This window comes from Acinetobacter sp. UBA1496 (assembly GCF_002324975.1).
Lineage (GTDB): Bacteria > Pseudomonadota > Gammaproteobacteria > Pseudomonadales > Moraxellaceae > Acinetobacter > Acinetobacter variabilis.
The window spans coordinates 1-53,938 of the sequence record NZ_DCRI01000097.1 but is presented as its reverse complement, the minus strand read 5'-3'; the positions used below and the strand labels follow the sequence as shown (position 1 = coordinate 53,938).

At 44.1% G+C, this 53,938-nt stretch carries 54 protein-coding genes and 1 pseudogene; 29 read left to right on the top strand and 26 right to left on the bottom strand.

All coding sequences use genetic code 11. The annotated features are described in order from the left end of the window. From rplB to B3143_RS12165, 6 genes are all read right to left on the bottom strand, one after another. On the bottom strand, nucleotides 1-525 hold a 525-nt coding region (rplB, locus tag B3143_RS12190; RefSeq protein ID WP_286740726.1), incomplete at its 3' end, for a 50S ribosomal protein L2. An 11-nt stretch (nucleotides 526-536) separates the two neighbouring features. After that, entirely contained in the window at nucleotides 537-857 is a 321-nt protein-coding gene (gene rplW / locus B3143_RS12185) for a 50S ribosomal protein L23 (protein ID WP_004786923.1), read from the bottom strand. After that, on the bottom strand, nucleotides 854-1,456 hold the full coding sequence (gene rplD, locus B3143_RS12180; protein ID WP_004786925.1) for a 50S ribosomal protein L4: 603 nt from the start codon (nucleotides 1,454-1,456) through the stop codon (nucleotides 854-856). Before rplD ends, rplW begins: the two co-directional genes overlap by 4 nt. Before the next feature lie 11 nt (nucleotides 1,457-1,467). Beyond that, nucleotides 1,468-2,106, bottom strand: a complete 639-nt coding sequence (rplC, locus tag B3143_RS12175) for a 50S ribosomal protein L3 (protein WP_005233737.1) — start codon at nucleotides 2,104-2,106, stop codon at nucleotides 1,468-1,470. Nucleotides 2,107-2,166: 60 nt separating this feature from the next. Continuing rightward, nucleotides 2,167-2,478 carry a 30S ribosomal protein S10 gene (rpsJ, locus tag B3143_RS12170; RefSeq protein ID WP_000070912.1) on the bottom strand — a complete coding sequence of 104 codons (312 nt, stop codon included), beginning with the start codon at nucleotides 2,476-2,478 and terminating at the stop codon, nucleotides 2,167-2,169. 274 nt (nucleotides 2,479-2,752) lie between these two features. Next, nucleotides 2,753-3,487, bottom strand: a complete 735-nt coding sequence (locus B3143_RS12165; protein WP_034169664.1) for a type 1 glutamine amidotransferase — start codon at nucleotides 3,485-3,487, stop codon at nucleotides 2,753-2,755. A 162-nt stretch (nucleotides 3,488-3,649) separates the two neighbouring features. Here B3143_RS12165 and B3143_RS12160 point away from each other — a divergent pair, with 162 nt between their 5' ends. The 7 genes and pseudogenes from B3143_RS12160 to B3143_RS12130 all read left to right on the top strand — a co-directional run bounded on the left by B3143_RS12160 (nucleotide 3,650) and on the right by B3143_RS12130 (nucleotide 10,898). Next, nucleotides 3,650-4,852 (top strand): PLP-dependent transferase, encoded by a 1,203-nt coding sequence (locus B3143_RS12160; protein WP_286740723.1) that lies wholly within the window; start codon nucleotides 3,650-3,652, stop codon nucleotides 4,850-4,852. Between the two features lie 18 nt (nucleotides 4,853-4,870). Beyond that, complete coding sequence (locus tag B3143_RS12155; protein ID WP_286740722.1) at nucleotides 4,871-6,421, top strand: helicase HerA-like domain-containing protein; 1,551 nt, start codon at nucleotides 4,871-4,873, stop codon at nucleotides 6,419-6,421. A 152-nt stretch (nucleotides 6,422-6,573) separates the two neighbouring features. Continuing rightward, nucleotides 6,574-7,782 (top strand): NO-inducible flavohemoprotein, encoded by a 1,209-nt coding sequence (gene hmpA, locus B3143_RS12150; RefSeq protein ID WP_286740721.1) that lies wholly within the window; start codon nucleotides 6,574-6,576, stop codon nucleotides 7,780-7,782. A gap of 88 nt (nucleotides 7,783-7,870) precedes the next feature. Then, nucleotides 7,871-8,311, top strand: a complete 441-nt coding sequence (locus B3143_RS12145; RefSeq protein WP_175966140.1) for an RrF2 family transcriptional regulator — start codon at nucleotides 7,871-7,873, stop codon at nucleotides 8,309-8,311. Between the two features lie 93 nt (nucleotides 8,312-8,404). Continuing rightward, a complete protein-coding gene (gene yihA / locus B3143_RS12140; RefSeq protein ID WP_034169668.1) occupies nucleotides 8,405-9,322 on the top strand; it encodes a ribosome biogenesis GTP-binding protein YihA/YsxC in 918 nt (305 codons plus the stop codon). A gap of 102 nt (nucleotides 9,323-9,424) precedes the next feature. Beyond that, a pseudogene (locus B3143_RS12135) lies at nucleotides 9,425-10,366 on the top strand (metal-dependent hydrolase). Nucleotides 10,367-10,463: 97 nt separating this feature from the next. After that, a complete protein-coding gene (locus tag B3143_RS12130; RefSeq protein WP_208461958.1) occupies nucleotides 10,464-10,898 on the top strand; it encodes a VOC family protein in 435 nt (144 codons plus the stop codon). On the opposite strand, the gene B3143_RS12125 is transcribed toward B3143_RS12130, so the two are convergent. Next, nucleotides 10,895-12,133 carry a dicarboxylate/amino acid:cation symporter gene (locus tag B3143_RS12125; protein WP_286740719.1) on the bottom strand — a complete coding sequence of 413 codons (1,239 nt, stop codon included), beginning with the start codon at nucleotides 12,131-12,133 and terminating at the stop codon, nucleotides 10,895-10,897. The genes B3143_RS12130 and B3143_RS12125 overlap by 4 nt on opposite strands. A 143-nt stretch (nucleotides 12,134-12,276) precedes the next feature. Beyond that, nucleotides 12,277-13,149 (bottom strand): acyl-CoA thioesterase, encoded by an 873-nt coding sequence (locus B3143_RS12120; protein ID WP_286740717.1) that lies wholly within the window; start codon nucleotides 13,147-13,149, stop codon nucleotides 12,277-12,279. 282 nt (nucleotides 13,150-13,431) lie between these two features. Here B3143_RS12120 and plsB point away from each other — a divergent pair, with 282 nt between their 5' ends. Further along, on the top strand, nucleotides 13,432-15,999 hold the full coding sequence (gene plsB, locus B3143_RS12115; RefSeq protein ID WP_286740714.1) for a glycerol-3-phosphate 1-O-acyltransferase PlsB: 2,568 nt from the start codon (nucleotides 13,432-13,434) through the stop codon (nucleotides 15,997-15,999). 161 nt (nucleotides 16,000-16,160) lie between these two features. Here plsB and B3143_RS12110 read toward each other — a convergent pair whose 3' ends face one another. Then, on the bottom strand, nucleotides 16,161-16,973 hold the full coding sequence (locus tag B3143_RS12110) for an NAD(P)H-binding protein (RefSeq protein WP_286740713.1): 813 nt from the start codon (nucleotides 16,971-16,973) through the stop codon (nucleotides 16,161-16,163). Nucleotides 16,974-17,006: 33 nt separating this feature from the next. Between B3143_RS12110 and recG the strand changes: the two genes are divergently transcribed. Both recG and B3143_RS12100 read left to right on the top strand, forming a co-directional pair. Further along, complete coding sequence (recG, locus tag B3143_RS12105) at nucleotides 17,007-19,052, top strand: ATP-dependent DNA helicase RecG (RefSeq protein ID WP_286740712.1); 2,046 nt, start codon at nucleotides 17,007-17,009, stop codon at nucleotides 19,050-19,052. Then, nucleotides 19,039-19,674, top strand: a complete 636-nt coding sequence (locus B3143_RS12100) for a ComF family protein (RefSeq protein WP_286740710.1) — start codon at nucleotides 19,039-19,041, stop codon at nucleotides 19,672-19,674. The genes recG and B3143_RS12100 overlap by 14 nt, the downstream gene beginning before the upstream one ends. Before the next feature lies 1 nt (nucleotide 19,675). On the opposite strand, the gene B3143_RS12095 is transcribed toward B3143_RS12100, so the two are convergent. Together B3143_RS12095 and B3143_RS12090 are read right to left on the bottom strand one after the other, a co-directional pair. Further along, the gene (locus tag B3143_RS12095) at nucleotides 19,676-20,077 is read right to left on the bottom strand and encodes an NUDIX hydrolase (RefSeq protein WP_286740707.1); all 402 of its coding nucleotides are present in this window, start codon (nucleotides 20,075-20,077) and stop codon (nucleotides 19,676-19,678) included. Between the two features lie 28 nt (nucleotides 20,078-20,105). Next, nucleotides 20,106-20,696 carry a TIGR00730 family Rossman fold protein gene (locus tag B3143_RS12090; protein WP_286740705.1) on the bottom strand — a complete coding sequence of 197 codons (591 nt, stop codon included), beginning with the start codon at nucleotides 20,694-20,696 and terminating at the stop codon, nucleotides 20,106-20,108. Between the two features lie 152 nt (nucleotides 20,697-20,848). Here B3143_RS12090 and B3143_RS12085 point away from each other — a divergent pair, with 152 nt between their 5' ends. Next, nucleotides 20,849-21,862, top strand: a complete 1,014-nt coding sequence (locus B3143_RS12085) for a CorA family divalent cation transporter (RefSeq protein ID WP_004786961.1) — start codon at nucleotides 20,849-20,851, stop codon at nucleotides 21,860-21,862. 452 nt (nucleotides 21,863-22,314) lie between these two features. On the opposite strand, the gene B3143_RS12080 is transcribed toward B3143_RS12085, so the two are convergent. The 8 genes from B3143_RS12080 to dxs all read right to left on the bottom strand — a co-directional run bounded on the left by B3143_RS12080 (nucleotide 22,315) and on the right by dxs (nucleotide 31,140). Next, a complete protein-coding gene (locus tag B3143_RS12080; RefSeq protein WP_180054098.1) occupies nucleotides 22,315-22,605 on the bottom strand; it encodes an STAS domain-containing protein in 291 nt (96 codons plus the stop codon). A gap of 12 nt (nucleotides 22,606-22,617) precedes the next feature. Next, nucleotides 22,618-23,253 (bottom strand): MlaC/ttg2D family ABC transporter substrate-binding protein, encoded by a 636-nt coding sequence (locus B3143_RS12075; RefSeq protein ID WP_004786965.1) that lies wholly within the window; start codon nucleotides 23,251-23,253, stop codon nucleotides 22,618-22,620. 18 nt (nucleotides 23,254-23,271) lie between these two features. Beyond that, a complete protein-coding gene (locus B3143_RS12070; protein WP_286740703.1) occupies nucleotides 23,272-23,949 on the bottom strand; it encodes an outer membrane lipid asymmetry maintenance protein MlaD in 678 nt (225 codons plus the stop codon). Beyond that, a complete protein-coding gene (gene mlaE / locus B3143_RS12065; protein WP_214001882.1) occupies nucleotides 23,949-24,728 on the bottom strand; it encodes a lipid asymmetry maintenance ABC transporter permease subunit MlaE in 780 nt (259 codons plus the stop codon). Before mlaE ends, B3143_RS12070 begins: the two co-directional genes overlap by 1 nt. Further along, nucleotides 24,725-25,543 (bottom strand): ABC transporter ATP-binding protein, encoded by an 819-nt coding sequence (locus B3143_RS12060; RefSeq protein WP_286740701.1) that lies wholly within the window; start codon nucleotides 25,541-25,543, stop codon nucleotides 24,725-24,727. Before B3143_RS12060 ends, mlaE begins: the two co-directional genes overlap by 4 nt. 406 nt (nucleotides 25,544-25,949) lie before the next feature. Next, the gene (locus tag B3143_RS12055; protein ID WP_286740699.1) at nucleotides 25,950-27,755 is read right to left on the bottom strand and encodes a DEAD/DEAH box helicase; all 1,806 of its coding nucleotides are present in this window, start codon (nucleotides 27,753-27,755) and stop codon (nucleotides 25,950-25,952) included. A gap of 529 nt (nucleotides 27,756-28,284) precedes the next feature. Continuing rightward, on the bottom strand, nucleotides 28,285-29,115 hold the full coding sequence (locus B3143_RS12050) for an inositol monophosphatase family protein (protein ID WP_005233698.1): 831 nt from the start codon (nucleotides 29,113-29,115) through the stop codon (nucleotides 28,285-28,287). A 114-nt stretch (nucleotides 29,116-29,229) separates the two neighbouring features. Next, a complete protein-coding gene (gene dxs, locus B3143_RS12045) occupies nucleotides 29,230-31,140 on the bottom strand; it encodes a 1-deoxy-D-xylulose-5-phosphate synthase (protein WP_286740696.1) in 1,911 nt (636 codons plus the stop codon). A 311-nt stretch (nucleotides 31,141-31,451) separates the two neighbouring features. Between dxs and ribA the strand changes: the two genes are divergently transcribed. Beyond that, nucleotides 31,452-32,054 carry a GTP cyclohydrolase II gene (gene ribA / locus B3143_RS12040; RefSeq protein ID WP_286740694.1) on the top strand — a complete coding sequence of 201 codons (603 nt, stop codon included), beginning with the start codon at nucleotides 31,452-31,454 and terminating at the stop codon, nucleotides 32,052-32,054. Nucleotides 32,055-32,175: 121 nt separating this feature from the next. Here ribA and hemN read toward each other — a convergent pair whose 3' ends face one another. Beyond that, nucleotides 32,176-33,549, bottom strand: a complete 1,374-nt coding sequence (gene hemN / locus B3143_RS12035) for an oxygen-independent coproporphyrinogen III oxidase (protein WP_286740692.1) — start codon at nucleotides 33,547-33,549, stop codon at nucleotides 32,176-32,178. A 242-nt stretch (nucleotides 33,550-33,791) separates the two neighbouring features. Between hemN and hemF the strand changes: the two genes are divergently transcribed. The 6 genes from hemF (at nucleotide 33,792) to B3143_RS12005 (ending at nucleotide 39,428) form a co-directional block, all read left to right on the top strand. Beyond that, nucleotides 33,792-34,739 carry an oxygen-dependent coproporphyrinogen oxidase gene (hemF, locus tag B3143_RS12030; RefSeq protein ID WP_175966167.1) on the top strand — a complete coding sequence of 316 codons (948 nt, stop codon included), beginning with the start codon at nucleotides 33,792-33,794 and terminating at the stop codon, nucleotides 34,737-34,739. Between the two features lie 150 nt (nucleotides 34,740-34,889). Continuing rightward, nucleotides 34,890-35,096, top strand: coding sequence for a hypothetical protein (locus tag B3143_RS12025; RefSeq protein WP_005233693.1), 207 nt, complete (start codon nucleotides 34,890-34,892; stop codon nucleotides 35,094-35,096). Between the two features lie 98 nt (nucleotides 35,097-35,194). Then, complete coding sequence (aroE, locus tag B3143_RS12020) at nucleotides 35,195-35,983, top strand: shikimate dehydrogenase (protein ID WP_286740690.1); 789 nt, start codon at nucleotides 35,195-35,197, stop codon at nucleotides 35,981-35,983. A gap of 386 nt (nucleotides 35,984-36,369) precedes the next feature. Next, the gene (locus B3143_RS12015) at nucleotides 36,370-38,193 is read left to right on the top strand and encodes an acyl-CoA dehydrogenase C-terminal domain-containing protein (protein ID WP_286740688.1); all 1,824 of its coding nucleotides are present in this window, start codon (nucleotides 36,370-36,372) and stop codon (nucleotides 38,191-38,193) included. Nucleotides 38,194-38,552: 359 nt separating this feature from the next. Further along, the gene (locus B3143_RS12010) at nucleotides 38,553-38,762 is read left to right on the top strand and encodes a cold-shock protein (protein ID WP_004786992.1); all 210 of its coding nucleotides are present in this window, start codon (nucleotides 38,553-38,555) and stop codon (nucleotides 38,760-38,762) included. Nucleotides 38,763-39,131: 369 nt separating this feature from the next. Then, nucleotides 39,132-39,428: a hypothetical protein gene (locus tag B3143_RS12005; RefSeq protein ID WP_286740687.1), complete on the top strand. Its 297-nt coding sequence runs from the start codon at nucleotides 39,132-39,134 to the stop codon at nucleotides 39,426-39,428. Nucleotides 39,429-39,534: 106 nt separating this feature from the next. On the opposite strand, the gene hemW is transcribed toward B3143_RS12005, so the two are convergent. Beyond that, nucleotides 39,535-40,689: a radical SAM family heme chaperone HemW gene (hemW, locus tag B3143_RS12000; protein ID WP_286740685.1), complete on the bottom strand. Its 1,155-nt coding sequence runs from the start codon at nucleotides 40,687-40,689 to the stop codon at nucleotides 39,535-39,537. A 126-nt stretch (nucleotides 40,690-40,815) separates the two neighbouring features. Between hemW and B3143_RS11995 the strand changes: the two genes are divergently transcribed. Together B3143_RS11995 and B3143_RS11990 are read left to right on the top strand one after the other, a co-directional pair. Beyond that, nucleotides 40,816-41,274, top strand: a complete 459-nt coding sequence (locus B3143_RS11995; protein ID WP_208461993.1) for a DMT family transporter — start codon at nucleotides 40,816-40,818, stop codon at nucleotides 41,272-41,274. A gap of 40 nt (nucleotides 41,275-41,314) precedes the next feature. Beyond that, complete coding sequence (locus B3143_RS11990; protein ID WP_286740683.1) at nucleotides 41,315-42,673, top strand: MATE family efflux transporter; 1,359 nt, start codon at nucleotides 41,315-41,317, stop codon at nucleotides 42,671-42,673. A gap of 30 nt (nucleotides 42,674-42,703) precedes the next feature. On the opposite strand, the gene B3143_RS11985 is transcribed toward B3143_RS11990, so the two are convergent. Beyond that, a complete protein-coding gene (locus B3143_RS11985) occupies nucleotides 42,704-42,910 on the bottom strand; it encodes a DUF1737 domain-containing protein (RefSeq protein ID WP_034169804.1) in 207 nt (68 codons plus the stop codon). Between the two features lie 288 nt (nucleotides 42,911-43,198). Between B3143_RS11985 and B3143_RS11980 the strand changes: the two genes are divergently transcribed. Beyond that, nucleotides 43,199-44,497, top strand: a complete 1,299-nt coding sequence (locus B3143_RS11980) for an ABC1 kinase family protein (protein WP_262735928.1) — start codon at nucleotides 43,199-43,201, stop codon at nucleotides 44,495-44,497. Between the two features lie 97 nt (nucleotides 44,498-44,594). Next, nucleotides 44,595-44,846, top strand: coding sequence for a type B 50S ribosomal protein L31 (locus B3143_RS11975; RefSeq protein WP_286740679.1), 252 nt, complete (start codon nucleotides 44,595-44,597; stop codon nucleotides 44,844-44,846). 78 nt (nucleotides 44,847-44,924) lie between these two features. On the opposite strand, the gene crcB is transcribed toward B3143_RS11975, so the two are convergent. Further along, entirely contained in the window at nucleotides 44,925-45,305 is a 381-nt protein-coding gene (crcB, locus tag B3143_RS11970; protein WP_286740675.1) for a fluoride efflux transporter CrcB, read from the bottom strand. Nucleotides 45,306-45,471: 166 nt separating this feature from the next. Between crcB and B3143_RS11965 the strand changes: the two genes are divergently transcribed. Then, the gene (locus tag B3143_RS11965) at nucleotides 45,472-45,804 is read left to right on the top strand and encodes a HopJ type III effector protein (protein WP_286740673.1); all 333 of its coding nucleotides are present in this window, start codon (nucleotides 45,472-45,474) and stop codon (nucleotides 45,802-45,804) included. A gap of 223 nt (nucleotides 45,805-46,027) precedes the next feature. Here the strand turns inward: B3143_RS11965 and B3143_RS11960 are convergent, their stop codons facing one another. Continuing rightward, complete coding sequence (locus B3143_RS11960; RefSeq protein WP_286740671.1) at nucleotides 46,028-46,591, bottom strand: hypothetical protein; 564 nt, start codon at nucleotides 46,589-46,591, stop codon at nucleotides 46,028-46,030. A 180-nt stretch (nucleotides 46,592-46,771) separates the two neighbouring features. On the opposite strand from B3143_RS11960, the gene B3143_RS11955 reads away from it, so the two are divergent. Further along, nucleotides 46,772-47,398 carry a class I SAM-dependent methyltransferase gene (locus B3143_RS11955; RefSeq protein ID WP_286740668.1) on the top strand — a complete coding sequence of 209 codons (627 nt, stop codon included), beginning with the start codon at nucleotides 46,772-46,774 and terminating at the stop codon, nucleotides 47,396-47,398. Here B3143_RS11955 and B3143_RS11950 read toward each other — a convergent pair. Together B3143_RS11950 and B3143_RS11945 are read right to left on the bottom strand one after the other, a co-directional pair. Next, on the bottom strand, nucleotides 47,395-47,979 hold the full coding sequence (locus tag B3143_RS11950; protein ID WP_286740665.1) for a hypothetical protein: 585 nt from the start codon (nucleotides 47,977-47,979) through the stop codon (nucleotides 47,395-47,397). The two genes, B3143_RS11955 and B3143_RS11950, sit on opposite strands and share 4 nt — an antisense overlap. A gap of 26 nt (nucleotides 47,980-48,005) precedes the next feature. Beyond that, entirely contained in the window at nucleotides 48,006-48,473 is a 468-nt protein-coding gene (locus B3143_RS11945; RefSeq protein ID WP_004787020.1) for a Holliday junction resolvase-like protein, read from the bottom strand. A gap of 123 nt (nucleotides 48,474-48,596) precedes the next feature. Between B3143_RS11945 and B3143_RS11940 the strand changes: the two genes are divergently transcribed. The 5 genes from B3143_RS11940 (at nucleotide 48,597) to B3143_RS11920 (ending at nucleotide 53,906) form a co-directional block, all read left to right on the top strand. Further along, nucleotides 48,597-49,241, top strand: coding sequence for a ParA family protein (locus tag B3143_RS11940; RefSeq protein WP_284879417.1), 645 nt, complete (start codon nucleotides 48,597-48,599; stop codon nucleotides 49,239-49,241). Between the two features lie 132 nt (nucleotides 49,242-49,373). Beyond that, entirely contained in the window at nucleotides 49,374-50,522 is a 1,149-nt protein-coding gene (locus tag B3143_RS11935; protein ID WP_034169693.1) for an AI-2E family transporter, read from the top strand. Nucleotides 50,523-50,632: 110 nt separating this feature from the next. Next, nucleotides 50,633-51,175 carry a superoxide dismutase [Cu-Zn] SodC gene (sodC, locus tag B3143_RS11930; RefSeq protein ID WP_284879419.1) on the top strand — a complete coding sequence of 181 codons (543 nt, stop codon included), beginning with the start codon at nucleotides 50,633-50,635 and terminating at the stop codon, nucleotides 51,173-51,175. Nucleotides 51,176-51,317: 142 nt separating this feature from the next. Next, complete coding sequence (yccS, locus tag B3143_RS11925; RefSeq protein WP_286740659.1) at nucleotides 51,318-53,483, top strand: YccS family putative transporter; 2,166 nt, start codon at nucleotides 51,318-51,320, stop codon at nucleotides 53,481-53,483. A 126-nt stretch (nucleotides 53,484-53,609) separates the two neighbouring features. After that, on the top strand, nucleotides 53,610-53,906 hold the full coding sequence (locus B3143_RS11920; RefSeq protein ID WP_004787034.1) for a DUF3817 domain-containing protein: 297 nt from the start codon (nucleotides 53,610-53,612) through the stop codon (nucleotides 53,904-53,906). The last annotated feature ends 32 nt before the right edge of the window (nucleotides 53,907-53,938 follow it).

Here is a 53,938-nt window from a genome sequence, read left to right as displayed (position 1 = left end):
ACGAACGATAGCGTAAGAACCGTCACGACCCAACAACTGAACAGAAGTACCAGCTGAACGAGCTAACTGCGCGCCTTTACCGATTTTAAGTTCGATGTTGTGAAGAGTAGAACCGATAGGCATGTTGCGAAGTGGCAAGCAGTTACCTGGACGGATTGGAGCATCGTTACCAGATTGAACTGAATCACCAGCGCGTAAACCTTTAGGCGCGATGATGTAGCGACGTTCACCGTCAGCATACTTCAACAACGCAATGTGCGCAGTACGGTTTGGATCGTATTCAATACGCTCAACTACAGCTGGAATGCCGTCTTTGTTACGTTTGAAGTCGATTAAACGGTAGTGTTGTTTGTGACCGCCACCAACGTGACGAGTCGTAATGTGACCGTTGTTATTACGGCCGCCAGTACGTTTTTTAGCTTCAACTAGTGGAGCATAAGGCGCGCCTTTGTGAAGGTGATCATGAACCACTTTCTCTACAAAGCGACGTCCTGGAGACGTTGGCTTACATTTTTGAATAGGCATAGTTTTCGTCCTTATTCCGCTGCGCTTTCAGCGGCATCGCCCAAGTCAGCCATTTCAACATCTTGGCCAGCTTTCAGGGTGACGTATGCTTTTTTAACATCAGAACGACGTCCTAATGTTTTACCAAAGCGTTTAGTTTTACCTTTAGTGATCGTAGTGTTAACTTTAACAACTTCTACACCAAACAATTGTTCAACTGCTTTTTTGATTTCAAGTTTGTTTGCATCAAGTGCAACTTTGAATACTTGAACACCAGCAGTTTCACCTAAAACTTGTGCTTTTTCTGAGAAAACAGGTCCTTGCAGGACTTGATATAAACGTTCGTTGTTCATCCGAGTTCTACCTCAATTTTCTTAGCAGCAGCTACAGACATAACAACTTTATCGAACGCGATCAAGCTAACAGGATCGATTGCAGTCGCATCAACCACATCAACGTGTGGAAGGTTACGAGCAGCTAGATACAAGTTCTCATCAACAGCATCAGTAACGATCAATGCACGAGTAGCATTCAAGTCGTTAAGTTTTGCAAGCAATTCTTTAGTTTTTGGAGCTGCAACAGCAAACTCTTCAACTAGAACTAAGCGATCTTGACGAACAAGTTCAGCCAAGATGCATTGCATAGCACCGCGGTACATCTTACGGTTTACTTTTTGAGACCAGTCTTGTGGACGAGCAGCAAAAGTTTTACCACCGCCAACCCAGATTGGGCTACGAATAGAACCAGCACGAGCGCGGCCAGTACCTTTTTGACGGAATGGTTTTTTACCACCGCCAGAAACGTCTGCACGTGATTTCTGAGCTTTAGAACCTTGACGACCACCAGCTAAGTAAGCTGTAACAACTTGGTGTACAAGAGCTTCATTAAATTCACGACCGAACGCAACTTCTGATAATTCAACAGCAGAGCCGGAAACAGTATTTAAATTCACGTTATTTCCCCTCAGGCCTTGATCGTAGGACGAACAGTTACGTCGCCACCAGTAGCGCCAGGAATCGCACCTTTAACCACTAGAACTGAACGTTCTGCGTCGATAGATACAATTTCAAGACCCTGCACAGTTACGCGTTCAGCACCTAAATGGCCAGCCATTTTTTTGCCTTTGAACACGCGACCAGGAGTCTGGTTTTGACCTGTAGAACCTAGAACACGGTGAGAAACAGAGTTACCGTGAGTAGCGTCTTGAGTACGGAAGTTCCAACGCTTAACACCACCTTGGAAACCTTTACCTTTAGACTGACCAGTTACATCAACGATTTGACCAACTGTGAACAGATCTACACCGATAGTAGCGCCAACTTCACGACCTTCAAGCTCAGCTTCTGAAACGCGGAATTCTTGAACCAGACGACCAGCAGCAACACCAGCTTTCGCGAAGTGACCTTTCTGAGCGTTAGTTACGCGAGATTCGCGACGTTCACCAGTAGTGATTTGAATCGCTTGATAACCATCAGTTTCAAGCGTTTTGATTTGAGTGATGCGGTTAGGATCAACCTCAATCACTGTAACAGGCACAGAAACACCAGCATCTGTAAAGATACGTGTCATACCGCACTTGCGACCGACTAAACCAATAGCCATGTGCATAAACCTCTAAAAAAGCGGCCTAATTAACTTAGAGCGTTAATTAACCCGAAAGCCTTAACCCAATGCGATCTGAACATCAACACCAGCTGCAAGATCTAACTTCATCAATGCATCTACAGTTTTGTCTGTAGGTTGAACGATGTCGATCAAACGTTTGTAAGTGCGGATCTCGTATTGGTCACGCGCATCTTTGTTAACGTGTGGTGATGTTAAAACGTTAAAACGTTCAATGCGTGTAGGCATTGGAATTGGACCACAAACTTGTGCGCCAGTACGTTTTGCTGTTTCTACGATTTCTTGAGCTGATTGATCAATAAGACGGTGATCAAAAGACTTAAGACGGATACGAATTCTCTGGTTAGACATACCAGTTAACTCCAAGCCAAATATATAAAGAATCACTCTTGACGCATCTCACCCCACTATTTAAAGGCAAGTGTCAAGAGCAGTGAAATATCACTAAGGTCGTGATCGATGCCACGACTGTAACGATAGTTAACTACTTTCTTCGCAGTTAACCCCCTTCCTATTGAAGGGTCGCTCATTATAGCCATTGTTTATTGCATAAGCAAATCCCTTTTACGGTTTTTCTTGCTGTATTTCAATTTATTCGGGAAATCAATTGTTTATTTTTTACCCACTAGGCCGTTTTTTCCAAAACATATTGAATGGCTTGGTTTAATATTTGATTTCCTTGAATAAAATTATTTTTGGTTGTTCTTTTCAGTTGTTGAATGTCCTGTACGTATTTTCCAGAAAATTGTGAAATTTCTTCTTCATTTTCCAAAAACAGCTTTAAAGTTTCCGGGGTAATTTCCGGATGAAACTGGAAACCCAAGACATTCTTGCCGAGTTGATACATCTGATTACGACAGGCTTCATTTTCTGCCAGATGAATCGCTCCCTTAGGAAGTTCAAAAGTTTCACTATGCCATTGCATGATTTCAAACTGTTCAGGTAAAACAAAACAATCCTCTGGTACATGTGCGACTTTGCGTACCGTGGTCCAGCCTAGCTCCTGTTCCTGGTTACGGCTGACGGCCGCACCCAAGGCATTGGCAATCAACTGCCCACCTAAACATAGACCAATTGTCGGCTTGCCTTGAGAAAGATAACGGCGTAACCAGCGTTTTTCGATCTTGAGCCATGGATAATTTGCTTCATCATTGACGCTCATGGTGCCTCCCATGATGATCAACAAATCAACTTCTTCAACTGCTGGTAAAGCTTCTATATCAAGTGGACGATCGACGGGTAAAGCAAAGAATTCAGTCGCAGTAATTTGCGCCTTATGCTGCTTTAAAAAATCAATACAACTACCAAAGCCCTCGCCAGCAATATGCTGAAAATAATGTACTTTTAACTGCGACTTCATGCGCCTAAACCTTTTGTTGTAGCTCTCTGATTTTAGGTTTTGCAAAAATGAAGCCAACTTTTTAGCAATGTCTGTTTTTTCAACATTTCACAACATAACTAGCAGCAATAATGAGATTCTCTTAAGCTAAAGCAATATTTGATTACATTTAAGAGCATTCACGTGAAAAAAAATCCTCAAACAGCGCTGATTCATGCACCACGAAAGGCCCCGCAATATATTTCGAGTATTCAACCTCCCATGTTTCGTGCATCCACCATTATCTTTAACAACACTGATGCCCTATTTAATCGCCATTGGACTGATGACTATGACTATAGCTATGGCACGCATGGCACACCGACGACATTTACCTTAGGCGATAGCATTGCCCAGATCGAAGGTGGTCAATATTGTTTGCTGGCACCGAGTGGTTTATCCGCGATTAATCTCGTGAATTCTTGTTTTTTAAGCCAGGGTGATGAAGTGTGGATTGCGGATAATATCTATGGTCCAAACATGGAACATCTACGCAATCTGGAAACCCGCTATGGTATTCAGGTCAAAGTCTATAATGCGATAGATGCAGATACTTTTCAGCCCTCGAAAAAAGCCAAACTGCTTTGGCTGGAAGCAGCAGGTTCCGTGACTTTAGAATTTCCCGATTTGAGTCGCTTGGTCAAGAAGGCCCAAGCGAACAACATCCTCACTGCGCTGGATAATACTTGGGGTGCAGGCCTTGCCTTTAATGCATTTGATTTTGGTGACGATCATTTAAGTATCGATATGACCGTGCATGCCCTGACTAAATATCCAAGTGGTGGCGGTGATATCCTGATGGGTTCAGTAGTGACCCGCGATAAAGAACTGCACCATAAATTGTTCCGTGCGCATGCCATTCAGGGTATTTCAGTATCAGGTGATGATGTCGCTCAGGTACAACGTAGTCTAGCATCGATGCAACTCCGATATGAACATCAATCACAAAGCTGTTTAACGTTATTAGACTGGCTCAAACAGCAACCAGAATTTGTTCAGGTCTTACATCCGGCTGATGCTGACAACGCAGGTCATGAATACTGGAAAGAAATTTGCAAGCAAGAACACAGCGCCGGACTGGTCAGCGTGATTTTTGACAATAACTACAAGCTGCAAGATATTCGCAATTTCTGTGACAGCTTACAACTGTTTAAGCTTGGCTTTAGCTGGGGTGGTCCTGTCAGTCTGGTCATGCTATATAACTTAAAAGAAATGCGTGTGCTTGAACATTCACATTTGAAAGAAGGTTTTCTGGTTCGTTTCTGTATTGGTCTGGAACATCCCGAAGATCTGATTGAAGATATTCAGCATGCACTACAAGAAATGAAAAAACTTAAAAATGAATAAATAACAATAGGAAAATTTATGGGCACACCAATCATTATTGCTAAAAAAACCAGTGATACCACGCAAGATATTGTACTGCACTCACAGCTTGCCAACCGTCACGGACTAATTGCCGGCGCGACCGGAACCGGCAAAACGGTAACTTTGAAAGTTTCGGCAGAAAGTTTTTCCCGCATTGGTGTACCCGTGTTCCTTGCCGATGCCAAAGGTGATGTTTCCAGCCTGGCCAAGCCGGGGGAAAGCAATCCTAAGTTTGATGAACGGATTAAAAGTCTAAATATTGACTCACTTCCTTTTGAAGCTTCGCCGGTCGTGTTCTGGGATCTGTTTGGTGAACAGGGTCATCCAATCCGTACTACGATTTCCGAAATTGGGCCGCTTTTGCTTGCCCGCATCCTAAATCTGAATGATACCCAGGAAGGCGTACTGTCTGCCGTCTTTCGGATTGCCGATGATCAGGGATTATTACTCATTGACTTTAAAGACCTGAAAGCCATGCTGAGTTATGTCAGTGAACATGCTGCAGACTTTAAAGTGGAATATGGCAATCTTTCACCTGCCAGTCTCGGTGCGATTCAACGCAACCTGCTCGCGCTTGCTGATCAGGGTGGGGATAAATTTTTTGGTGAGCCGGCATTAGACCTGATGGATTTCCTGCAAACGGATAGCCAAGGCCGCGGTAATATCAATCTGCTGGCTGCCGACAAGCTGATGAATACACCGAAGTTGTACGCCACTTTCCTGCTATGGATGCTGTCAGAGTTATTTGAACAGTTACCAGAAGTGGGTGATCTAAACAAACCGAAACTGGTGTTCTTCTTTGATGAAGCCCACCTACTCTTTGATAATGCCAGCCCTGCCCTGCAGGAAAAGATTGAACAGGTGGTGCGTCTGATCCGCTCCAAAGGTGTCGGGATTTACTTTGTCACCCAGAATCCACTCGACTTACCTGAAAGCGTATTAGGGCAACTCGGCAACCGCATTCAGCATGCTTTACGCGCTTTTACGCCTAAAGACCAGAAGGCAGTCAAAGCGGCGGCAGATACCTTCCGTGCCAATCCAGAATTTAAAGTGCAGGAAGCGATTACTGAACTTGCTATGGGTGAAGCGCTGATTAGCTGTCTGGATGAAAAAGGGACTCCGCAGATTGTTGAACGTGGCTGGATCATGCCCCCACATTCCTCTTTTAACCCGATTACACTAGAAGAACGTAAGGCACTGATGCAACAAAGCATCGTGGCTGGTATTTATGAGCAGGAAGTTGACCGTGACAGTGCGCATGAGATGCTACAGCAAAAAGTACTGGAACGTCAGCAGCAGGCTCAAGCCGCGGAACTTGCCAAGCAGCAAGCCAAAGAACAGGAAGTTCTAGCTAAACAGCAAGCCAAGGAACAGGAACGTTTGGCACGTGAACAGCAAAAAGAAGCTGAACGTACAGCTAAGCAACGTGAAAAACTTACTCAGGATATTGTGGGTACCTTTGCTAAAAGTGCAGCACGTAGTCTTGGTGGTAGTACCGGACAGAAAATTGTGCTTGGTCTATTAGGTTCCCTCTTCGGGCGCAAATAGCCTTCCTTTCTCCGATTGAAAACATCATTTTTATGGGATATTTTTATATCCCATAATTTTTTTATGGTTTTATGCATTTCCTATATTGTAAAAGCATTTTATAAGATGTATTTTAAATACATCTTATAAATAACAGCCATGAGAGATCAGCTATGACTCCACAGCAAATTGACCTTGTAAAAGCCACTGTTCCTGTACTTCGTGAAAATGGGGTTGCCCTGACCGGTTATTTCTATAACCGCATGTTAGGCAATAATCCTGATTTGAAAGAAACCTTTAACATGGGACATCAACGCAGTGGAGCTCAAGCACAAGCCTTGGCAGGTGCGGTTCTGGCTTATGCTGAAAATATCGAAGATCCATCTGTGCTGTTACCCGTGGTTGAGCTGATCGCACACAAGCACGTGAGCTTAAATATTAAGGCACCGGACTACGATATTGTTGGGGAAAACCTTTTACATTCGATCAGTGAAGTATTGAACATTTCTATGGATGATCCATTGATTGATGCTTGGGCTGCAGCGTACGGTCAACTGGCGGATCTGTTTATTGCAACTGAAAAAGCGATCTATGATCAGCATGAACAGACTAAAGGTAGCTGGTTAGGCTGGCGCAACTTCAAGATTGCCAAGAAAGTCGTGGAAAGTGATGAAATCACTTCCTTCTACCTGGCTCCAGTTGACGGCGGTCCATTACCGAAATATGAAGCCGGCCAATACATTTCAGTACGTGTGTTTGTGCCTGAGCTGAACCTAAAACAGCCACGCCAATACACCCTGTCGACTTGCCCACAAGCGGATTACCTGCGTATCTCGGTGAAACGTGAAGACCAGAAAGGCGACATGGTACCAGGCTGGGTATCCAATACCCTACACAGCCTGCCAGAAGGTTCGGAAATTGAAGTCTCTGCACCGACAGGTAACTTCTACCTGATCGATCCGAACAAACGTAATGTGTTCATCAGTGGTGGTGTAGGCTTGACTCCAATGGTAGCCATGCTGAACCAGCTGGTAACTCTGGATATGCCGCAGCCGGTGACTTTCATTCATGCCTGCCGTAGCAAACAGGTACATGCAATGAAACAGCATATTCATGACCTGAAAGCCAAATACCCACGTTTAAGCACAATGACTGCTTATGAATTCCCGCACCCAAGCGATAAACTGGGTGAGGATTATGATGTTGCCGGTCGACTGGACTTAAGCACTGTAGATAGCGCATTATTACCAGCCAATGCAGACTACTATCTCTGTGGCCCAATGCCATTTATGGCTGAACAGCAAAAGGCACTCGTCGCTCGCGGAATCCCTGCCGAGAACATTCATAGCGAAGCCTTTGGCACAGGTGGTGTACGCCACTAACTGCTTCTTCAGCTTAAAATAAAAGCAGAGGGTTAGTCTGGTATGCTAGACTAACCCTAATTTTTTCGTCAAAAACATCAGTATTATCATGCAACTGAATAAATTTACTGACTATGCGCTGCGCATACTGATGTATGTTGCACAACCTCGTGATCTGCCTTATACAATTGCCGAGCTGGCGGAGCGCTTACAGATTTCGCAGAACCATGCCATGAAAATCGTCTACTTTATGGCGAAACAGGACTGGCTCATTACTTCTCGTGGTAAAGGGGGTGGAATCCGTCTTAATCCAGCTGCCCTGAAAGTTCAGCTAGGACAGATTGTGCGTATTCTACAACGTGATAACCAGATTGTAGAATGTAATGATCCACCTTGTATATTACGTACCAATTGCGGATTAAAAGGCATTCTGGATCAGGCTGTGGAGCAGTTCTATACCATTCTGGATCAATATATTCTGGGTGATGTCGTTGAACCGACTAAGGAACATTTTAGTATCCAGTCACCGATTAGTCTGATCAATCTCTAATACCCTTATTCTATTGAACAATTCTAAAGTTCGCTTGCCCGCCCGACTTCCTTTATAATAGCTTCTTGTATAATTAGTCATTGAAGTTGAGTCATGCATCACAGCAGAGGAAAGTCGAAAAACAGTAAGGCATCAAATGCCCCAAAGCAAAAGATCAGCTATGAAAAAAAGGTCGATCCAGCCATTACTGAATATTCGGTACAAGCCCTCAACTGGTTACGCAAAGCTGAGTTCCTGATGAGTGCACCCAAGCTGAGCTTATGTGTAGAAGATACCGGTTATGAAGTGGCTTTTGCTGGCCGCTCTAATGCAGGTAAATCGAGTGCCATCAATGCCCTGACCAATCAGAAACAGTTGGCCCGTGCGTCCAAAAAACCAGGCCGTACCCAGATGATCAACTTCTTTAGCCTTGGCAATCCGGATCAGCGTCTGGTCGATTTACCGGGTTATGGCTATGCAGCGGTCCCAGAAGCCATGAAAATTGTCTGGCAGAAAGAACTGGAAAACTATCTGATTCACCGTAAGAGCCTGCAAGGTTTAGTGCTGCTAATGGATATCCGTCATCCGCTACAACACTTTGATGTGATGATGCTGGAATGGGCGTATTCACGTAAATTATTCGTACATGTCCTGTTGACCAAAGCCGACAAGCTGAACCGTGGCCCTGCTTCTAAAGCGCTACAAGAAGTAAAAGCCAAACTGAAAAAAATGAAGCTGGATTTCTCGATTCAACTGTTCTCTTCTCTAAACAAGCAAGGTTTGGAAGAACTGGCCAGTGTGATGGGCGGCCGTTTGAACTTCACTTTGAATCAAGCACCTGAATTTGATCTGGACAGCATTCCTGAAGCTTCAATGCATGATTTAAACGAAGCTGATGAACCAATTGAATTATTAGAAGATGAAGATGAGACCAACAGCGCTCATGAAGTCAGTGCCAGTGAACTGAATGATCTGGACGCACCTGTGGAAGTCGATCCAACTGAGATTGTCGAACAGGATCCACACAAATAAGCCGAATGTGTTTGATCGGATAAAAGGATGTCCCGTATTGCCTGCTGCAATTCGGGATATTTTTTTCATACTGTCTTGATCAAGCAGTGATGGATTCACACCATGTCTTTACTTTCGCGCTTCAAAACAACAATAATTGGCTCTTCCATTTCCTATTTTATCCAGCCTCGCAAAGTCAGCTTTGAATGGCAAGACACTCCAGTCGACTGGATTCCTGATCAGCCCTTTGCCAGTTACTTCGTCAATGAAATTAACAATATTCTGCCCGCGAGTGAACTCTGGTTCTGCCGCTTATATAATAAAGTTCTCCCCCAGATCACTGACGAAAAATTAAAGCATGATGTACAGGCGTTTATCCGTCAGGAAGCCATGCATGCCCAGGCACATAATTCGTCCAATAAAGAATATTGATCTGAACGTCAGATTGATAGCCAGCGCAATTTGGACATCATGCATTTCCTATTTAACAAGCTGCTCGCCGATCAGCTATTCGGTCTCAAAATTCCTAAAATCTTAGAACACCAATGGGATCTGTTTCGTCTCGGTATCATTGCGACGATAGAACATATGATCTGTGTCTTGGGTAAATATGCACTCTACAATACTGAATGGGAACGTCTGGGTACTGATCCGAATATGCTGGATCTGGTGAAATGGCATGGTGCTGAAGAAATTGAGCATCGTAGTGTGGCTTTTGATTTATACCGTCACCTAGGCGGCTATATTGCCCGTTATTATCTAAGTGTGGTGGTCATTATTGGTGTAATTGGCCTTTGGGTGGATGGTGCTGCACATTTAATGGCACAGGATCCACGCTTTAAACCACTTAAACCTGCCATATATAAACCCTGGATTTGGAAAGAATGGTTACGTATTTCCCAGTTAGATAACCGCCTGTTGCCAAATCCACTGTGGTTAGTATCCCAACAGCTCGGCTACTTAATGCCCTGGTATGATCCGGTGCATGAAGGCAGTACCGATGATGCGCTGCATTATCTCAACCATTCACAGGCAGCCAAACGTGCTACTCTCAAAGTCGCTTAAGCTTGCCTGTTATTACAATTTCTAACAGCAGAGATCGCTTCCCTGCTTTTTATTTGTCCTGAGATAGAAATATAACAATCATAATCAGGAGGGAGTTATGCAAGCACGGATTTCTGTGATTACCCTCGGTGTGCTCGATCTGGAAGCTTCATTACACTTTTACCGTGACGGACTGGGTTTTCCCAGTGAAGGAATTATGGGTGAAGAGTTTGAATATGGCGCGGTGGCTTTTATTCAATTACAACCTGGTCTTAAGCTTGCCTTATGGCCACAGCGTAGTATCCAGCAAGATACCGGTCTGGAGCCGAGTCCAATCTGTCCGACTCAAATGACTCTGGGACATAATGTTTATAGTCCCTTAGAAGTCGATCAAGCAATGGCACAGGCAGAACGTGCCGGTGCTAAAATTATTAAACCTGCACACACGACTTTTTATGGCGGATATGCAGGTTATTTTCAGGATCCCAATGGTCATCTCTGGGAAATTGTCTGGAATCCAGACTTAGATAAAGCTGAATTAGACAAAGATTAAACTGGCACTTCAGGCTCGCGGGTATGTCGATCTACCACCACACTAATCATCATATCGCCCTGTACATTGACCACAGTACGTACGGTATCCAGCAGACGGTCAATCGGAAGTAAAATCGCAATCGCTTCAGCAGGCAGCCCCACCGATTGCAGCACCATGATCATGGTGACCATGCCGGCGCTTGGAATGCCCGGTGCACCTAGAGATGCAATCATTGCCGTGGCACAAACCACCAGCTGCTGACCTAAAGTTAGATCCAGCCCCATCAGATTGGCAATAAACAAAGCTGCGGCTGCTTCATAAAGTGCTGTTCCATCCATATTCAGCTGCGTGCCAAGTGGAATCACAAAACCGGCTGTTTGCGGACGTACCCCTAGATTTTCCTGCGCGCACTTTAAAGAAATCGGCATGGTTGCCGAACTGGAACTGGTGGCAAAGGCGGTAATTAATGCACTACGGGTGCCTTTAAAAAAGATCAGTGGATTCATTTTTCCGAAGATCCATAGCAATAACGGCAACACCACTATCCCATGAAAAATTGTGGTACCTGTCACGACTGCCGCAAACTCGGCCAGACGGCTCAGTACTGAAATATCTTCAGTGGCAATTAACTTGGCGAGTAATGCAAAAATCCCAATCGGTGCCAGTTTCATGATCCACCCAATCATCAACATCATGATGTCAAAAAACTGGTGACTGAGCTTACGCACAGTACGGAAGCTGTCTCCACCTGCGACCAGAGCCACACCGATAAATAGGGCAAAAATTACAACGGCTAGGACATTGCCATCAGCAAAGGCCTTAAAGGGATTGATTAGGGTATTCTGAATAAAATTAGTAAAGAAAGACGACGGCGTTAAAGTATCAGGAGTCTGATGCTGAGCCATCGCATCCTGAAACATCACTACATCTACGCCTCTCCCCACATTAAACAGATGTGCACAGGTCAGTCCTAGAATCAATGCCAATGAAGTGGTGGTCACGCAGCATAATAGTGTGATTTTCCAGGTTCGACTCAGCCGTCCCCCCGCCTGCAGATTAGACACCCCAACCACAATTGAGGTAAAGATCAGGGGAATCAAAATCATTTTCAGGAGACCAATAAAAAGGCTGCTGGCAATTCCAATCCCATACAGGCCGACATCAAAAAATGTGCTTTGCGGAAATAAAGTCAGTAAAAATCCAAACAGTACCCCCACTACGGCGGCAATTAAAATCTGCGTATTTAAGCTCATTTCACATGCATTTTTAATATTGATGTTAAGGGCACTATGCCATGCAAGTGCTAGAGAATCGAGTAATTTTTTATAAAGAGCCGTGCTTAAAAAGGTATAAAGCCGGATCTGGGATCCGGCTTTATTTAAATTAAAAGTATACTTTATTGGGTTTCAATTTCACGTAAACGGATCAGGCCTTCTTGTGTGGTACTGCAGACCAGCTCACCATTTTGCCACATGCGGCCAAAGTTCAGACCACGCGAACTGGCACTTTGAGTAGCATCCATGTCGTATAACATCCATTCATCTACCCGGAACGGTTTATGGAAATACATGGCGTGATCAATACTGGCACATTGCAAGCTTGGTGAAAGATAACTCAAACCATGCGGACGTAGCACCGTGGTCATTAAGGTAAAGTCTGAATAGAAAGCAGCAATCGCTTGATGTAGGGAAATTTCATCCACTTCTGCAGCAATCTTTCCATGAGTACGGATATAGTGCGCATAATTCGGCGCTTCCGGTTGCGGCTGGAATGGGTTCACCGGCATCACAGGACGAATCTCGACATGACGGTCACGCATGAAAGACGCACGCACATTTTCCGGAATAAATTCGATAATCTGCCGGGTTAACTCTGCTTCATTTTTTAGACTTTCTGCCGGTGGATATTCAGGTTCTGAAATCTGATAGTTCAGACCTTCTTCCTGATGCGCAAAAGAAACCATACACATGAAAATGGTACGGCCATGCTGAATGGCGCGAACCTGACGGCTGACGAAACTTTTGCCATCACGGATACGGTCCACTTCATAAATGATCGGTGCATTGACATCGCCACCAAACAGGAAATAGGCATGCAATGAATGTGCAGGACGATCTGTGGTATAAGACGCAGCACGTAGAGCCTGTCCCAGAACCTGCCCACCAAATACGCGCTTGCCTACCAGATTACGGCTAATTCCCCGGAAAATATTTTCTTCTAACTTTTCTAAACTGAGCAGCTCGACCAGTTCCTGTGTTAAGGCATTCATAAGCAACCTGTGTGATATTGGCAAGATCCAGAAGTGTAGAAATAAATCTATACAATTTATTCTGAATATTCTGCCATAAAATCCAAGCAATCTTCTAAAGATTGATTGACTGTTCTGTCAACTGCTCTTGCAACTTACTAGGAAAAACATCTGCTTTCGCGCTAAAATTGAACCACTTCGATTGAATTTGTCAGAAAATGACATATTGTTTGTTTTTATAATCAATCAAAATAAATTCCCTCAGAAATTCTGTAGTTTTGGTCAGTAAAATTAGGAGTAACTATGTCCAAGAGTGGCTTTGGTCAAATGTATCGCAAGCTTTCAAGTAAGCTACTTGATCTTGTGGTCACCCCGCATGTTCTTGGGAAAGTACCAAGTGAAGTGACAACTCCTACTACTGACCAGATTCCGGCAGCGCAGCAGAAAATTGTCTGCTATATCTTGCAGAATCATTCACGCAGTAATGCGCTGGTAGTTGATGCAGAAACTCGCCGTTTAAATATGCCACCTGCGCTCGATCCTCTACAGATTGGTGACAGCAAGGAAAAGGCTTCAGTGCTGTTCCTGCAGTACCATGATGAGAATAATCTGCTTAGCTCACCACCACATGCCTTTCCACCACGTCTGTTACGTCTGATTGAAGTACTCGAAAAAAATCCTGAACTAGACGTGGAACTAGTACCGGTCACTGTGCTCTGGGGTCGTGATCCTGAAAAAGAAGATTCCTGGTTCAAGCTTTTATTTACCGATACCTGGTCAACACCAAGCCGAGTCAAACAGCTGGTGAATATCGGTCTGCATGGCCGCCAGTCTTATCTGGAGTTTCATGAGCCGCAATCTTTACGCGCCCTCATGGACTTTGCCAAAGAAACCTATCCAAATTCAGCGCCAGCGACCTATATTGTTAGCCGACTAAATGATTATCTAGATGCACAGCGTGAAGTGATTCTCGGCCCTGACCTGTCAGATCGCCGTAATGTGATGCATGGCCTGATTAAATCTCCGGATGTACAGGCGGCTATTCGTAACGAAAGTATCCGTAGCAAAATCAGTATGCTGGAAGCAGAACGTCGTGCGATTGGCTATCTGAATGAAATTGTATCGGACTATTCTCATTCTACCGTACGTTTCGCCGATAAAGCCCTAACCCGTTTATGGACCCAGCTCTATGACGGTGTTGAAGTGCATAATTTCAGTACCGTGCGTGAACTGGCCAAAGATTATGAAATTGTCTATACGCCATGTCACCGCAGTCATATCGACTATTTATTATTGTCTTACGTAATCTATCGCCGTGGTTTGATGGTGCCATATATTGCGGCAGGCGATAACCTGAACATGCCATTTGTGGGCCAGATCTTACGGGGTGGTGGTGCTTTCTTTATCCGTCGTACCTTCCGCGGTAATGCACTTTATACCACCGTATTTAAAGAGTATCTGTATAGCGTGCTGTCGCGTAATACCCCACTGGAATACTTTATCGAAGGTGGCCGTTCACGTACTGGTCGTCTCCTGCCACCAAAAACCGGCATGCTGGCGATGACCGTACATGGTCATTTACGTGGCAAGGCTAAACCGATTGTCTTTGTTCCGACTTATATCGGCTATGAACGCCTGATGGAAGGCGGTACTTATGTCGGTGAAATGAATGGCAAGCCAAAAGAAGCAGAATCTATTTTTGGCATCCTGAAAACCTTGCGCAAAATTGAACGTATTTTTGGCAAGGTTCATCTGAACTTCGGTGAACCAGTATTTCTGGATGACATCCTGAAACAGAATGGTGCAGAACATATCAAAATTGAAAAGAATGATGATCCGATTCCGCAGCCGGTATCCGACGCAGTCAACAGTTCCGCTCAAGCCATTCTGGAAAATATCAACCGTGCAGTCGTGGTGAATCCAGTTTCTCTGCTGTCACTTATTTTATTGGCAACACCGAAACATACCTTGGACGAAGAAATCTGTATCAAGCAGCTGGATACCTACCGTAATCTGCTGGTGGCTTTACCTTATGATGAGCGTATGCAAATTACCTCACTTTCAGGTAAAGAGATTATTGCCTATGCAATGAAGCTCAAGCTGATCAAACGGGTGAAACATGTTCTGGGCGATATTATTGCGATTGAAGATAATCAGGCTGTATTGCTGACCTATTTCCGTAATAACATCGTGCATAGTTTTGTACTGCCTTCCCTGATTGCAGCACTGGTAGAACACAACGGCATGATTCGCCGTGAAGATGCGATTAATGCCAGCAGTACGCTCTATCCGTTCCTGAAAGCCGAGCTGTTCCTGAAATGGAAAGAAGACGAAATTCAGCAACACGTTGACGCATATATCGATGCTTTACTTGCAACTAACCTGATCAGTGAAGATGGTGAAAATCTGGTAGCACCAGCACCAAATACTGAAGCGCATCACCAGCTTGAAGTTCTGGCTGCTCCAGTGACCCAAAGTCTGGAACGTTACTATATGACACTGGCTTTAATCACTCAGCGTGGACCAGGCAACATTTCGACCCGTCAGGTGGAAGAACTGAGTCATCTGGTAGGGCAACGCCTTTCTGTACTATATGAATTCAACTCACCAGAATTCTTTGATAAAGCCTTATTCCAAAGCTTTATCAAAGTTTTGACGCAAAAAGGCTATATCTGTACCAACGAAGACAATGCCATTGTCTATGATGAGCAGCTAACCAATGTTGCGCAGTATGCAGATCTGGTACTGGATGAAGTGAAGCTGCAAATGCTGCATCACATCACGTCCTTTACCGATGAAGAGCTGAAAGAAGCATTAGATGCAGTTGCGGCTGAACAAGCCAAGAAACGTGCGAAACGCAAGAAAAAGTAAAGCTTAAGTAAAGGAAAAGAGAGGTTTTGACTTCTCTTTTTTTGCTTGGGAATTAATAAAAATAATAGATATTCCCTCTCCTTTTAGGAGATGGTTAGAGAGAGGTGATTTAAAAAACCCTCCTCCTAGCCTCCTCCCAGAAGGAGGAGGAACTTCCAAATTTATAAATCAGTCTTATTTATCAACTCTAAATAATCCTGAAAACAATCCTGATGCTCTAACTCAAAGCCTATCTTTTCCATTCTTGTGGCATACAGCTTTTTACCCGTCACCCTGTCACTTTCCACTTTCAATATAGGTACGCCCATCTGCTGCTGGAACCATTGCAGGGCTTCATGCAAAAGTTGTGGCTCATTATTGGTCAAAATATATGAAGAATCAGGATGTTCCACGTGAATCATCTGAGCTAGAAAACGTGATAAGTCTTCAATATGAATCCGATTCGACCAATGCAGATTTGGATAGCTGGTCATTGATGCTGCCATTTTCTGCATACGTGCCACAGAAGCCCCATAAATCCCACTAGGGCGGATAATGGTGCATTGTTCAGGATAAGCCGCGAGATATACCTGTTCCATCTGATGCAGAATTTCACCTTGAACATCATTCGGATAAATTTCAGTTTCATCATCCACGCTTTCACCTGCATTCTGTCCATAAACCCGGGTTGATGAAACCACCACAATTCTTTTTACCGGATGGAATTTCAAGGCAGTGACGATTGGCTGAACCGAATCCAGATAAGTATGCTGATAGGCTTCGACACCACTCTGTTTGGGACTGAGTAACACATAGACCCAATCAATCGGAGCGACTGCACTTAAATCTAAAGTGTGCACATCCTGAATCAGATGAGTTGCGAATGAATCTGTTTTGGGGCTTTGGCTAATTGTGCTAATTTGATGACCTTGCTCAAATAATTGTTTAGCTACCCGCTCGGATGTTTTACCATAACCAATAAATAAAATATGCATTCGACACCGAATCACAGACCTAGTTGAGGGGACATGGCTGCAGTCCATCAGTTACAAGGCGTTGGCAATGCCGCCGCTGCTTTACTCGAAAAACTAAATATCTTTAATACTGATGATTTGCTTTTTCATCTACCACGTGACTATGAAGACCGTAGCACGATCATTCCCATGAATCAATTGACAGTGGGACGCAGCTATTTGCTGGAAGGTGTCGTGAAAGGGGTTGATTTCCCTCCCGGTAAACGCAAGTCCATGGCGGTGTTACTGGATGATGACTCTGGCAAAGTCACTTTGCGCTTTTATCATATCTATAAAGGTATTACCGATCGCTGCAAGCTCGGTAACCGTTTAAGAGTCTTTGGTGAAGTGCGAGTCGGTGCCCGTGGCCTGGAAATGTATCATCCAGAGCTGCAAGTGATTACTGAACATACACCTCTGCCTCATACCCAACTCACCTCGATCTATCCGGCAACCGAAGGACTGACTCAGCCCAAGCTGCGGGAATATATTAAACAGGCACTAGAACTGCATAGTGATGATTTGCCTGAATTGTTGCCACAAAAATTTAGCAATGGTTATGGCCTGAAGCAGGCATTGGAATATATTCATCATCCGCCGCTGAACGCCAATATGTTGCAGCTCACTCAAGGCTCACATCCGGCACAGCAACGTCTGATTTTTGAGGAACTGGTGGCGCATCAAATCAGTTTGCTGACCCGGCGTGCTTTTATTCAGCAGATTGAAGCTCCTTCATTTTCCCCGAGTAAAACCTATGCCAAACAGCTTCTGGCTGGTTTGCCTTTCGAAATGACCGGTGCGCAAAAACGTGTATCCAAAGAAATTGCTAAAGACCTGAAGCAGAATAAACCGATGCTGCGTCTGGTGCAGGGTGATGTGGGTGCAGGAAAAACCTTGGTTGCCGGCGTAGCAGCCTGTCATGCCCTAGAAGAAGGCTGGCAAGTCGCGCTGATGGCACCCACTGAAATTCTGGCCGAACAGCATTACCTCAACTTCAAGCGCTGGTTCGAACCACTCGGTTTAAATGTCGCCTGGCTTTCCGGGAAACAGAAAGGTAAAGCGCGTGCTGCAGCAGAGCAAGTGATCCGTGATGGTAGCGCGGATCTGGTGGTGGGCACACATGCCCTGTTTCAGGAAAATGTCGAGTTTGCCAAACTGGGCTTAGTGATTATTGATGAGCAGCATCGTTTTGGGGTCGATCAACGCTTAGCCTTGAGAAATAAAGGCTTGGATGGCATGTCGCCGCATCAACTGGTGATGACCGCGACCCCGATTCCACGCACGCTTGCCATGTCAGCCTATGGGGATCTGGATACTTCGATTATTGATGAACTCCCACCGGGCCGTACTCCGATCCAGACTGTGACTATTCCGTTAGATCGGCGAGAAGAGGTTCTGCAACGGATTGCCACGAATTGTGCTGAAGGTAAGCAAGCTTATTGGGTATGTACCTTGGTAGAGCAATCTGAAACACTGGATGCCCAAGCTGCAGAAGCAACCTTTGCCGAAATTAAGGAACGCTTTCCTGAACTGAATATCGGTCTGGTACATGGCAAGATGAAAGCTGATGAAAAACAGGCAGTCATGCAGGAATTCAAAGACAATAAACTGCAGCTACTCATTGCTACAACCGTAATTGAAGTCGGAGTCGATGTCCCGAATGCGTCCATTATGGTGATTGAAAATGCCGAGCGTCTCGGCCTGTCACAACTACATCAGCTGCGTGGCCGGGTGGGTCGTGGTGCCAAAGCCAGTTTCTGTGCCTTGCTCTATAAAAATCCATTGTCCCAAAATGGTCAGGAACGTCTGCGCATCATGCGTGAAACCAATGATGGATTTATCATTGCCGAGAAAGATCTGGAATTACGTGGTCCAGGTGAATTACTGGGTACCAAACAGACCGGTGATATGGGTTTCCGTGTAGCCAAGCTGGAACGTGATGATCACTTGTTGAATCAGGCCCATTATGTCGCCCAGCAGATGCTAAAAGATTATCCGAAACAGGCGGATGCATTATTAAAACGCTGGCTACCTGAGGCTCCACGCTATGCCTATGTTTAAGCTGTTACAACAGAGTAAACTCTGGCTGAATCGTTTACAGCCTTGTCAGCTGTGCCAGACAGATTATCAAAACCTGCATTCTGTCTGTCAGGATTGCTGGCAACAGTTACCTTGGGCACATCAGACCATTCAGCGTCAGGAAATGCAGTTTCAGGTGGCGTGTGACTATGCCTACCCAATGGATCGCCTGATTCAATTATTTAAATATGAACAAAAGCTGCATCTGGAACCTTTATTGGCAGGTGCATTACTGACCTTAAAATTTCCTAAAGTCAGTGCAGTGGTTCCTATGCCGATTTCAACCGAACGGCTGGTCGAACGTGGCTATAATCAATCCTTGTTACTGGCCAAGCATGTAGCTAAACATTTACAAGTTCCCGTCTGGCAACCAGTTGAGCGACTTAAGCAACATTCACAAAAAGGCTTAAGCCGTCTGGAACGTATCGAAGACATTGAAGCTCAATTTAGGGTCACTACCTGTTCAAAAGTTCGTTATCGTAAGGTTTTAATTATCGATGATGTGGTTACGACTGGTAGCTCGATTCGAGCTTTAAGCCAACAGCTGGAAAAACTGGGCTGCCAGCAGATTTACGCCGCTTGTCTGGCAGGAGCCAAACTTTAAATCAGGCTTGTACCAACAAGTTCTTTTTAACCCAAGGTATGACAATTTCTGTAGTCAATGGTGCAAGTTTCACATCTTTCTGATTCAGGTCCACCCATTTCATTTCGGCAATCTCAGCCTCAATATGTGGCTCGCCATCTAATTGCACCAGATAAACATAACTGACCAGTTGATGATCCGGTTCGTTGGCAGTTTGAGTTTCAAAACGCCCGATAAATTGCTGAATCTCAGTCTGACAGCCAATTTCTTCCTGAATTTCACGTAGCAGGGTGCGTTCAGGTGCTTCATCCGGTTCCAACTTGCCACCGACTTGCATGAAACAGTCAGTATTTTTCTTACGAACCACCAGCAGCTGCTGATCAGAATTCAAAATAATGGCAGCTGCAACGGTAATAGTTTTCATGAATTCGGAACGATCAAATAGGAAATCCCTATTTTACGAGATCTTCCTGATCGACCATACCCCATTTTGCTTCAGGCGGCTGGTAATCTTGAAATTTCTGCAAAATTTCTTCGAAGTCATCACTCACAATCAAAGCTTCAGTAAAACGTGGCTTGGTAAAACCTTTGTCTGTGGTCATCTGAATGAATTTAAGCAGATCATCATAAAAGCCATCGACATTAAGAAAAGCACAAGGTTTTTTATGAATCCCGAGTTGAGCCCAAGTCCACTGCTCAAAAATTTCCTCGAGCGTTCCAGCCCCACCTGGAATGGCAATAAAACCATCGGAGAGTTCTGACATTTTGGTCTTACGCTCATGCATATTATCGACCACATACAACTTGGTAATATGCGGATGTGCCAGTTCGCGATTTACTAAGGGTCTTGGAATGACACCAATGACCTCGCCCCCTGCAGCTAAGGCACTATCTGCTACAATGCCCATTAATCCGGAACGCCCCCCACCATAAATTAGTGTTTGCTGTCTTTTTGCCAGGGTTTGGCCTACCTTTTCAGCAATTTGTTTATAACCAGGTTCAGAACCTAGCGCTGAGCCACAGAAAATTGCGATAGAATTCATCATTTTCACCATTGCATTGCCGGTATATAGTACGCAAGCAGCACCTGAGAGTTTTTTTTCAAAAATAACTGCACAATCAGTGTTTTTATTCAATTCCTTGTCTAAAATACACGCATTTAGATTAACATACTGCGCAAGGGAGAAAAGACAGCATGCTTGAAGCCTTTTACGCCACAGAGCGCGGTAGCCTAGAAGATGCCACCATCAATGGTGATTTCGACCTGCATCCGGAACTGGTTTGGATAGATTTAATTGCGCCTTCACAGGAAGAACAGCAATGGATTCTGGATGCCTATGAGCAAAACCTGCCCACTTTAAAATCTCTGGAAGATATTTCTTCGAGTGCCCGATTTTACCGTGATGATGACGGTATTTTGCACATCAGTACCTATTTCTTAACGAAAAATAAAAATTATCAGGTCGAAAGTGAACATGAGGATGATGCCAGCATCCTTGCAACGGTTCAGACAGTCGCTTTCATTTTGCATAAAGACCGGCTCTTTACCCTGCGTGGTGAAAAGCTGGTAGCTTTCCGGGCCTTTCGTGCCCGTGCACGTCGCAATGATTATGATATTGACTATAAAGATCCGACCTGGATTCTGCTCGGTTTACTCGAAGCCAAACTGGATGAGCTAGCGGATATTCTGGAAGATGTACATAAGGATCTGGAAAAATACTCAACTGAAGTTCTGAATAACCGGCATCGTGAACAGATCCTCGATCTGGATGACATGATTACCCGTCTGGCCCAACTGGAAGATATGCTCGGAAAAGCTCAGCTGTGTCTGATCGATTTACGACGGGTACTTACCTTCCTGTCACGTCCACGAGCCTTAGGCAGTCATATTTATGATGCGGATATTCGGGAACTCAGTGAAGACGTCCGCTCACTGGTCGAGCATGATGCCTTCCTGTTCCAGAAAGTCCGCTTCTTGCTGGATACCACGTCCGGATTCATTAACACTGAACAGAATGATACGATCCGTCGCTTCTCGATTTTACCGAGTATGCTTGCGCCACCCATGCTGATTGCCAGTATTTACGGGATGAACACTGATGTCTTGCCCTTCGCTCAAGGTTCGATGAGCTTTGTGATGGTGAGCATTATTATTATGGGCTTTTTGATTGGGCCTCTTATTTACTTTAGATGGAAGAAGTGGATTTAGAATCCCTCCTAATTTCTCTTAAGGGAGGAATTTCCCTCTCTTTTCAGGTGATGTGCAGCACTGCTGCTCAAGGGTGGGGTCAGAATTAACCCTCTCTAACTCTCTTGTGCTTAGATTTAAGGCAGTGCTTTAAATCTCTCGCTCAGAAAGAAAAGACTTCCAATATTTGCTTAAAGTTCGAGTCTAGGCCCATTTCTCCACTTTTTTAAAATACAAGTCCCCTCTCCTTTCAGGAGAGGGTTAGGGAGAGGTTAATTAATTAATCCCTCCTAAGCTCCCTCTGAGAAAGGGAGGAACTTTTTTAAAATATACCGGCAATAAAAAAGCACCTTTCGGTGCTTTTTTATTTACTAGACTTCTTGCGTTAGTTAAAATTTAAACAGCCTAAAGCTACAATTTATAAGGTTTTAGCCAATTCAAAAATTAGGTAAAACGATACTTTCGCAAGAGGTCTACTGAATGATCTGTAGATCATCCTGCAAATGACAGGCCTGAATGATCTTCATCATTTTCTCAGGAACCGCTTTAAACTGTAGTCCTCGTGCTTGTGGAGTTTGGCGCAACCAGCGCACCAGAACTGCCAAAGCCAAAGTACTACCCTGCTCAAGTCCAGCCAGATTAACTACCACAGGAAACTTGTCCTGTGACTGAATGACGCGCAGACCATCTAAGTAATAGCTCTGCGCATTGTCAGCGTCAATCTTGCCTGAAACCTGCAGTTCCTGATTATTGAATTGAATCACAGCTCACCTATCTTATTTTTTCTTGTCAATCGCCGCTTCAGCATCTGGCTTGAAGTTAGCAATGGCTTTATCTAGGTTACCACCATTACGTTTTACTGTAGCCGCAAACTGGTTACGGAACTGCAGACCTAGGTCAATACCAGAAACATTGATGTTACGGATTTTCCATTGTGAACCTTTATCAACCAGCTGGAAAGCAACCGGGATCTTCTCGCCTTTGTTATTAAAGTCGATGGTCACCACAGGATTTTTGCTGTTAGTCGCCTTGTAAGGACGAACGCTGTAAGTCTGGTTACTGAACTTAGAGAAAGCCGTACCATAATTTTCAATCAGGGTTTCACGGAAGTTTTTTTCAAACTGTGCACGCTGCGCCGCAGTACTATACTGATTGGTCGCATAAGTCCCCATCACAATCCGGGTAAACGATTGTGAATCGATATACGGGTCAAGGTTCTGACGGACAATCGTTTTCACAAGCGCAGGATTATTCTGCAATTTGGCATGATCGGTTTTAAGACGATCAATCAAATTGTCTGCAACTCTTTTAATAAAAGCAGGTGGGGCTTCAGACGGTGCAGCAAACACTGTACCAGCAACCATTGTTGAAAGAATGCTTGCGGCAAGCGTTTGTTTTACTAAAGTCTTCACTCAATTCTCCTCAATCTGTTATTCAACAAATGCAGGTTCTGCATCTGTTGTTTCTGAAAATGCAGCTTCTTCTGAGGCACTTTCCTGACTATCTGACGATTTTCCGGCACCGCCGGTAATAAATTTCGTCACTAAATCTTCAATTTCCATGGTCCCTTGAGTGTTCGCAATCTGCTCACCACGTTTCAAGTAAGTCAGACCGCCACCTGGAATAATTTTCAGATACTTTTCACCCAATAAACCATTTGTTGCTACCATAATGTAAGCATCTTCATCAATATTGGTGATGGATTTCATGTTGTCTAATAGTTGTTTTTCCATTGATTTTTGTTGCGCAGGATCGGCTGCGGTATAGTCTGAACTATAACGTAACTCTTCGAGGGCTTCCTGCTGAACCTGCTTGAGCTGCTCGGCATTAAAGGATGTCAAAGAGCCATCCAGTGTCATATGGACTGTGGCTAAACGGGTCACCGGATCAAGTGTAATGTTATCGACCTGACCAACTTTCACCCCACTTAAAGCAACTTTAGCGCGTGGTTTGATGCCATTTACATTTTCAAAAGTCGCTGTCATCTGATAGCTATCAGAAATATTGGTGCCTACCAGACCGCTGACACGCATCGCCAAGAAGAACAGGGCGATACCGAAAAGAATGACAAAAACACCAACGGCCAGCTCACTAGTACGTGATTTCATTAAATACCTCCGAACATGACCGCAGTCAACACGAAATCAAAACCTAATACGCACAGCGAAGAATAGACGACCGTACGTGTTGTAGAAGTTGCGATACCTTCTGATGTTGGTTCACAGGCATAACCCTGATAAACCGCAATCCAGGTACAAATTAATGCAAAAACAAAACTCTTGATAATGGTGCCATTCAGGACATCTTTATAGAATTGCACGGTACTTTCCATGCCACTCCAATATGCCCCTTCATCAGCACCCAGAAAATCAACGCCTACCATTTTTCCGCCCATAATCCCGACCGCAGCAAAGATCACTGAGAGCATTGGCAAGCTAAAAATACCGGCCCAAAGGCGTGGTGAAATCACCCGTTTTAAGGGATCAACCCCGATCATTTCCATACTGGACAATTGCTCGGTCGCTTTCATCAGACCAATCTCGGCGGTTAAGGCAGAACCGGCACGACCCGCAAATAGTAAGGCAGCAACCACAGGTGCCAATTCACGTAACAGGGTTAAAGCCACTGCAGTACCAAGCATCGCTTCACTACCAAATGTCGACAGGATGGTATACATCTGCAAACCGAGTACCGAACCAATAAACAGGCCAGATACCGCAATAATCAAGAGTGACAACACCCCAACCCGATACATCTGATAAACAAACAGCTTTACTCCAAGCCAGGTCGGCATGGAAAAGAGAATCTGCAACAGCATCAGTGTTGCAACACCAATCCCCTGAACACGTTCAATAACGCGTCTACCTAAGGCAGCAATGGCATTCATGAACGTACCTCATCACTTAAATAAGCCTGATGACTAAACTGATAATCTACGGGGCCTTCAACCGAACCGGTTAGGAACTGTTGCACAAAGGCTGAAGGATGATTTTTCAATTCCTCTGCTGTGCCCTCACCCTGGATTTTGCCTTCTGCGACCACATAGATGTAATCAGCAATCGATAAAGTCTCTGCTACATCATGCGAAACAATAATGGTTGTTAAATCCAATGCTTCACGTAGAGAGCGGATCAGTCGAGTCAAAACTCCCATAACAATCGGATCCTGCCCGGCAAAAGGCTCATCGTACATGATCAGCTCCGGGTCCAGTGCAATCGCACGAGCCAATGCGACACGACGATTCATCCCGCCAGACAGCTCTGAAGGCATCATCTGCTCTGCCCCACGCAGTCCTACTGATTCGAGTTTCAAAGCCACGATTTCAGCAATCAGATGTTCAGGCAATTTGGTATGCGCACGAATCGGAAAGGCAACATTTTCATAGACGCTCATGTCGGTAAACAGAGCGCCACTTTGAAACAGCATCCCCATACGTGCACGTGCAGAAAAAAGCTCAGCACGGGACATCTTGGCAATATCTTTACCGTCCAGTAAAACCTGACCCTGTTCAGGCATCAGTTGCCCACCTATCAATCTTAATAAAGTGGTTTTACCAGTTCCGGAAGGTCCCATAATGGCGGTAATCTGCCCACGACGAATGTTTAAACTGACATCGTCATAAATTACACGCTCACCCCGCTTGAAACTCAAATTCTTGACTTCAATCAAAGACTGAGGATCCTGCGCTGTTTGATTTTTCATAGCTGAGTTTATTCCTGCATTTTTTCAGCATGCATATGACAAAAGAACGAAGTTCAACATATTAGCATTTGAAAATGAAGGGTCAAGTTCATGGAAAACATAATACTCCATGCCTGGCCATATATTTCTAGTAATCAAAAATTTTATTTCGACGCGATTTTAACAGACTATGATCCATTTAAAAAATGATATACATAATAAATCAGATTGCATAAAAGCAAAGTTACTGCAATGTAGGACATGTACCCCTCAATAATATGAAAGACTATAAAAAGACGCTTTCAGATTACGGATCATCATAAACCCAGAAAAAGTTGATGAAGTAGGCATTTTATGCTGAAAAAACAAAAAATCAATGCATAAAAAAACCAGCACTCAGGCTGGTTTTTTTTCAGACATTATTCAATTAGTCATTGAATTTACGACGTGGACGATCTTCACCGAATGAACGCTCGCCACGTGGCTTGTCATCAAAGTTGCGACGCGCTGGACGGTCACCGAAGTCACGTTTTGGACGGTCATCACCGAATGAACGCGCTGGACGATCACCGAAACCACCTTCGCGACGTGCTGGACGATCACCGAAACCGCCTTCGCGACGTGCTGGACGATCACCGAAATCACGTTTTGGACGGTCACCAAATGAACCTTCACGACGTGGTTTGTAATCTACACGGTTACCGCGGTTGTCATCATTACCTTCGAAACGAGGACGGTCACCGAAGTCACGACGCGGACGATCATTATTAAACTCACGACGTGGACGGTCTTCATTGAAGTCACGACGTGGACGATCACCGAAACCGCCTTCACGACGAGGACGATCGCTATTGAAATCACGACGTGGACGATCTTCACCACTGAACGCAGGACGTTCGCCACGAGGTTTGTCATCGAAGCTATGACGTGGACGGTCATCACCACCTTCACGACGTTTGAAGTTGCTCTCGCCTTCGAAACGACGACCACCACCGAAGCCACGACCGCCATCACGACGACCGCCACGACCACGACCAGCGCCATCACGGCTACCGCGTGCAGGAGGTGGAGATGGCTCAAGACCTTCAATTTCAGATACATTTAGACGAGCTTCAAGGAAGTCTTCTAGTGCACGGATTTTACCGCGTTCACGATAAGTCGCTAAAGTAATTGCTTTACCAGTACGGCCCGCACGACCTGTACGACCGATACGGTGTACATAGTCTTCGTTCTTCATAGGAAGACCAAAGTTAATCACGTGAGAGATTGTCGGTACGTCTAGACCACGTGCTGCAACATCAGTTGCAACCAGGATTTTTGCACGACCTTCACGGATGCTGCGCAGACGACGGTTACGAACGGTTTGTGGCATCGCACCATGTAGAGCAACAACGGACAAACCTGCTTCAGCAAGTTCTTCAGCCAGCATATCTGTATCTTCTTGAGTAGAAGCAAAGACCACTGCCTGATCAACATCTTCTTCGTTCAACCAGTGAGTAAGAAGTTTTTTCTTGTGCTCAAAGCCATCAGTCCAGTGTAAAGTCTGGGTAATGTCCGTGTTGGTAGAGTGACCAGTTTCAATTGCAATACGCTCTGGCTCATTCATCATGCGTTCAGCAAGGGTAATGATACGTGGAGCGAAAGTTGCAGAGAACATCAGTGTTTGTTTACGGTTTGCAGCCAAGTCACCGATTGCTTCTAGGTCTTCAGAGAAGCCAAGGTCTAGCATGCGGTCAGCTTCGTCGACGATCAGCGAGTCAACTTTGTCAAGTTTGATTTGACGACGGTTAACAAGATCAAGTAAACGGCCTGGAGTTGCTACCACAACCTGTGCACCTTTTAACTGCTGGATTTGTTTACCAAATGGCATACCACCCATAATTGCAGCAATACGCACACCTTTCATGTGACGTACAAATGCGATCGCGTCTTGGCATACTTGTTGTGCCAATTCACGAGTTGGTGAAATTACCAGAATAGTTGGTTGAGTCACCGCTTTCATACGTTCTTTAAATGGTACGAAAGTATCTTGGTTAGCAAGTGCGTTCAAAGTTGGGAGAAGGAACGCAGCGGTTTTACCCGAACCTGTCTGGCTAGATACTAAAAGGTCTTTACCTTCTAGTGCAGCAGGGATAGATTGTTCTTGTACAGGAGTCGGAGTAGTAAAACCTAAGCCTTGAAGGGCTTGTTGTAACGATTCATGCAAAGAAAATTCAGCAAAAGTTTTGCTCATAGAGTATTCCACCCGGAAATTGGGTGCTCCATTAAAAATAAAGTCAAATGGACATCGACAAAAAGCGGTACAGCAATTAAACGCTGAAAAGAGATGATTCAGCGGCGATCCGAGTAACGACGATGTGATATAACGCACGCATGATTACGGCATAACCTGAAGGAATCGCTTTAGCGATTGGGGCGCGAGATATCGTCCTCTCTTTGGACCGCACGCGCATACACAATGATAAGAAGAGAAATGTTCAGGTAACGAACAGAAATTAAGTGCGTGCGCAGATTATAGCAGGATTATTCATAAAGTCATCCGCTTTTCAGATTATTTTGTTTAACTGCTAATTTCTCGATCAATTTCTAAGACTTAAACAAGAAAAGAAATGTAATTAATTCTCCGGCTGGTCAATTTTCTTTTTATCAAGGCTGTGAATCATCTAAATATGAAGATATTTATCAGGTAATTATTTTCAAAAAATAAAAAAGGCATCCCGAGAGATACCTTTTTAATATTTGATTTACGGCGTTAAACCCGATTATTTCGCTGCGTCACCCCAAGCAGGAACAACTGCTTGCATAAGAGGTTTCAGCATTTTCATTGAACAAGCCAAAACTTGACCATTTTCCATAGAATCGCTACCACCACGCGCATCAACCACAGTACCGCCCGCTTCTTTCACGATTAACTCGCCTGCTGCAATATCCCAAGGTTTCAAGCCAAGCTCGAAGTAACCATCAAGACGACCAGCAGCGACATAAGCCAGATCCAAGGCAGCTGAACCCCCACGACGGAATTGTGCACCTGCTTCAGTCACATTGAGCAATGCATCAAAATGATTCTTGGCATAAGAGACTACTTCACCATTACGTTTAGTACGGTAAGCATGACCTACTGCCAGGAAAGTATTGTTCAGACTGTCTTTAACATTTACACGGATACGGCGCTGGTTCAGCATCGCACCACGACCACGGCTCGCAGAGAATAGCTCATCTTTCACAGGGTCATAAATAACACCGTGCTGAGTTACACCTTTGTGCTGAACTGCGATAGAGATACAGAAATGCGGAAAACCGTTGATAAAGTTTAGTGTGCCATCAAGTGGATCGATCACCCAACACCAATCAGCGTCGTGACCTTTACCTTCTTGCAGACCAAATTCTTCACCAAGGAAACTGTGATTTTTATAGCTTTTACGTAGAGTATCGATGGTCAACTGTTCCAGATAACGATCTACACGCGTTACCGGACCATCAATGCCTTTTTCTTCGACTTGCAGATCGAGTTTATGACGATTTTGATGCGCTTTTAAAAGCTCTTGACCAACTAATTGAGCCGCACGCGCAGCCATCACCACCATAGGTTCCATTGAACACCCACTACAAATTTGAAGATACTGATAAAGAATAATGCATAAAAGCCCGCATATTTTAGCAAATATCCGGGCTTTTTTGGAAAAAATGTGTCGAAACTTTTTAAGAGTTTATAACAGGACGCTTTGACCTAGCCTTGACCAGGCTTCATTGATTGATTTTTCAATGCCTTGGCTATCAAGTCCTGCCTGTTGCAACATTTGACTATGTGTTGCTTGTGCCATAAAGCTATCCGCTAAACCTAGATTCAGGATGGGTTTAACAATTTGAGCTTCAGCCAGATACTCATTCACTGCACTTCCTGCACCGCCCATGACTGCATGTTCTTCAACAGTGACAAACAGACTGGTTGAATGGGCCAGCTGGTTTAACATTTTGGTATCCAGTGGTTTGATGAAACGCATATTTACCACGCGTACACCCACATCATGCTTGCTGGCAAATACTTGAGCAGCTTCAACTGCAGCTTGAACTCGACTACCGAATGCTAGAATCGAAACATATTCATCATATTGTTCGTTCAGACTGAGCAATAATTCTGCCTGACCGATCTGCATCTCGGTCATGGTTTTCTGGATTTCCACACCCAGTCCATTCCCGCGCGGATAACGCACTGCTGCCGGACCATGATACAGATAAGCCGTATGCAACATCTGACGGCATTCATTCTCATCTTTTGGTGCCATGATCACCAGATTCGGAATGGTACGCATATAGGCATAATCATAGGCACCGGCATGCGTTGGACCATCTTCACCAACCAGACCAGCACGGTCGATCCCAAACGTCACATCCAGATTTTGCAGTGCCACGTCATGGACCAACTGATCATATCCACGTTGCAGGAAAGTTGAATAGATTGCGACGACCGGTTTTAGACCTTCACAAGCCATACCTGCTGCCAGCGTCACTGCATGCTGTTCAGCAATGGCCACATCAAAGAAACGCTCTGGATATTCTTTGGCAAACTGCACCATGCCCGAGCCTTCACACATTGCCGGAGTAATCGCCAATAGACGTTTATCCTGTGCTGCTTCATCACATAACCATTGTCCAAATACATCTGAATATTTGGGTGCTGGATTAGGAGCTGCAACTGCATTGAGTTTGCTAATGGCGTGGTATTTAATCTGATCACATTCTGCTGGCGCAAAGCCCTTACCTTTTTTGGTATAGATGTGGATCAGACGTGGACCTTTACGTTTTTTCAAGGCTTTAAAAACGTGTACCAGCTGTTTAACATCATGGCCATCATAAGGACCAAAATAATCAAAACCAATGGCTTTAAACAGGTTATCTGCGGCATCAGTTGCAGCTTGATGTAAACGCGAGTTATACAGCCATTCCGGGTGCGGCTGTACATAAGCCTCACCATCTTCAGTTACGTTGACGAATTCACCACGTTCCCAGATTGCAGCGAGATGCTTGGCAAAACCACCAGTACTACATGAAATCGACATATCATTGTCGTTCAGAACCACCATCAGGTCAGCCTGATGTGCCACAGCATCATTCATAGCTTCAAAAGCCATACCTGCGGTCATGGCCCCATCACCAATAATTGATACGACTTCACACGGATTGTTCTGATAACGACGCGCCAGAGCCATGCCAAGGCCAGCAGAAATGGCGGTAGATGAATGCCCTACCCCAAAAGTATCAAATTCGGATTCTTCACGTGCCGGAAATGCAGCCAGACCATCTTTTGCACGGATTGTAGTGAGCTGTTCACGACGTCCGGTTAACGCCTTATGCGGATAAGCCTGATGACCCACATCCCAGATCAGGCGATCATGTGGCGTATTAAAGCAGTAATGTAAAGCGACAGTAAGCTCAATCACACCCAGATTGGCTCCAAAGTGTCCACCACTCTGACCCGCAGCATACAAAATGAATTGACGTAACTCATCCGCCACTTGTGTGAGCTGGCTTTGCTCGAGTGCACGCAGTTGCTCAGGATGATCGATCGCATCAAGCAACGGTGTTACAGGGCGTTGAGTTGGTATTTCTGTATACAGCATATATGGCAAAGCCTTCTAAAGCCTGGCAAAATCTTAAGCTAGGTCAATGGGGAATAACCGATCATATAGTTGAATTGTAGCAGCTTCAATTCAACTACGCTTCTAGCGATGCAATATTAAACAGCGATCTCGTCGGGGTGAAAAATTTGCAGGCTACGATTATCCTGAATAATCTTACTATTTATCAACTATTATCGTTCGCTTTCTACAAAAAAGAAAATGTTCTTCATAAATTCAGCTGAGCAATTCTACTAATGTTTAAGCATTACGCTATACTTTAGCTACTTTATTAGGATTTTACGGGTTCAGCTGTGCCTATCGAATTTGTCGCAACTTCAAGATTACCGACCGCTCATGGTGAATTTAAAATTACTGTTTTTCAAGACCCTAAGACTGGCGAAGAACATGTCGCGCTCTCCAAAGGCCTCGAAGAACCAAGTGATGAACCTGTGCTGGTGCGTGTACATTCTGAATGTTTAACCGGTGATGCCTTTGCTTCATTAAAATGCGACTGTGGCCCTCAACTCCAGGCAACACAAAAACTGATTAATGAAGTGGGTCGCGGTGTCATTCTTTATTTACGTCAGGAAGGACGCGGAATTGGTCTAACCAATAAAATCCGTGCATATGCCTTGCAAGACCAGGGACATGATACGGTCGATGCCAATCTGATGCTGAATTTACCTGCAGATGCACGTCAATATGATATGTGCAGCATCATGCTGGATCACCTAGGTGCAAAAGCCGTCCGCCTGATCACCAATAACCCTTTAAAAATTGATGCACTGAAAGAGCAAGGTGTTAATGTAGTGGACCGTGTACCACTCACTGTGGGCTTAAATCCCTTCAATGAGCAATACCTCAAAACCAAGCATGAACGCATGGCGCATATGTATCAGAAGGAAGATTTTTAAAAGAATCTCCTCCTGCCCCCTCTTTTTCAAAGAGGGGAAATTTCCTTTTATATAAGTATAGGGAAGCCTCCCTTTTTTAAAGGGAGGTTTGGAGGGATTTATAAGATCCTAAGAGGGATTCTTAAATCGTCATCGAAAAAATCCGGTTCTCTGGCATGCGACGCTTTAAACGTAAATCAAAAGCCATGCAAATATTGCGTACAAAAGGTTTCCCTTTCTCCAAAATCGTGACTGAAGAGTCTTCAATTTTGATCAGCTGATCCTGCTGCATTTCCTCAAGCTGCTTTAGCACTTCATTAATTTCAGCAAACTGCATGTCAGGTTTTGCCCAAGAGGTGGTAAAGCTACACATCAGGTTCAGGATATGTTTACGAATGATCAGATCTTCCTGATTCAGAATATGCCCTTTCACCACTGGAATCTGATTCTGCTCTAGCAGTTCATAATATTCTTCAATGGTTTTCACATTCTGCGCAAAGCTATACCAGCTATCACTAATCGAAGAAATTCCGAGTCCGATCATCACCTGAGTTTTAGACGCGGTATAACCCATAAAATTGCGGTGCAAAGTTCCAGACTGAAAAGACTGATACATACTGTCTTTCTCTAGCGCAAAATGATCCATACCAATTTCATGATAACCATGCGCCAAGAGCTTTTTCTTACCCTCTTCATAGCACTGACGCTTGATCTCATCTTTTGGCACATCAGCATCTTTAAAACCGCGCTGGCCATTGCCTTTAATCCAAGGCACATGCGCATAGCTATATAGAGCCAGACGGTCTGGTAATAGGGAATTGGTCTGATCAATGGTATTTAAGACATCCTCCAGGCTTTGAAATGGCAGACCAAAAACCAGATCATGTGAAATCGATTCATAACCAATTTCTCTTGCCCATTCAGTCACCTGTTTAACATTTTCATAAGGTTGAATCCGGTGAATGGCTTTTTGTACAGTTTCATTATAATCCTGCACGCCATAACTGACCCGACGAAAGCCCAGGTCATACAAGCCTTGCAAATGCTCACGCGTGGTATTGTTTGGGTGACCTTCGAAGCTGAATTCATGTTCTGCTGCAATCTCGGCTTTGGACAAAATACCTTGAATGAGCTGGGTTAAATGTTCAATTGAAAAGAACGTTGGTGTCCCACCGCCGAGATGAATTTCTTTGATGATGGGTTTTTCTTCTAATAACTCATAATACAGCTCCCATTCTTTCAGCACAGCTTGTATATAAGGCTGCTCGACTTCATGACGTTTGGTCACCCGTTTATGACAGCCACAAAAGGTGCATAAACTTTCACAAAATGGCAGATGGATATACAGGCTAATGCCTTCAGTCGCATTCGACTCCTGAAAAGAACGTTTTAGTGTCTGCTTCCAGAGCTCTAGTGAAAATCCTGACTCTTCCCAATAAGGGACGGTTGGATAACTGGTGTAGCGGGGACCGGGGACATTATATTTTTGAATGAGAGAATTTGCCTGCACAGTCATGAATGCCTACCACCTTATCAGCCAGGTTAATGCGCTGCATAGAGCGCTGTTAGGGTTATTGTGCGGAGCTCAAAAAAAGAATTCAACCTAGTAGTCTGGTCGGATTTGAGCTGAAGCAAATTGCTCTAAAACATTAGGTTGAATGTTGTTACAGATGGTGAGCATCCAGAAAAACACCTTAATTTTTAGGCCATTTTATGCTTTGATGTTATCAGTCTTTTTATTTCCCTATGAGGGTTCTGATGCAGCATCCCACCTCTGCAGATATTCAACGCGTTCGCGATTTTCTCCTCGACCTGCAAGCCCGGATTTGTGCCGCGCTGGAACAGCAGGAACGTGCCGGTGGCGGTACAGCTGAATTTGTAATTGATGACTGGGAACGTCCTGAAGGTGGCGGCGGCCGTTCACGCGTGCTGCAAAATGGTACGGTGATTGAAAAAGGCGGTGTGATGTTCTCTCACATCAATATTTCCAAACTGCCCGCTTCTGCCACTGAACGTCATCCAAATATAGCCGGAGCTAAAGCCCAAGCCATGGGTGTATCGTTAGTCATCCATCCTAAAAATCCGAATGTCCCGACCTCACATGCCAATGTACGTTTATTTGTAGCGGAAAAAGAAGGTCAGGATCCGATCTGGTGGTTTGGTGGCGGTTTTGACCTCACCCCTTTCTATCCAAATGATGAAGATGTGCTGTCATGGCACCAGACCGCGCATGATCTCTGTGCGCCTTTTGGCGAAGAGGTTTATCCAGAACATAAAAAATGGTGTGATGATTATTTCTATCTAAAACACCGTGATGAGCAGCGCGGTGTCGGTGGCCTATTCTTTGATGACCTGAATCAATGGGATTTTGAAACCTGTTTTCAGTATATACAGGCTGTAGGCAATGGTTATCTCGAAGCAATTCTGCCAATTTTCCAGCGTAACCAAGACAAGTCTTATACTGAAGCACAACGTGATTTCCAGCTGTACCGTCGTGGCCGTTATGTGGAATACAATCTGGTATATGACCGTGGCACACTGTTTGGCCTGCAGACGGGTGGCCGGATTGAATCGATTCTAGTGAGCCTGCCGCCTCTTACCGGCTGGTTATACCGCCCGGAATGGGCTGAAGGATCACCAGAAAAACGCTTGACCGATTACTACCTTAAACCGCATGACTGGTTAACAGAATTAAAAACTAAATAAAGCAATCAAAATATTTAAATACAAATTGCCCTCAGATCGAGGGCTTTTTTAATGGATAAATCCTCTATACTGCAACTCAGAAAGATATTTCAGGATCTACTCCTAGATCTCGACTCTGATAAAGATAAATTCTGTTAGGTAAAAATAACAATGTTTAAGCTTCACCTTAATCCTGCTACATTGGCCTTTTGGCTATTTCTGGCGCTTGGTATTAGTGCGATTAGTACCGCTGTCATCAGTCATAACCTGATTCTAGATGTAGTTGCCATTTTTGTGAGTGTCCTCACGATTGCCGGAACCCTCTTTAGTATGGCCTTGCTTTTTGTCGAACATATTATTGAAATCTGTAGTTCCTAAACCTTTAAACTCCAGCCTGCTTTTCACTGCTGACAGGCTTTAGCCCTCCTGCATTTTCACGTATATTAATGGCCATTTCCGCACATGGACATGGTGAAATGAGCAAGCAATTTGCCGTTATTGGCAACCCCATCGAACAATCACGCTCTCCTGAACTACATCAGGCTTTCGCTGCTAAAACCGGGGTCGATCTGACCTATACCAAACGCCTTGCCCCACTGGATGGTTTCACAGCCAATATCCAGGAATTTTTTGCTCAGGGCGGTATTGGCATGAATGTGACTGTGCCCTTCAAAGAACAGGCCTTTGCCCAATGCCAGGTCCTTACCGAACGTGCCAAAATCGCCAAAGCCGTGAATACCCTATGGATGAAAGATGGCATTCTGCATGGTGACAATACTGACGGACAAGGCTTAGTGGAGGCTATTCGTGCTCTTGACTGGACTCTGGAAAATACCGATATCCTGATTATTGGTGCTGGTGGCGCGACCCGCGGTGTTATCTATCCATTGGTACAGGCCGGTGTGAAGAAGATTGTTATTGCTAACCGTACTTTGTCACGTGCAGAACAACTGGTTGCCGATCTAAAAGACGCTGTTCCACAAGCAGAACTGCAAGCCATTGCCTTAACTGATTTAGCCGGTGAGTTTGATATTGTAATTAATGCGACTTCTGCCAGTCTTAATGGTGATGCGCTGGTACTACCTGAAGCTCTACAGTTTAAACATGCCTATGAAATGGCCTATGGCAAACCGTCCACTTTTCTGGATCAAGCTCAAGCCCGTGGCGTCCCTACTTCTGAGGGTTTCGGCATGCTGGTCGGTCAGGCTATTGAATCTTTTTATATCTGGAACGGGGTAAAACCTGAGCTGAAAGATTTTCTTTAGTTCTGAGTATTTTTGAGGTGAACGGGTTAGTCATTAATTCGTTCACTCTTTTCCTTTCATTAAAAATAATAAAATTAAATTGGATTTAATGACATGATTTATCCAATGATTAGCCCCTAACATTCGTGTACAATTCACACAAAAGCACCCCTAGACAATCTCCCTAAATATTGATTAAAGTCCAGACAGATAAGCATTTTTAAATACAAGTGTCTTATTTAAAGATGGAGAGTTCCTTTATTTAATCTTTAAACTTGTCTGATCTTCTCGATTCGCTTTTCTGACATTTTTATTTGTTGTCTTTATCAATGTTTTTTTATCCCCAATGTGAATAATCATAGAATCGATACAGATAATCCAAAACTATTTTAATCAGGATTAAACGCATGCCAGCATATAAAGCTCCTTTACGTGATATTCGTTTCTTAATGAATGAAGTGCTTGATTACCCTGCACATTACCAAGAACTGTCAAATGGCGAATATGCCGATGCAGATACGGTAGACATGATCCTAGAAGGTGCGGCAGATTTCTGTGAAAATGTACTTTCTCCGCTGAACCAGACTGGCGATGCAGAAGGCTGTCACTTTGAAAATGGCGAAGTACGCACACCGAAAGGCTTCAAGGAAACTTATGATCAGTTCGTGCAAGGTGGCTGGCAAGGTCTGTCTTATCCTGAAGAATTTGGCGGTCAAAATCTGCCGATGTCTTTAAACCTGATCAAATCAGAAATGATGGGTACGGCAAACTGGTCTTTCCAGATGTATCCAGGTTTGAGCGTGGGCTGTATCAATACCATCATCCAGTATGGTACTGATGAACAGAAAAATACCTATTTACCGCATCTGGTTGCAGGTACCTGGTCAGGAACCATGTGCCTGACTGAGCCACAATGCGGTACCGATCTGGGTCAGGTAAAAACTAAAGCAGAACCACAAGCTGATGGTACTTATGCGATTTCTGGTACTAAAATCTTCATTTCTGCGGGTGAACACGATTTAACTGAAAACATCGTACACATCGTTTTGGCACGTCTTCCAGATGCACCACAAGGCACCAAAGGCATTTCCCTGTTTATCGTACCGAAATTCATTGCCACTGAAGATGGTGGCATCGGTGAACGTAATGCCGTGAACTGTGGTTCGATTGAACACAAGATGGGGATCCGTGCCTCTGCAACCGCTGTACTGAACTTTGATAATGCAGTGGGTTATTTAATTGGCGAGCCAAACAAAGGCTTGCATGCTATGTTTACCTTCATGAATACCGCGCGTATTGGTACCGCAATTCAAGGTATCTGTCATGCAGAATTATCGTTCCAGGGTGCATTGCCATATGCCAAAGAACGTATGTCGATGCGTGCCCTGTCTGGTAAAAAAGATCCGGAAAAAGTGGCGGATGCGATCATCCACCATGCCGATGTGCGCCGTATGCTGTTGACCCAGAAAGCGATTGCTGAAGGTGGTCGTGCCATGATCTATCATGCAGCAAAAATCGCAGATAACATGAATGATGCCCTGCTGCGTGGTGATACTGCTGAATTTGAACAGCAGGATGATCACTTAGGTTTCTATACCCCTATTCTGAAAGGCTTCCTGACTGAAATGGGTTATGAAGCAGCGAACCACGGTATGCAAGTATTTGGTGGTCATGGTTACATCAAAGAATGGGGCATGGAGCAAATCGTTCGTGACTCACGTATCTCTACCCTGTACGAAGGAACGACTGGCGTTCAGGCACTTGACCTGATTGGTCGTAAGGTCCTGTTAACCTCTAAAGGTAAAGTGATTCGTGATTACACCGCTGAAATTCTGAAATTCTGTGGACAGCATGCACGCAATAAATACATGCGCCGTTTTGCTTGGGACCTGACCAAGCTATGTGCACAGTGGAATGCGTTAACTGTACGTATCATGCTGGCAGCACGTAAAGACCGTGACATCGTATCCTCTGCTTCTGTGGACTTCCTGATGTTCTCAGGCTATGTAATGATGGCTTACTTCTGGGCACAACAAGCTGCAGTGGCTTCAGCGAAACTGGTTGCTGGTGATGGTGCAGAAGTTCCAGAGTTCTACAAAGCGAAAATTAAAACTGCTGATTTCTACTTTGAGCGTTTATTGCCACGTGCCCAAGGCCATGCTGAAGCAATGGTGAATCCATCCAAAACCATGACTTCACTGGCAGCAGAACACTTCAGTTTTGATTACTAAGTCAAAAGTTTAGGTTTTAGCTTTAAAAAGAGCGCTACGGCGCTCTTTTTCATATGTCAAAATGATGACTGGATACAAAGAAAAATCTGCTGCGTACACAAACTACACAAATTTATATCTATAATTTTCAGACGTCTATTAAATAATCCATATAATTTACTTGAATATCTATAAATACAGGGTATGATGGCGATAACTAGAAAAATTCTTGTTTTGGTTAGTCTTCTTTTAAGTATCGCAGTTTTAGTCATAAACCTTCGTTTTAAAGATCAATAAGCTCCATCCTTTTTATTTTTCAAAGTTACAGCTAGTCATCTGAAATTTTGACTATAAATCCATAAGATTCAATAGGTTATATTATGTCTAACACAGTTACCGGTACAGTAAAGTGGTTCAACGAAACTAAAGGTTTTGGCTTCATTCAACAAGACAATGGTCCAGACGTTTTCGCTCACTTCAGCGAAATCCAAGGTTCAGGTTTCAAAACTTTAGCTGAAGGCCAAAAGGTTTCTTTCAGCGTAGCTCAAGGCCAAAAAGGTCCTACAGCGACTAACATCACTGCAATCTAATATTGCGAAGATGAAAAAAAGCACTCATTAGAGTGCTTTTTTTGTAACTTAAATTGACTAATTTTAGTTTCCAGATCAATTAATTAAATTTAAAAGATAATTAAATATTATATTCGCTTTTCATTCATCATCTTGTCCTAAATTTCTTCATCTGATTTCACTCACGTTAAAACATGAAGAAACGGAGAAGAATTTTGATGATTTTAAAATCAAAAATTGCCCATAAAAATACAGAATTTTTAATAAAATTTATTATTTATTAATTACTTAAATACAAAATTGAAAGAAATTCTGAAATTTACAAAAGTGTTGTCTATGGCTCCATCTCCCCTACATCGCTGACTCCTATGATGAACTCATTGAATAAATATGAGTATGATCACGAAAAAATTAGTTTCTTCTTTAATGATTGGCTTGATCGCAACAACAGCTACCATGTCAGCAATGGCCGCTCCTGGACCGGGCCATCGTCATCCAACGCTAGCAGCGCATCATTTTGATAAGAAACCAATGCCGCATAAAGCTGGCTTCCATAAAGCACCTCCTAAAGCGCATTTTAACCAGCATGATCGTCATGATAAGTTTGGCAAGAAAGATCATAAAGGCTTCTTCAACAAAAATCATCACAATGGCCCGCATCACAAGTTACCGCCTAAGTATCGTTAATCCGAATGGCTTAAATGCATAGTGGAGAGAGAGAAGAAAAAGCCCGATGTAACTCATCGGGCTTTTTCTTTTTAAACTGGATTAATTATTCGGATAGATTAGGCAATTAAAGAAACTCTTCCAGCACAGAGTTTAAAAAGATGTGACCTTGCTCAGTACATGCCAGACGTTCTGTATCTTCTACCATTAATTGACGTTGGCGCAATGAAGTCAGCAATTCATCCAGTGTATCCAGACTATAGCCTGTTCGCTCAAGATAAAGCTTCGCTTCCACACCATCATTTAAACGTAAGGCATTCATCATAAATTCAAACGGCATATCTGCCGCTTCGATGCGCTTAAACTGCAAATGTTCGGCTGGCACTTTGCCTAAATAGTCTTTAGGCAAACGGGTTTTCTGGAAACGGTAAACACCATCCGGTTGAGTCACTTTGCCATGCGCCCCTGCTCCAATGGCCAGATAATCACCAAGTTGCCAGTAATTCAGATTATGTGCCGAGGGTAATTCTTTACGCCAAGCAGAGACTTCATAATTGATAAAGCCATTGGCTTTTAAATAAGCCTCGCCCTGTTCCTGAATCTCTTCTAGTACTTCATCGACCGGTAAAATCGGCTGAGTACGGAAAAATACGGTATTTGGCTCAATGGTTAACTGATACCAGGAAATATGCGTAGCACCATTCTCGACCGCCAGTTTCAGATCATTAAGTGCCTGCTCCAGTGTCTGTTCAGGCAAGCCATGCATCAAGTCGACATTAATCCGCTGAAATCCTGCGTCACGCGCTAGGCCAATCGCCGAGATCGCATCTTCATTGCTATGAATTCGGCCCAGCTTTTTCAGATGCTCGGTATTAAAACTTTGCACGCCTATCGAAAGACGATTAATACCAGCTGCTAAATAGCCAGCAAATGGATCATGTTCCACTGTACCTGGATTGGCTTCCAGTGTGATTTCACAATTCTCTTCAAAAGGAATCAGTACTTTTAGTTCTGTAAATAACCACTGATAACCTGCAGCAGAGATCAGTGACGGCGTTCCCCCACCGATAAATACACTATGAATCGAACGGCCTTGGGCAAAATCAACCTGAGTTTTAAAGTCCTCTACCAGCGCATGCAGATATTCCCGTTCCAGGTCCAAAGAGAGTTTTCCATCAGGTACGGCATGCGAATTAAAGTCACAATACGGACATTTACGTACACACCACGGCATATGGATATACAGGGATAAGGGAATAAGTGCAGGATTCAATTCAGCCAAAGAACTACTCAAAAACAACTACAAGATCTAGCGTAATTTTAACATGACTCGGCAACAACACTGCTAAAATTAAAATCGCCATCGCCTAATGCCTAAAAATTTAAATAGAATTAGATAGTTAAAATTATGAAAATACCCTCCCAGCTCCTTATTTTATTGCCTTTGGTCTTTGCAATCGGGGTCTTGCTGACCTTACAGACGGCTATTAATACCCAATTAAAAGAATATTTATATTCTCCTATTCAAGCTGCATTTTTTTCCTTTTTGATTGGTACAATAGTACTTGCCGGCATCGTGCTGTTTCAGTCACATCCCAAACCAGGCTTACAGGAGCTGATGGCAGTTCCCTGGTATCTCTGGTTAGGTGGATTTTTAGGTGTTTATGCGATCAGCATGAGCATTTATGCTGCACCTAAAATGGGCTTCCTGACACTGACTGGAATGATTATTTTTGGTCAGATGGTGATGTCCATGATCGTCGATCAGTTTGGTCTGCTGGGCAATGAAAAAATGCCGGTGAACTGGCAACGTCTTTTAGGTGGCGTGGTGATTTTTATTGGTGTGCTTCTCACTTTACAACGCTAAACCTTATCTCTAAGCACATGATCACTAATGAGTAATTTTTGTGTCGAATGTTTTGACAGCCACAACCTGTCGTTATGAATTAAAACAGCTGTTTCATCTGATGTTGCCCATTCTGGTCACACAATTCTCCCAGGCGGGTTTGGGCCTGATTGATACGATTATGGCCGGACGTCTCTCACCGACTGATCTGGCAGCGATTGCAGTTGGTGTCGGGCTATGGATTCCAGTCATGCTACTCTTCAGTGGCATCATGATCGCCACTACACCTTTGGTAGCGGAAGCTAAAGGCGCACGTACACCTGAAAGAATTGCCACAATTGCGCGGCAATCATTATGGGTTGCATTCATCCTTGGGGTAATTGCGGGTCTGGTGTTGCAAGTTTTGCCCCTCACTTTACCTTTACTAGGTGTCCCAGAAAGCCTGCAACCTAAAGCTGGCCTGTTCCTGCATGCGATCGGTTTTGGTATGCCTGCTGTGACTATGTATGCGGCTTTACGCGGCTATTCTGAGGCCATTGGTTACCCGCGTCCGGTCACTGCCATTAGCCTCATGGCGCTACTGCTTCTGATTCCATTAAACTTCATTTTTATGTATGGAATTGGCCCTATTCCGGCACTGGGCAGTGCCGGTTGTGGTTTTGCTACAGCAATTCTGCAATGGCTCATGTTAATGAGTCTGGCACTGTATATTTTTAAAAATCGGGTCTATCAAAGCAGTCAGCCATTTAGTCACTGGGAAAAGCTGAACGGCTATTGGCTGAAACGGATTTTAAAGCTGGGCTTTCCGATCGGACTGGCAATTTTCTTTGAAGTGAGTATTTTTAGTACCGCAGCGATTGTCTTGAGTCCATTAGGTGAAACCATTGTGGCCGCTCACCAGATTGCTATTTCCGTTACCTCACAATTATTCATGATTCCGATGTCTCTGGCCATTGCGCTGACCATTCGGGTGGGAACTTACTATGGTGAACAGAACTGGGATGCCATGCGTAGAGTACAAGGTTTAGGTCTGATGACCGCGACGATTCTAGCTCTGCTGATCATGCTGATGCTTTGGGTGTTCCGTAGTGAAATCGTAGCACTTTATACCTCTGACCCGATGGTGACCCAAATCGCGCTTTATCTGGTGCTCTTTGCAGTGGCCTATCAGCTGATGGATGCCTGGCAGATCAGTGCTGCAGGCTGCTTACGCGGTATGCAGGATACCAAAGGCCCCATGTGGATCACCATGATTGCCTATTGGGTGATTGCCTTCCCGGTGGGGGTTTATTTGTCCCGTTTTGGAGATATGGGGGCGGCAGGCGTCTGGGTCGGTCTGATTGTCGGTCTGAGCGTGGCCTGTGTTTTATTGCTGGCACGGCTTTATGGCAATAACAAACGTTTAAGCCAGCGTGCCTAATCCTCTTATTATTTAAAAAGATGCATTGAATTACTGATTTAATGCATCTTTTAATCCCTGTGGAATCTCGGACTCATCTGACACTTCCTTAATCACCACTTGCCCGACAATGACATCTGTTCCATTAAAGGTCATGGTCGGTGCACCATAAAGTTCATAGCCTTCATTGAGTGCCTTGGTCACACGGGCACAAAAATTCACATCATCTTTGCCAGTAAAATATCGATAGACTTTCATTGAAATTTCTTGATCTTGAGGTGCCATTATTTTAAGCCTTTCATCATGGAAAGGAACTTAAAAATCGTGCTTTGCTCTCTTCAGAATAATTAAATAATTGATTCAAAAACTGCCGTACAGACGACAAAATGGTTTAAAAATTGCATAAATCAAGTGAACAATATCAAGCAAATATGAACACTTTGAGAATCTTTGCAACATAACATCTACAATTAAATATAGGCAATTTATAGTTTGTCACCTATGATCAAATACACCCATAAAAATGGTGATTTTGAGGAATCTCGCATGGCAAAAACGGCTCGAACGCCTGGTCGCCGATTTATGAAATTGGCTGGAATGACCGCAAGTATTGCAAGTAAAACTCTATCCAATTCGATTAAAAATTTAACTGCGGATGAAGAGCAGAAAAATGCTGCACGCAGTAAATTATTTCAGGATATTGGAGTACAGATTGCTGATACCTTGGGGGAAATGAAAGGTGCGGTGATGAAAGTCGGCCAGATTGCCTCGCAATATAAAGATATTTTTCCGCCTGAAGTTGCTCGAGCCATTTCCAAATTGCAGCGTCAGGCTCCACCGATGCCATTTAAAGAGATTCAATCACAGGTCGAAAAAGAATTGGGCAAGTCTTTGCAGGATCTATTCCAGCAGTTTGATGAGCAGCCTTTTGCCGCAGCCTCGATTGGACAGGTGCATAAAGCAACTCTACCGGATGGCCAGCAGGTTGTGGTCAAGGTGCAATATCCGGGAGTGGAAGAAGCCTGTGAAAGTGACCTGAAACAGGTTCGCCTAGCCTTGCGTTTGATGGGTGTACTGAAAATTGACCGCAAGTTGCAGGATCAGCTATTCAAGGAAATCCAGCATAGTCTGGACAATGAACTCAATTATGAAATTGAGGCTCAGAATCTGGAAGTGGCGCGTGCCTTTCATGAATCGCTCGATCATCAAATTGTGATTCCGAAAGTATTTAGCGAATACTCTTCCCGTCATATTCTAACCCTAAGCCTGGAACAGGGCGAAAGTATGGAAACGGCCAGCCAATGGCCGCTAGAAACCCGTAATGCCCTAGGCCGTCGTTTATTCCGTGCGATTGGTCAGGAAATTTTCTATCTGAAACGTTTCCACTGTGATCCGCATCCAGGGAATTTCGCCTTCCGTGAAGATGGCTCGGTGATTATTTACGATTACGGCGGTGTTAAAACCCTTTCTACCGAGATCATTAGTCATTTCAAGGAATTGATCCATGCAGCTCGTGACAAGGATATTTCGACCATTGAACAGCAACTAGATGCCCTGCATACCCTGACAGAGACCGGAAAATTCCCGGCCGATCTGTATGAGCAATGGCTAGAAGTACTGATGCGTCCTTTAACTACCAATTATGATTTTGCTGAAAACTCAGCACATCATGATGGAATGGAATTGCTCAAACCTTCTCTGAAATATTGGGATGTATTCAAACCTTCGCCAGATACCCTGATGGTAAACCGTACTATTTCCGGACAATACTGGAACCTGATTCATTTGAAAGTACATGATAATTTGAGTGATGTATTTGAGGAAATTGTGCCAAGTCGCAGTTAGGTTACAGTAATAAGCTTACAAGCTGTAACCCTACTTCACTTGAAATATCAAATGTTACATTATAACATTACTCTTAAATTACAAGAGGAATATTACGATGCGTCCAGACATTCATCCCGAATATCGAGAAGTTTTATTTCATGACACTAATGCTGATGCCTACTTCGTGATTGGCAGCACCATGACTTCTAGCCAGACCAAGGAATATGAAGGTAAGACCTATCCTTATGTCACCCTGGATATTTCGAGTGCTTCACATCCGTTTTATACCGGTGAGCAACGTCAAACCAGTAATGAAGGTCGCGTAGCGAGCTTTAACAAACGTTTTTCCCGTTTTAAACGTGGTTAAACTTAAAACCTCCGATTTTTTTCTCTCAATTTAAATCGTGGTTTATGTCAGGAAATTACCTCCAATTTCCTGACTTTTTTATGCCTGCGCTAAAGCCAGCTGGGTTAAATAGAAGCCCACACCCAGCATAAATACTCCAACAATCACACTAGAGATCACATAACTTAGGGCAATCGTGACTGCACCCTGCTTAAGCAGCTGAAAAGTTTCTAGACCAAAACTGGAAAAAGTCGTAAAGCCACCCAGGATGCCTACCATCAAAAATAGCCGCGCTTCACTTTGCAGGAAACTGTATTTCTGGCTAAAGGCAAAGAAAATCCCGGCACACAGGCAACCTATAATATTGATCCACCAGGTCGGCCACGGAAATAGCATCTGTGGCTTGGCAATCAACATTCCTGTTCCATAACGCAGTGTTGCCCCAATCGCGCCGCCCATTGCCACCAAAAGCCAGTTCATGTCTACTCCGTCTTTATTCGATCTTAAATCTTTCGTCAGCCGCCATGTGGGACGAGAATAATGAATAACATCATGCACCTAAAATTGCAGAATGAACATGGATCTTTGCCAAAAAATTGGTATATTCGACGCCATTCAAATTGATTTAAGTCTAGAGGAAATCCACATGGCTCAGGAATTACTGGCTCAATTGGCTGCGGGCGAAGCTAAATTTGCAGATGTGATTGCATATATCGATGCGCGCTATGCTCATACACCCACTGCTTTTAAAAATGGTCAACAGGCCAATGCTGCCACTGAAAACCAAGGCAGTGCCAAAGTATTTTCATTTGCCAAATTGAATGGCCTAGATCAGGCACAAACCTTGAGCCTGTTTGCCGAACACTATTCGGCTGTATTAGCAACACCAGAATCAACGGATCACCAGAATATCCGCCAGTTCATGCAAAATGGCTGGGATGGCATTGCCTTTGAAGGTGAGGCACTGGCTGCCAAATAAGCCTGTCTTTAAAATAAAAAACCGCCTATTTCTGGCGGTTTTTTATATCAAACTAACAAAACAAGATGACATTCTTATTTAAGATTAAAATTATTTTTTGGAAGAAGTAGCTCATTTAAAAAATGAAAAACTATGAGGCTTAAAATAAATTAAATATCAAGAAAGCCAAGCCACTTAGAAGCACTCCAAACGCCCCTTTCAGAAAGCTCTAAGTTTTCCAGTTTTAACCTTTACCCACTTTCTCAATCCACTTGATTGAGCTAACCCGGAACACCTCACAAGCACCATCACCGGTATCGGTTGGGGTTAAGGAAGATTTCCAGACGAGATCTTTATCACGCACTTCCACCAGCTCACCTTGTAAACGCACCAGATCACCACGTTTTACCTGTTTAATTGCTTTGGCAATTTGTGGATTGGCAGGAATGATGTGCATATTGGATACCATCTGTTTGGCCTGTTCAATGGGCACTGGCACGCGATCCATTTTCCAGTTCAGATAACGGTCATACTGATTGACTGTAATGTGCCGGGCAATTTCAGGTTGTGCAAACAGCCCCCAACTCACCGCATAATCGATCGGAGAGAACTTAGCCTGCTCGTCGTCGGTATAAATTTTTGATCCCAAAATACGGAAATCACCTTTAAACGGCTGCAAGACTGAAATGGATTGGTCTTTGGCCATCGGTGGCAGTCCTTTGGCAACATTATGGTCTACAGAAGTGTGACCATAAAGCGGTAGTAAAAGACTGGCCGCCAAAGCATAGTATCGAAGATGTTTGAACATAATTCTGTCTTTATTCCATCAAATCTTTTCAAGAATATCTTGCTTGATAGTACGATTTTTTTAATGAATAAATAGTTGAAATTAGTAACAAGTTGATCAATTTTGGTGAGCGGAGAGCTTTAGCTAATCCCATTATTTTCGGTTAATCTAAGCCTGTCTAAGAATCATTTGAATGCGACCATGCTGTATAAATTCTATCAACAACATATTTTTCCGCATCTGCTGAATCAGGTTATGCAGACCCCATCCCTGATGGATTTACGCCGCGAATTATTATTGCCTATTACAGGTGAAGTTCTGGAAATTGGCTTCGGTACAGGACTGAATCTGCCTTTTTATCAGGCCGTAGATAAAGTCTATGCGCTGGAACCTAACCCGGACATTTTTAAACTGGCTGAGCAGCGCATCAGTCAAAGCCCTTTTGCAGTCGAACAGATTCAGGCGAGCGCAGAAGTCCTGCCTTTTGCAGAAAATAGTCTGGAAAATATCGTATCAACCTGGACCTTATGCAGTATTCCGGATCTGCATCAAAGTCTGCATGAAATTTACCGGGTTCTGAAGCCAGGCGGCCATTTTCATCTGGTTGAGCATGTATTAAACCGAGAGCATCTCAACATTCAGCGCTTGCAGCATTTACTCACCCCGATTCAGAAGAAAGTGGCAGATGGCTGTCATCTCAACAGGAATATTGAAACCGCTCTTTTAGAGGCTGGGTTTGAACTGGATGAAGTTCATTATATCGATGCCGAAGGTATTCCAAAGATTGGTCAGCGTATGCTGCTGGCACGAGTACATAAACCGCTTTAATCCAGCACTTTTAAATCAGTTATTCTAAACAGACGGCATTGGGCTGATCTTGGATTGCCTATTCCAACCTGAAATTCTTGCTGGCTGGTCGCTGATTTGACCTGTACCCAGTCCCCTTGCAGCCAGATCCGCTGATCTGCTTTTAAACGGCGAACCTTATTGGCAACAACTTCGCTGGCGGCAATCACACTCAGGTTCAGCAAATGAGGTTGAATGTTCGCAGGATTGGCCTGTGCGTCTGTAGCGGTCATATTGAAACAACGCCTGTCCTGCTCAAGCTTGAATGGTTTAAATACAGTACTGGATACTTTCGGTGCGGCCAGTAACAGATCAATATTGCTGACATAGGCCAGATCATTAAAGCTTCCCACCACTGGACTGGCTGGATGAATGGTACGCCGCTCAGGCCCATAATACTGTTTAGCCAGTACGCGATATTCAGCCTGATGCGGCTCAATCGATTCTACCTGAAAATTTTTGAGTACTCCGGCCTGCTCCAGATTCGGAATCGCCCTAAAGTATTCCGACCAGATCCATAGTCCAAGCGCAAACAGTGCTGCGACAATAATCAGTTTATCCATAGTGTAGAGTTGAAGCTTGCTGTCCTTCAGTCTTCAAAATCAATCCGGATGGTTTCAAAACGTACCCGCCCTTCCTGAATGGCTTGAGCAATTGCCATCTGGCCTTTGGTCAGACGTGCACCCCCACTTTTAATATCAATCAACACCACTTCAATATCTTCAGCCAGCCCTTCACCATCACGAAAATCGGTATAACCATCAAAGACCACATAATCCACCGGATCACCTAAAAATTTGGCATCACTAGGCAGATATTGAAACTCTGGCATGATCGGTGCCAACTGCTCGGCCATTTTGCCTTTGAGTACCGCACGACTGGTATTCACACTGCGTTTTTGTGCAGCAACTAAAGCTTGCTGATGTTCCAGCTCCAGCTCGGCAATATATTGTTCATATTCTGCTTTAATTCGACCATTTCGCGTCTGGCCCAGAATCAGGGTAGTTAAAACCACTCCAATACAGGCACCAATCAACATAGCCATTCCAATGGACATTCAATCTTCCTAATCTGCTTTATTTTGCTACCTACCTTCGACTGAAGTTGAAAGGGTCTGCCATCCAGTAAGCCTGCAAAGAATGATATGCTAGGCGGGAGCAGAATTAAATCATCCCGGGTCATGAAAACTATTTTAGTTGCAAATCAGAAAGGTGGCTGTGGTAAAACCATTACTGCAATTAGCTTGGCAGCTGCCCTGGCACAAAAGGGTTATAAAGTTGCTCTGGCTGATGCGGACAGCCAGAAATCGACCTTGCAATGGTTGAAACATCGCCCAAAAGATGCCGCGCCGATTCAGAGTCTGGACTGGCGAAATGCCAAATCGATTGGGGATGCGCCTAAAAACTTGGAATATCTGATCATCGATGCACCCGGAGCGCTGAATGAAGATCATGCCGAGCAGTTAATCAGTGAAGCAGATGCCATCATTACCCCCCTGCAGCCTTCATTTTTTGATATTGATTCTACGCGCCGTTTTCTCAAGCATTTGCAGGACATTAAACGCATCCGTAAAGGCAAGGTTGAAATTCTGCTCCTCGCCAACCGCACCAAACCTAATGCAGCCAGCAATCAGGACATTCAGCAGTTTTTCAATAAAATTGATCAGCAACCGGTTGCCTGGATTTCTGAACGTGCACCCTATAGCCGGCTGGCCATGCAAGGCCTGTCTATTTTTGACAAACAGCAGAAGATGTACCGGGAATTACAGGATCAATGGCAACCTTTATTGAATGCCATTATTGACGATCCAAGCCAATGGTTCTAGTTCTGTTATTTTTAGCCTCTTCTTTTTATTCTTAGGAAAATAATCGTACTACTTCCTGTACTATCGTTTTCGATCGCTTTTTTTTCAGATAATATGCCTGACATGACCTAAAAAAATGAGCTTCTAAATTCAGTGCAACAATACGCGCCCACACTACAAAAAGTCTTATTATTTGGACTGTTTTTCATTCTGATTTTTTTGAGTTTTCACATACTCAAGTATTTCATCATTCCTGTAGTTTGGGCAGCCATTATTGCGTACATGACCTGGCCACTGTATCAGTCGATCTTAAGAATGAGTGGCAATCGGCCGACGCTGAGTGCGACTATTATGATTCTGGGTGTGATTCTGGTGTTTGGTCTACCTTTTATTTTTGCCATTTTTATGCTGCAGCACGAAGGTCGGAACCTGTATTTTGAATTGCAAAAACAGGTATTCTCAGGTCATCTTAGCGTTCCAGATTTTATTCGTGGCCTGCCACTTGTAGGTAAGGAAATTACCCGTACCCTGAATGAGATAAATGCCGATCCAAACAGTATTGCACAGACCATTTCCGTCTGGATTCAGGGTCATCTGAATTACGGTAAAGTTGTACTGAATGAAATCAGTAAAAATGTCTTCAAGCTGTGTTTTGCCGTACTGTCGTTATTCTTCTTCTACCGTGATGGTCATACCATTCTGAATCAGGTGCGTAAAGCCTTTGAGATGGTAGTCGGTCCACGTATTCACCATTATCTGGCGACAATTTCAGATACCACACGTGCGGTGGTCTATGGGGTAGGCTTAACAGCAATTGCCCAGTCTTTGCTGGCAGGTATCAGCTATTTCGTGGCTGGTGTACCGAACCCGATGGTACTGACCATTATCACCTTTATCTTTGCCTTAATTCCTTTTGGCCCTCCCGTTGCTTATGGTGCAGTTTCGCTATGGCTGTTCTCGCAAGGACAAACCATTGAAGCCGTTGGCGTCATGGTCTGGGGTGTCTGTATTGTGAGTACAGCGGACAACGTGATTCGTCCACTGGTCATTTCGGGTGCAACACAGATTCCATTCCTGCTGATTATGTTTGGTGTTTTGGGTGGTATTGCCAGCTTTGGTCTGGTTGGTGTCTTTATTGGACCGGTGATTCTGGCCGTACTACTGGCCATCTGGCGTGAATGGCTGCATGAAAGCAACCTGAACGAACCTTTGATGATGCCTAAAGCCACTATGGCGCATGAGGTTGAACCGAAGAAAAAATTCCGTCTGCGCCGTAACAAGGCACCGAAATCACAAGACTGACTGGGTTAAACAAATTAAAACATTTAAGTACTGATTTTCTATAGTGCTTTTGGCCTTGCTCTGTTTCAATAGATTCCGAAAAGCAGAATAAAGATCAAGGTGTGATAATTATGTCTTCATTATTTAAACTTACAGCTTTGTGCGCAGTCAGTGCCGCACTTTTTACCGGTTGCGCTTCAACCTCTACTTCGACTGAAAATGTTAAAACCGTGACCCTGAATGCAGTTTCTGCACAGGGCGTCGGTGAATCGATTGGTACCGTATTATTGAGTGACAGCCCGACTGGCTTGGTGATTCGTACTAATCTGAAACAGCTTCCTGCGGGTGAGCGTGGTTTCCACATTCATGAAAATGGTTCATGTGCACCTGCCATGAAAGACGGCAAGATGGGCGCAGCACTGGCTGCAGGTAGCCATTACAATCCAAATCAGGCTCCACATCACGGTACACCAACAACCGGTCATCTCGGTGATTTACCCGCATTGAAAGTTAATACAGATGGAACTGCACGTGTCACCCTGCTTGCGCCACGTCTGAAACTGGCTGATGTTCAGGGTCGTGCGATTATGGTACATGCCGGTGGCGACAATTATTCTGACAACCCATTACCATTGGGCGGTGGCGGTGAACGTATTGCCTGTGGTGTGATCTGATTTATTACAGATGATTAGCATTCAAAAACGGGCTTCTTGCCCGTTTTTTAGTAGACATTTCTTCTGAAATTGGCGCTTAAATTGCATTTAAAACCGGCAGTCAAATACCACGGATCATATTCTTGTGAATAGCTCAGATTCCATGTTGCATCCTCTTCATCACATACTTAAAAAAGCCCTGTTGCCTTTTCAGTCCAGTGCCTTGATGACTTACTGTTTGCAGATGTTTATTGTGCTTTCAGGGACGACTTTTGGTCTAAAACTTCTCGGCTATGAGACCTTGATTGTTCCGGTCACTTTAGGAGCAATTGCCACTGCCCTGACCGATTTTGATGACCGTTTAAGTTTAAGGCTGCGCAATCTGGGGCTGGTCATGCTGCTGTTTTTTGCAGTTAGTAGCATGCTGGAATTTCTGCATCCCTATAAAATCTGGTTTGCACTCTGGCTATCACTTTCTAGTGCCGTATTTATCTTGATGGGGGCTTTGGGACAGCGTTATGCCACTATTTCTTTTGGCACTGTATTGCTGTCCATTTACACCATGTTTGGCTTGGGAGAATATGGACACTGGTATGAGCAGCCGCTGTATTTTATAGTTGGGGTGCTGTGGTATGGCCTGACTTCTATTCTGTTTTACCTGATTCGCCCCACCTTGCAGGTTCAGGAAAATTTATCCATCAATCTGCAACAGATGGCGGAGCTGCTATCGACTAAAGCCAAATTATTTGATCCCGATAATCAGAATAATGTCGAGCCATTGCTCTACGAACTTTCTTTAAAAAATACTCAAGTGATTGAAAGCTTTAACCGTACCAAAGATTCTTTACTGACCCGACTCAAAGCCTCGCGTCCGAATCATAAGACCATTTACTGGCTGAACCTTTATTTTCTGACTCAGGATATTCATGAGCAGGCAACTGCCAACTATCTGCATTATGAGCAGATTCACCAGCATTTTAGCCGTACCGATCTGATTTTCCGTATTCAGAAAAATATTCACTTGCAGGCACTTGCCTGTCAGCAGCTGGCTGCTTGTGTACTGCGTAATGAAACCTATCAACTTCCTGAACAGCATCAGCTGGCACTCAAAGCATTAGAAGCCTCCATGCAGGACTGGATTGCCCAGCATCCACAGAATATTGAGGTAAAAAACTTACAGCTCATTCTGAGTAATCTGCTGAGTGTGCATGAACAGCTGCAACATTTGCAGGATGGACAAGTCATTCACCGTCCGGATTATCCAAAGCATTTTGATGATTCCAGCCTGTTTGATGATGATCTGCGTGGACCTGCGGATTTCTGGCTGAAATTAAAACCCCATTTGGGACCACAATCGGCGCTGTTTCGTCATGCGGTGCGGATCGCTTTGGTCTTTCTAGTTGGCTATGCCATTTCCCTATTGCCCTTTGCCAAAAATGGCTACTGGATATTACTGACCAGTTTATTTGTGTGTCAGATCAGTTATTTCGCCACTAAAAGCCGTTTAAAACTGCGGACTTTAGGTACATTACTCGGCGTCATTTTAGGCATCCCGATCCTGTATTTTGTATCAAGTATTGAAGGCCAGTTGCTGCTTACTGTGATTTTCGGTGTCGGTTTTTTCTATTTGCGTTCCAAGAAATATGCCATGGCCACATTGATGGCAACCTTGGTGGTACTGCTGATTTTCAATCTGAAAGGCGCTGGCTATGCAGTCATTCTGCCACGCATTATCGATACCCTGATTGGTTGTCTGATTGCCTGGCTGGCGGTCAGTTGTATCTGGCCTGACTGGAATTTCCGGAATATTTCCAGCAATATTAAAAAGTCTTCCCAAGCGACGCTGAACTATTTACTGGCTATTCTGGAGCAATATCAGTATGGCAAAAATAACAGCATTGCTTATCGGACAGCACGTCGTTTGGCCCACAATGCCCAGATTGACCTTTCCAATATGATTTCCAGTCTGAGTACCGAACCGAATCCCGATCCGGTGCTGATTCGCAATGCGTTTCGCTATCTGGTTTATAGTCACAGTCAGCTCAGTTATATTTCCGCATTGGGTAGCCATCGTGAACAAGTATCTGATCCGCAGATTCTGCAACTGCTTTCTGCCTGTCAGCAGACTTTAACTAATGCCCTGTCAAATCCTGAAAATGTACCGCAGCAGGACATTCAAGGCCAATTGTCAGAAATCCGGCAGCTGAGTCAGCAGGAACATATTTCCACCCACCTGCTGCTAGTACTTAAACAGATCAGTCTGTTACTGGAAACCTTGCCTGAATTACTCTCTTTAAGGCAGCAGTTACTGGCGGTTGAAATCAAATAACCAAGCAGATTACTAGGATATAAGTATCTAAAATAATTCATTTTATTCTATAAATTTCTTTTGCTTAAATCGGCAGATTGGGTACACTCAAGCCTGATTGAATAGAACATAGAAGAGTGAGCGCGCGTGAATATTAAAACTTTACGTCTGGTTGGATTGCTTGAAGGTATTTCATTTCTGCTGCTGTTATTTATTGCCATGCCGGTTAAATACATGATGGATAACCCGATTCTGGTGAAATATATCGGCATGGGTCACGGCGTTCTTTTCGTGCTTTTTCTTGTGGTGTTATTTGCCGTCTGTGAAAAACAGAAATGGTCTCTGAGTATGTTTATTCTGGGCTTGATCGCTTCGATTCTGCCCTTTGGACCATTTATCTTTGATATGAAATTAAAGAAATTGGAGCAGCCGGCTGAAGCTTAACTTTTGGATTATAATGGACCTCTTGCGAAAGT

Bases quoted from the DNA above. Each gene is read 5' to 3' on its own strand.
- B3143_RS11985 (WP_034169804.1), bottom strand. From the start codon at position 42,910: ATGAAAGTCTATCGATATTTTACTGGCAAAGATGATGTGAATTTTTGT.
- yccS (WP_286740659.1), top strand. From the start codon at position 51,318: ATGTTGCATCCTCTTCATCACATACTTAAAAAAGCCCTGTTGCCTTTT.
- rpsJ (WP_000070912.1), bottom strand. From the start codon at position 2,478: ATGTCTAACCAGAGAATTCGTATCCGTCTTAAGTCTTTTGATCACCGT.
- B3143_RS11975 (WP_286740679.1), top strand. From the start codon at position 44,595: ATGCGTCCAGACATTCATCCCGAATATCGAGAAGTTTTATTTCATGAC.
- dxs (WP_286740696.1), bottom strand. From the start codon at position 31,140: ATGCTGTATACAGAAATACCAACTCAACGCCCTGTAACACCGTTGCTT.
- B3143_RS11940 (WP_284879417.1), top strand. From the start codon at position 48,597: ATGAAAACTATTTTAGTTGCAAATCAGAAAGGTGGCTGTGGTAAAACC.
- aroE (WP_286740690.1), top strand. From the start codon at position 35,195: ATGAGCAAGCAATTTGCCGTTATTGGCAACCCCATCGAACAATCACGC.
- B3143_RS12010 (WP_004786992.1), top strand. From the start codon at position 38,553: ATGTCTAACACAGTTACCGGTACAGTAAAGTGGTTCAACGAAACTAAA.
- B3143_RS12100 (WP_286740710.1), top strand. From the start codon at position 19,039: ATGCCTATGTTTAAGCTGTTACAACAGAGTAAACTCTGGCTGAATCGT.
- B3143_RS12125 (WP_286740719.1), bottom strand. From the start codon at position 12,133: ATGAGCTTAAATACGCAGATTTTAATTGCCGCCGTAGTGGGGGTACTG.
- B3143_RS11955 (WP_286740668.1), top strand. From the start codon at position 46,772: ATGCTGTATAAATTCTATCAACAACATATTTTTCCGCATCTGCTGAAT.
- B3143_RS11960 (WP_286740671.1), bottom strand. From the start codon at position 46,591: ATGTTCAAACATCTTCGATACTATGCTTTGGCGGCCAGTCTTTTACTA.
- B3143_RS12155 (WP_286740722.1), top strand. From the start codon at position 4,871: ATGGGCACACCAATCATTATTGCTAAAAAAACCAGTGATACCACGCAA.
- B3143_RS11995 (WP_208461993.1), top strand. From the start codon at position 40,816: ATGAAAATACCCTCCCAGCTCCTTATTTTATTGCCTTTGGTCTTTGCA.
- recG (WP_286740712.1), top strand. From the start codon at position 17,007: ATGGCTGCAGTCCATCAGTTACAAGGCGTTGGCAATGCCGCCGCTGCT.
- rplW (WP_004786923.1), bottom strand. From the start codon at position 857: ATGAACAACGAACGTTTATATCAAGTCCTGCAAGGACCTGTTTTCTCA.
- B3143_RS12085 (WP_004786961.1), top strand. From the start codon at position 20,849: ATGCTTGAAGCCTTTTACGCCACAGAGCGCGGTAGCCTAGAAGATGCC.
- B3143_RS12110 (WP_286740713.1), bottom strand. From the start codon at position 16,973: ATGCATATTTTATTTATTGGTTATGGTAAAACATCCGAGCGGGTAGCT.
- B3143_RS12090 (WP_286740705.1), bottom strand. From the start codon at position 20,696: ATGAATTCTATCGCAATTTTCTGTGGCTCAGCGCTAGGTTCTGAACCT.
- mlaE (WP_214001882.1), bottom strand. From the start codon at position 24,728: ATGAATGCCATTGCTGCCTTAGGTAGACGCGTTATTGAACGTGTTCAG.
- B3143_RS12015 (WP_286740688.1), top strand. From the start codon at position 36,370: ATGCCAGCATATAAAGCTCCTTTACGTGATATTCGTTTCTTAATGAAT.
- hemN (WP_286740692.1), bottom strand. From the start codon at position 33,549: ATGACTGTGCAGGCAAATTCTCTCATTCAAAAATATAATGTCCCCGGT.
- B3143_RS12025 (WP_005233693.1), top strand. From the start codon at position 34,890: ATGTTTAAGCTTCACCTTAATCCTGCTACATTGGCCTTTTGGCTATTT.
- B3143_RS11945 (WP_004787020.1), bottom strand. From the start codon at position 48,473: ATGTCCATTGGAATGGCTATGTTGATTGGTGCCTGTATTGGAGTGGTT.
- B3143_RS12130 (WP_208461958.1), top strand. From the start codon at position 10,464: ATGCAAGCACGGATTTCTGTGATTACCCTCGGTGTGCTCGATCTGGAA.
- B3143_RS11965 (WP_286740673.1), top strand. From the start codon at position 45,472: ATGGCTCAGGAATTACTGGCTCAATTGGCTGCGGGCGAAGCTAAATTT.
- sodC (WP_284879419.1), top strand. From the start codon at position 50,633: ATGTCTTCATTATTTAAACTTACAGCTTTGTGCGCAGTCAGTGCCGCA.
- B3143_RS12005 (WP_286740687.1), top strand. From the start codon at position 39,132: ATGAGTATGATCACGAAAAAATTAGTTTCTTCTTTAATGATTGGCTTG.
- yihA (WP_034169668.1), top strand. From the start codon at position 8,405: ATGCATCACAGCAGAGGAAAGTCGAAAAACAGTAAGGCATCAAATGCC.
- B3143_RS12165 (WP_034169664.1), bottom strand. From the start codon at position 3,487: ATGAAGTCGCAGTTAAAAGTACATTATTTTCAGCATATTGCTGGCGAG.
- B3143_RS12055 (WP_286740699.1), bottom strand. From the start codon at position 27,755: ATGAGCAAAACTTTTGCTGAATTTTCTTTGCATGAATCGTTACAACAA.
- B3143_RS12120 (WP_286740717.1), bottom strand. From the start codon at position 13,149: ATGAATGCCTTAACACAGGAACTGGTCGAGCTGCTCAGTTTAGAAAAG.
- B3143_RS12060 (WP_286740701.1), bottom strand. From the start codon at position 25,543: ATGAAAAATCAAACAGCGCAGGATCCTCAGTCTTTGATTGAAGTCAAG.
- B3143_RS12050 (WP_005233698.1), bottom strand. From the start codon at position 29,115: ATGGAACCTATGGTGGTGATGGCTGCGCGTGCGGCTCAATTAGTTGGT.
- B3143_RS11980 (WP_262735928.1), top strand. From the start codon at position 43,199: ATGGCAAAAACGGCTCGAACGCCTGGTCGCCGATTTATGAAATTGGCT.
- plsB (WP_286740714.1), top strand. From the start codon at position 13,432: ATGTCCAAGAGTGGCTTTGGTCAAATGTATCGCAAGCTTTCAAGTAAG.
- crcB (WP_286740675.1), bottom strand. From the start codon at position 45,305: ATGAACTGGCTTTTGGTGGCAATGGGCGGCGCGATTGGGGCAACACTG.
- B3143_RS11950 (WP_286740665.1), bottom strand. From the start codon at position 47,979: ATGGATAAACTGATTATTGTCGCAGCACTGTTTGCGCTTGGACTATGG.
- hmpA (WP_286740721.1), top strand. From the start codon at position 6,574: ATGACTCCACAGCAAATTGACCTTGTAAAAGCCACTGTTCCTGTACTT.
- hemF (WP_175966167.1), top strand. From the start codon at position 33,792: ATGCAGCATCCCACCTCTGCAGATATTCAACGCGTTCGCGATTTTCTC.
- B3143_RS12070 (WP_286740703.1), bottom strand. From the start codon at position 23,949: ATGAAATCACGTACTAGTGAGCTGGCCGTTGGTGTTTTTGTCATTCTT.
- B3143_RS12145 (WP_175966140.1), top strand. From the start codon at position 7,871: ATGCAACTGAATAAATTTACTGACTATGCGCTGCGCATACTGATGTAT.
- B3143_RS12095 (WP_286740707.1), bottom strand. From the start codon at position 20,077: ATGAAAACTATTACCGTTGCAGCTGCCATTATTTTGAATTCTGATCAG.
- rplC (WP_005233737.1), bottom strand. From the start codon at position 2,106: ATGGCTATTGGTTTAGTCGGTCGCAAGTGCGGTATGACACGTATCTTT.